This is a genomic window from Streptomyces sp. NPDC001373 (genome assembly GCF_042895815.1).
GTDB lineage: Bacteria > Actinomycetota > Actinomycetes > Streptomycetales > Streptomycetaceae > Streptomyces.
The window spans coordinates 166,302-220,632 of record NZ_JBIAWQ010000011.1; the positions used below are offsets into that span (position 1 = coordinate 166,302).

Here is a 54,331-nt window from a genome sequence, read left to right on the forward strand (position 1 = left end):
TGCGTCGGGTTGCCGGAGTCGTCCTTGACGTACAGCTTGCCGGTGACGCCCAGCTCCTTGGCCAGGTTCGCGGCGTCCACCAGCTGGGTGAAGCCGGGGTTCAGGCTGGGCTTGGAGGCCACGTCCGCGGGGACGGGCAGCAGCGGCGCGTAGCGCCAGATGTTGTTCGGGCCGGCCTCGATCGCCGCGCGCAGGGCCTCCGGGTCGCCGGCCGGCAGCTCGTAGGCGACCTCCAGCGGACCGAAACACTCGACGCAGGCGAAGATGGGGCCGAGCTCGAAGCGGGTACCGCACTCACGACAGGAAAGGCCGGTGGCGGGGCCGAGATCGACGGATCCGGGAGTGGCGGAAGTGGCGACAGTCTGTGCAGCCATGATGGCGAGGCCCTTTCTCCTCATCTTCCCCATGGCGCACTTCGCCATGAGACGGAATTGGCACCTTCCCTAGCCGGGGCCCCGCGCGAGCGAGAACCGACTGGAGGGTTGCCGGGGCTTCAACGGGCCGTGTCCCTCTGCCCCTCTGGATGAGCGGTATGGCACCGGCACACGCGCTCGATGGCGCGCCGGTGCGTTTGTTCGCGAAGACCCCCGGCATGCGGTGGACCTTCGCGTTGTTCAAGACTGTAACTGAAGGGGCGGCCGCTTGAGACGGCTGTCCGAACCGCGAGATGGATCACAATTCGGCCCAAATCCGCCGGGTGTGACGCCGCCTCCGAGTGACCAGGGAGTACCGAGGGTGCTGGATGAGGTGGAGCGCTGGCTGGCCGACCGCTCCTGGTCCGCCGCCGACCGACCGCTCGACCAGCTGCTGGAGCGGAAACGGGCGGCCGGGACCACCGTGAGCGTGGTCCTGCCGGCCCTCGACGAGGAGGCCACGGTCGGGGAGATCGTGGAGGTGATCCGGCGCGACCTCGTCGAGGGCCTGCCGGTCCCCCTGGTGGACGAGCTGGTCGTCGTCGACTCCGGGTCGAGCGACCGTACGGCCGAGGTCGCCGCGAAGGCCGGCGCCCGCGTGGTCCACCGGGACGAGATCCTCCCCCGCGTCCCCGCCGTGCGCGGCAAGGGCGAGGTGCTCTGGCGCTCCCTGCTCGCCACCACCGGCGAGGTCGTCTGCTTCGTTGACGCCGACCTGCGCGACTTCTCGTCCGCCTTCGTCTCCGGCATCGTCGGCCCGCTGCTCACCGACCCGCAGGTGCAGTTCGTCAAGGCGATGTACGACCGCCCGCTGGGGGACGCCCCCGGCCAGGGCGGACGCGTCACGGAACTGGTGGCCCGCCCCCTCCTCAACCTCCACTGGCCGCAGCTGGCCGGCTTCGTCCAGCCCCTGGGCGGCGAGTACGCCGTACGCCGCTCCCTGCTGGAACGCCTGCCGTTCCCCGTCGGCTACGGGGTCGAGCTCGGCCTGCTGGTCGACGCCCTGCACACCGTCGGACTGGACGCGCTGGCCCAGGTCGACGTCGGCGTCCGCCTCCACCGGCACCAGAACGGACAGGCTTTGGGCCGGATGGCCGCCGCCATCTACCGCACCGCACAGCTGCGGCTCTCGCGCGCCCACCTCGTACGGCCGGAGCTCACCCAGTTCGAGAGGGGGCCGGACGGGTTCGTTCCGCGCACCTACCCCGTGGACACCGAGGAGCGGCCGCCGATGCTGGAGATCGAGGAGTACGCGGTCCGGCGCGTGGCGTGAGGCGGAAAGCGGGGCCCCCGTGACCGGTACGTGACGAACCGGTCATTTCCCGGACGTTTGAGCGAGGAGACCCCGGGCTAGGTTCGCGGCATGGCTTCTCAGGTACTCGTCGCCGCCAACCGCGGCCCGCTCTCGTACGCCCTCGCCGCCGACGGCACGCTCACCGCCCGGCGCGGCGGGGGCGGTCTGGTCTCCGGCCTGTCCGCGGCCCTCGCGGCGCAGCCCGGGGCCCTGTGGATCTGCGCGCCCCTCTCCGACGCCGACCGCGAGGCCGTCCGGCGCGGGGTCTCCGAGCCCGGCGTGCGGATGCTGGACATCGATCCCGAGGTCTACCACGACGCGTACAACGGCATCGCGAACTCGGTGCTCTGGTTCACCCACCACCACCTCTACGACATCCCGCGCGAGCCCGTCTTCGACGCGGAGTTCCGGCGGCGCTGGGACGCGTACACCACCTACAACCAGGCCTTCGCCGAAGCGCTCGCGCAGGAGGCGGCGGAAGGCGCCCGCGTCCTGGTCCAGGACTACCACCTGGCCCTGGTCCCGGGGGCCCTGCGGGAGCTGCGCCCGGACCTGCGGATCGCGCACTTCACGCACACGCCGTGGGCCTCGACCGACTTCCTGCACATGCTCCCGGACGACATCCGCAGCCGGCTGGTGTGGGGGATGCTCGGCGCCGACCAGCTGGGCTTCCACACCGCGGCCTGGGCCGCCGCCTTCATCAGCGGCGCCACCTTCGACGACGTCCACGGCGTCGCGGACGGGTTCGTCCCCCGGGAGGACCACCCGGGCGGGGTGCACCACCGCAGGCTGGCGGAGGACGGCCGGTACGGGGAGACCCGCTTCACCGGCGTGGGCCAGTACCCCCTGGGCGTGGACGGGGACGACCTGCGGGCGCTCGCCCACCGCCCCGAGGTCGACGCGAAGCTGGCCGCGCTCCGCGCCGAGGTCGGCGACCGCCGGACCATCGTCCGCGTGGACCGCACGGAACTGTCGAAGAACATCCTGCGCGGCCTGCTCGCCTACCGGGAACTGCTGACCGCCCACCCCGAATGGCGGGGCCGGGTCGTCCACCTGGCCTCGGCCTACCCCTCCCGCCAGGACCTGGAGGTCTACCGCAGCTACACGGCCGCCGTCGCGGACCTGGCGGCGGAGATCAACGCGGCGTTCGGGACGGCGGACTGGGAGCCGGTGCTGATGTCCGTGCAGGACGACTTCGACCGGTCGCTGGCGGTGTACCGGATGGCGGACGTGGCCCTGATCAACCCGGTGCGCGACGGCATGAACCTGGTCGCGAAGGAGATCCCGGTGGTATCCGAGGCGGGGTGCGTGCTGGTCCTGTCGACGGGGGCGGGGGCGTACGAGGAACTTCACCAGGACGCGCTGACGGTGAACCCGTACGACGTCACGGCCACGGCCGAAGCCCTGCACGCGGCCCTCTCGATGCCGCATGAGGAACGCACGGCCCGCACGAAACGCCTCGCGGCAGCCGCCACGGCCCTCCCCCCGGCGGCCTGGCTCACGGCACAGCTGGAGGCCCTGGGGAACTGAGGCCGGGCGGAGTGCGGTGAGGGCCGGCCGTCTGCCCCTCAAGGGGCGGTGGCCGGCCCGCACCGCGAGCCCCGTACCCCCCCTACCCCCGCAGCGCCCCCGCCAGTTGCGACAGGAACGCCGCCACCGCGGCGGGGCCCGGGAGGACCAGGTCGGCGCGGGCCGCGAGTTCCGGGACCTCCGCGGAGCCGCTGCACACCAGGAGGCCCGGGAGGCCCTCCGCCCTGCGCTTCTCGACCGCCGCGTACGCCGCGAGGTCGCCCAGGTCGTCCCCCGCGTACAGGACCGGCCCCGCGTCGCGCTCCCGCAGGAACTCCGTCAGGGCGACGCCCTTGTCCATCCCCGGCGGCCGCAGTTCCAGGACGGCCCGGCCCGGCTCGACGATCAGCCCGTGGCGGGCGGCGAGCTCCGCGAGGGGCTCCCGCAGCGCCTCGAACGCGGCCTCGGGGTCCTCCGCGCGCCGGGTGTGGACGGCCAGGGCCCGGCCCTTCTCCTCGATCCAGGTCCCGCGCCACGCCCCGATCGCGTCGAGGAAGCCGGGCAGCTCGGCCCGTACCGCCGCCACCCCGGGGTGTGCGGCGGGGGCGTGCACGACACCGGTGACGGCGTCCCAGCGCTCGGCCCCGTAGTGGCCCAGGACCACCAGGTGCTCCAGCCCGGACACGCCGGCGAAGCCTCCGTAGCGGACGGCGACCCCGGCGGGGCGGCCGGTGACCACGGCGACGGCCGCCACCTCGGGGGCCAGTGCGGCGATCGCGGGTACGGCGTCCGGGTGTGCGCGGGCCTGGTCGGGGTCGGGCACGATGTCGGCGAGGGTGCCGTCGAAGTCGAGGGCGACGACGGCTCTGCGGGGTGTGCGGAGGAGGGCTTCGAGTCCCTCGCGTCCGGCTGCGGTGGCGGGCACGGGCATCGGCGGATCGTGCGGATGGCTCCCCATGCGGACGACCCTACCGGCGCCGTGGGGACCCCGCCCAGACCCTCCAGCCGCGATCCAGCACGGGAACCCCCGCCGCGGCCGCCGCCGGCTCCGCCGCGGCAACCGGCCCCGGACCTACCGCCGGGCCCGCTGGGCCTCGCGGATGCGGCGGAGCCGGTTGACGGTGCCGGGGGCGTGGGCGAGGGCCCGGGGGTCGTCCATCAGGGCGTTGAGCAGCTGGTAGTACCGGACAGGGCTCAGCCCGAGCCCTTCGCGTATCGCGCGCTCCTTGGCTCCGGGCCCCGGCCAGCTGCGGCCCTCGTACGCGAGCACCGCGGCCTCTGCGGCGCTCAGCCGCCCCGGCGCGGCCTCGGCGGAACGCTCCGCGGCCCCGGCGGAACCCGCTCCGGCCCCGGCGTCGGTCGGACGGGCCTCGGCCGTCTCCGCCGCCGTGCCCGCCTCACCCGCCTGGCCGCCGTCTGTCATACGGCCAGACTAACGCCGCCCGCCGACAGCGCCCCCGACAGCGCCCCGGGCGGCCGCGGGGGCCGGCCGCTGCCGAATCGCCGGCCGCCCGGATGCCGGATGCCGGATGCCGGATGCCGGATGCCGGATGCCGGATGCCGGATGCCGGATGCCGCGGGAGCCTACTTCTCCCCGTCCGCCTTGCGGGCCGCGTCCGCGATCTGTTCCAGGACCTTCGCCGACTGGCCGCCCGGCTGGACCGCCTTGCCGATGTTCTGCTTCACGTCCTCGCTGACCCCGGCCCAGGACTTCTTGCCCACCGGGTACAGGCGGGCGTTGGGCAGGGCGGTCAGGAAGGTGCGCAGCTGGGTCGCGGCGCCGCCGTTCGCGGCCTCCATCGCGCGGTAGCCGCTGGTCGTGACCGGCAGCAGGTCGTAGGTGCTGGTGAAGGTGGTCACGTTCTTCGCCGAGTACAGCTGGTCGAGGAACTTCCCGGCTTCCTTCTTGTGGCCGTTCTTGAAGGCCATCACCCAGTCCGCGACGCCCATCGTGGAGTGGTCGGTGCCGTCCGCCGTGGGCATGGCGACCATGCCGAACTTCACGCCCTTGCCGGCGGCCTGCTTGAGCAGCGTCGGGTGGCCGTTGAGCATGCCGACCTCGCCCCGGGTGAAGCCGTCGAAGGCGGCCTGCCGGTCGAGCTTGCCGGGCTCGACGGGGCCGGTGAGGCCCTGGCCGACCATCCGGTCGCGCAGGAACTCGAAGGTCTTGATGTTCTCGGGGGCGTCGATCGCGTACGCCTCCTCGTTGTCGGTGTAGCCGCCGCCGCCGGAGAGCATCCACATCATCGTCTCGGCCTGGGCCTCCTCGCGGCCCAGGGGCAGGGCGAAGGGGGTGGGGACGTTCGCGGCCTTGAGCTTCCTGGCGGCCGCCTCGACGTCGGCCCAGCTCTTGGGCTGCCACGGGGTGGAGCCGTCCTTGGGGATGACGCCGGCGTCGCCGAGGAGCTTGGTGTTGTAGAAGAGCAGCCGGGTGCTGGCCACGAACGGCATGCCGTACTGGACGCGCCGGACCTTGCCCGCGTCGGCGAGCGGGGCGAGGAAGTCGGCCTCGGTCTTCACGGAGAGCAGCTCGTCGGCGGTGTAGAGCTTGCCGGCCTCGGCGTAATCGGCGTAGGCGCCGATCTGGGCGATGTCGGGGGCCTTGCCGGCCTTGACCATCGCGGCGACCTTGGCGTCGACCTCCGACCAGGAGTAGACGCTGACCTCGACCTTGACGCCGGGGTTGTCCTTCTCGAAGGCGGCGGCGAGGTTCTTCCAGTAGCCGGTGGAGGAGTTCTGCGGATTGTCGCCGTAGTCGGCCGCCACGACCCGCAGGGTCACCTCGTTGTCCCCGGCGAGGCCCGACACGGTCCCACAGCCCGTCAGCGCCACGCCGGTCAGCCACAGTGCGGCGCCGGACGCGGCCAGCCTCAGGTAACGGCCCTTCACAGTTCTCGATCCATCCCAGGTTGTACGTACGATCCGACGTAAGGTCTACACCACTTTGGCGGCTCTTCCACATCCGGCGGCGGGGTCACGCGCGGACTGTTTCGAAACTGTCTCCGAACGCGCCGGAACAGGGCTTCCGGATTTGTATGGCCGCTCAACAATCCCGCCCAATGGACTAGACCTTTCCCCTTCGAGCACGCGAGACTGTCCTCTGTGAAACCCGTGAAACACGTCATCGCCCTTGATGTGGGCGGCACCGGGATGAAGGCCGCCCTCATCGCCGGAGACGGCACCCTGCTGCACGAGGCGCGCCGCGCCACCGGCCGCGAGCGGGGCGCCGAAGCCGTCGTCGAGACGATCCTGGACTTCGCCGCCGAGCTCCTCGGCCTCGGCCGGGAGCGCTTCGGCACGGCCGCCTCGGCCGCCGGGGTCGCCGTCCCGGGCATCGTGGACGCCGAGCGCGGCATCGCCGTGTACGCGGCGAACCTGGGCTGGCGCGACGTACCGATGCGCGAGCTGCTCAGCGCGCGCCTCGGCGGCATCCCGGTGGCCCTGGGCCACGACGTCCGCACGGGCGGGCTCGCCGAGGGCCGCATCGGCGCCGGCCGGGGCGCCGACCGCTTCCTGTTCGTCCCCCTCGGCACCGGCATCGCCGGCGCCATCGGCATCGCCGGCCGCATCGAGGCCGGCGCCCACGGCTACGCCGGCGAGATCGGCCACATCGTGGTCCGCCCCGGTGGACCCGCCTGCGGCTGCGGCCGGCACGGCTGCCTGGAGACCCTGGCCTCCGCCTCCGCCGTCTCGCGCGCCTGGGCGGCCGCCTCCGGCGACCCCGAGGCGGACGCGGCGGACTGCGCCAAGGCCGTGGAGTCGGGCGACGTACGCGCCGAGGAGGTCTGGCTGAGCGCCATCGCCGCGCTCGCCGACGGGCTGGTCACCGCGATCACCCTGCTGGACCCGAGCACGCTGATCATCGGTGGCGGGCTCGCCGAGGCGGGGGAAACCTTGTTCACACCACTGCGGGCGGCCGTCGGGGAACGCGTGACGTTCCAGCGGCTGCCCGAGATCGTTCCGGCCGCCCTCGGGGACACCGCCGGATGCCTGGGCGCAGGGCTGCTCGCCTGGGACCTACTCGCCACGGAGGTACCTGCCTGATGTCCGGACGCACACAGAGCACCGTTCTCTCCGGCGCCAGGGTGGTGCTGCCCACCGGGATCGTGGCGGGCGGCCGCGTCATCGTCGAAGGCGCGCGGATCGCGGGCAGCGCCCACGAGGACGCGCGCACCGTCGACCTGTCCGGGCACTGGATCGTCCCCGGCTTCGTGGACATGCACAACCACGGCGGCGGCGGCGCCTCCTTCACCTCCGGCACCGCCGAGGAGGTCCTGACCGGCGTACGGACCCACCGCGAGCACGGCACGACCACCCTCGTCGCCTCCACCGTCACCGGCGGCCTCGACGAGCTGGCCCGCCGCGCCGCGCTGCTCGCCGAGCTCACGCAGCAGGGCGAGATCGCCGGCGTCCACTTCGAGGGCCCGTTCATCAACCCCTGCCGCAAGGGCGCGCACAAGGAGGACCTGCTGCGCGACCCCGACCCGGCCGAGGTCCGCAAGCTGGTCGACGCCGCGCACGGCGCCGCCCGCATGGTCACCCTCGCCACCGAGCTGCCGGGCGGGCTGGACTCCGTACGCCTGCTCGCCGAGCAGGGCGTGATCGCGGCGATCGGCCACACGGACTCCACGTACGACCAGACGCGCCAGGCCATCGACGCGGGCGCGACCGTCGCCACCCACCTGTACAACGCGATGCCCGGCCTGGAGCACCGCGCCCCCGGCCCGATCGCTGCGCTACTGGAGGACGAGCGGGTCACCGTCGAGCTGATCAACGACGGCACCCACCTGCACCCGGCGATGCTGGAGCTGGCCTTCCACCACGCGGGCGCCCACCGCGTCGCGCTGATCACCGACGCGATGGACGCGGCCGGCTTCGGCGACGGCACCTACCACCTGGGCCCGCTGGAGGTGGAGGTCAGGGACGGGGTCGCCCGGCTCGTGGAGGGCGGCTCCATCGCGGGCTCCACCCTCACCCTGGACACGGCCTTCAAGCGGTCGGTGACGGTCGACCGGCTGCCCGTCGAGTCCGTGGTGCAGGCGATCTCCGCCAACCCGGCGAAGCTGCTCGGCCTCTACGGGGAGGTCGGCTCGCTGGAGCCCGGCAAGTACGCCGACCTGGTGGTCCTGGATACGGACTTCGACGTCAAGGGCGTCATGCGGCGCGGCGAATGGATCGTCAGCCCGCTGGGCTGAACCGGCTCTTCAGCCGTACGTAAGCGAGGCGACCGGCCCGGAGGACTGGGCTGGCCGCCCTCCATTTGGCATGATCCCGGCACACACCAAGACCGGGACTGGCCATGATCCTCACCGTGACGCTCAACACCGCGCTCGACGTCACCCACCGGGTGCCGCGACTGCTGCCGCACACCTCCCACCGGGTCACCGCCGTCACCGAACGGGCGGGCGGCAAGGGCCTGAACGTGGCCCGGGTGCTCGCCGCGCTCGGCCACGAGGTGACGGCGACGGGCTTCGCGGGCGGCCCGGCCGGCGCGGTCGTACGGGACCTGCTCGCCGGCTCGCCCGGCGTGGTGGACGCCCTCGTCCCCTGCGCCGGCACCACCCGGCGCACGCTGGCGGTCGTCGACGAAAGCACGGGCGACACCACCCAGTTCAACGAGCCGGGCCCGCAGATCACGGCCGCCGAATGGTCGTCCTTCCTCGCCCGGTACACCGAACTCGTCGCCGGGGCGCGCGCGGTGGCCCTGTGCGGGAGCCTGCCGCCGGGCGTGCCGGTCGGGGCGTACGCGGTCCTGGTACGGGCGGCCCGCGCGGCCGGCGCCCCCGTGCTCCTGGACACCAGCGGCGAGGCGCTGCGCCGCGGGGTCGCCGCCCGGCCGGAGATCATCAAGCCCAACGCGGCCGAACTGGCCGAGCTGACGGGCTCGCGCGACCCGCTCCCCGCCACCCGCGACGCCCGCCGGCGCGGCGCCCACGCGGTGGTCACCTCCCTGGGCCCCGAGGGCCTCCTGGCCGCCACCCCCGAGGGAACCTGGCAGGCCGCCCCGCCCCGCACGCTGAAGGGCAACCCGACGGGCGCGGGCGACTCGGCGGTGGCGGGCCTCCTGTCGGCCCTGGCGGAGGGCCTCGCCTGGCCGGACCGCCTCACCCGCGCGGTAGCCCTCTCCACGGCCACGGTCCACGCCCCGGCGGCGGGAGAGTTCGACCCCCGCACCTACACGGAGGTACGGGGGTCGGTGAAGGTCACGGCCGTCCCGGCGAACGGGGGGTGAGGGGCGCGGTCAGCCCCGCTCGAGCCAGAGCTGGTCGAGGTTCACTTCGCATGAGTTGCCCGCCTCGCACGAGAGCTTGATCTGGTTCGTGCCCTGCTTGAGTTCAACGAGCGAGTAGGTGTTGGTCCAGCCGTTGGCCCAGTCTCCCGGCTTCGCGTTCGCCCAGTTCTTCATGTTGGCGGGGCGGGACTGGGCCTCACCGTTGATGCCCAGCGTCATGTTGGCGTCCTTGCCCGGCACCCCGTAGGTCATCTTCAGCTTGTACCGCCCGGCCTGCGGCACCTCCACGGTCCACGTCGCCGCTGCACCTATCGTGCTCAGGCCGCCCACGTACTGTCCGCCCGCGCTCTTCGCGCCGGGCACGGTGGTCTGCAGGGAGGCGCCACCCGTGAGGGACATGCCCGCACCGGAGAAGTCCGCCTTCGGTAGCGGGCTCTGCGACGCCACCGGCGACGCACTCGGCTCCGGGGAGCCGTCGGGCTGCTTCGGGGCCGTCGACACGGACGGGCCCGTCGCCTGGTTCTTGTCGGCCTTGTCCTTGTCCTTGCCGAAGACGACCGCCGCGCCGATGCCGATCGCGACCGCGGCCACCACGGCTACCGCCGCGATGAGTATGCCCTTGCGGCTGGAGCCGCCGCCGCCGTTGCCGCGTCCGCGGCCGCCCGACGGGGGAATCTGCTGGGTCTGGGACTGGGGGGACGGCTGCTGCGGGACCCCGTAGCCGTTCGCCCGGAGGGCCTCGGGGGCCTGGTACTGGGCCTGGTAGGCCTGTGGGGGCTGCTGCTGGGGGACGGCGCCGCGCTGGCCGCCGTACGTCCGCTCGCCGACCGTGCGCACCTGGTTGTACGAGGTGCGGGGGACGCCGGGCTGCGCGCCGGGCTGTCCTCCGACCGCGGGGCCGGGGTAGCCGTACCCGCCGCCCTGACCGGGCGGGGTGGCTCCGGCGGCCTGGCCGTCCGCGTAGAGGTAGCCGAACGGGTCATCGCCCTCGGGCTGGTTCGCCCCACCGTGCGGGCCGTTGTTCGCGGGCGTCGTCATCGCAGGTCACTCCTTTCGACCCACGGGAGCCTACCCCGAACACGTGCGCCCACGGGTGGCCGATCCGGTCAACCGGCCCGGCGGTGGGCCTTGGAGCGGGACCTCTTCTCGATGTACATGCGCTGGTCGGCGGAGCGCAGGACCTCGTCGGCGGACATCCCGCAGCTGGCCCAGCCGATGCCGAAACTCGCGCCGACGCGCACGGCCCGGCCGTCCACCCGGATGGGCGGGATGATCGCGTTGCGCAGCCGCACGGCGAGATCGGCGGCGTCGGCGGCGCCGAGGCCGTCGGCGAGGACGACGAACTCGTCACCGCCGAGCCGGGCGACCGTGTCGCCGTCCCGGACGCCGGTCGTCAGCCGCCGGGCCACCTCGATCAGGACGGCGTCGCCGGTGTGGTGCCCGAACCGGTCGTTGATCGACTTGAAGCCGTCGAGGTCGCAGAAGAGCACCGCGAGGCCCTTCGTGCCGTCGTCGATGTCCGAGGCGGGGGCGACGGTGTGCACGTGGTGGTCGTACGGGCCCTCGGGCTGCCCGGGAAAGCCGGCGGGGAAGTCGAAGCCCTCGCCGCCGGGTCCCGGTCCGGCCGGGACGGCGGCCGCGGCGTAGCCGTCGTAGCCGTGCTCGCCGGTCCCGACGCCCTCCGGCCGGCCTTCGAAGGCCGCGTCCAGCGCCTCCACCGCACCGGCCCGCACCGACTGGGGGCGCCGGCACAGCCGTGCGCCGAGCCGGGCGCGCAGCTCGGCGCTGTTGGGCAGCCCGGTGAGGGAGTCGTGGCTGGCGCGGTGGGCGAGCTGGAGCTCGTGCCGCTTGCGCTCCTCGATGTCCTCGACGTGGGTGAGCAGGAACCGCGGCCCGTCGGCGGCGTCGGCGACGACCGAGTTGCGCAGCGAGACCCACACGTACGTCCCGTCGCGCCGCCCCAGCCGCAGTTCGGCACGGCCGCCCTCGGCCGAGGTGCGCAGGAGGGTGCCGATGTCCTCGGGGTGGACGAGGTCGGAGAAGGAGTACCGGCGCAGCACGGACGCGGGCCGCCCGAGCAGGCGGCAGAGGGCGTCGTTGGTCCTCAGCAGCCGGCCGTGCTGGTCGCCGCCCATCTCGGCGATGGCCATGCCGCTCGGCGCGTACTCGAAGGCCTGCCGGAACGACTCCTCACTGGCCCGCAGCGCCTGCTGCTCGCGCTCCAGCCGGACGAGGGCCCGCTGCATGTTCGCGCGCAGGCGCGCGTTGCTGATCGCAATGGCCGCCTGGAAGGCGTACATCTGGAGCGCCTCGCGGCCCCACGCGCCGGGGCGCCGGCCGTTGCGCGGTCTGTCCACCGAGATGACACCCAGGAGTTCCCCGCCCGTCGCATACATCGGGGCGTAGAGCCGGTCCTCGGGGTGCCACTCGTCCTCGAAGCGCGGATCGGGTCCTTCCGTATGCCACTGGGGCACGTCGTCCTCCAGCAGGACCCAGCCCTCGGTGTGCGGGATGAAGCGCAGTCCGTCCCACTCCTCGCCCATGGTCAGGCGGCGCTCCCAGGCGGCACGGGAGCCGACACGGCCGGTGATGAGGGCCTCGGCGGCGGGGTCCCCGGCGAAGGCGGCGACGACGAGATCGCCGTCAGGGCGTACGAGGTTGACACAGGCGAGCTCGTAGCCGAGGCCGCGCACGATGCCGTCCACGACGGTCTGCAGAGTGTCCGCCAGGCTCCGGGCCGTGTTGAGCTCGGCCACCACCTGGTGCAGCTGCCGCAGGGTCGCAAGACGGACGTACGGCTCCGACTCGGTCTCCATTGCTCGCTCTCCCCGAGACCTCGACAGCAACTCCAGGTTTGTCATCGGCGTTTCGTTGCGGTGTCCCGTCCACTGAATCACAGTGAGCTGTGCGGCAGGTACACAGGGTCAACAAATCTTGCTCTCTGTGACTCAAGTCACATGAGATGAATACTGCTGTGGTACAGGCCTGTTGAGGACGAGGGGCACTCCTCCGCCTTCCCGTGAGCAAACGATACGCCCGGGCCTAGTCCCTGCGGTGGGGACGCGGCTCGGACCAGCGCCCGATGTGCGCCACAGGGCGACCGTACTAGCGTGCGGTACGTGCCGAAAACGACCCCCGCACCCCAGCCCTGCGCCCCTGCGTCCCCCGTCTCCCCCCATCCTGAAGGGGTGAGCAACGACGAGTTCCGCGCCGCCATGTCCCGGATGGCGGCGGGCGTGTGCCTGATCACCGCCCACGAGCCGCCCCTGACCGCCGACGGGCCGCGCGGCGAGGACGCCGGCATGACGGCCACCGCCTTCATGTCGGTGTCCCTGGACCCGCCGCTGGTCCTGGTGAGCGTGCGCGAGGGGTCCCGGATGGACGACCTGCTCGCGGAGCAGCCGCTGTGGGCGGTGTCCCTGCTGGCGGACAGCCAGCTCCAGGTGGCGAGCCGGTTCTCCATGAAGGGCCGGATCAGCGACCGGCTCCTCTTCGCGGACCTCCCCCACGAGCGGGGCGCCGTCTCGGGGGCCCCGCTGCTCTCGGGGGCCCTGGCCACCCTGGAGTGCCGCACCCGCTCCCGGATCCCGGCGGGCGACCACACCCTGGTCGTCGGCCACGTCCTGGCGACCGGTCTCCCGTCGCCGGACGCCCTGCCCCTGACGTACTTCCGCGGCCGCTACCGCCACCTGCGACCGTAGCCCGCGGCGACGGACCGCTCGGGGCGAACGGGCCGCTCAGGGCGAACGGGCCGCTCGGGGCGGGCCGGGCCGGGGTGACGGGCCGGGCAGAGCAGGGCAGGGCAGGGCAGGGCCGGGGCCGCGGCGGTCGCCGGGGCTACCAGTCCCGCGAGGTGCGCCCGCGCTTCGTCTCGCCCCGTGCCTTCTTCTCCCGCAGCCGTCGCTCGTTGATCCCGCGCGGGATCTTCGTCGGCCGCCGGACCTTCGGCGGGGCCGCCGTCGCCTCCGCCAGCACCGCGGCCATCCGGACCAGCGCCATCTCCCGGTTGCGGTACTGCGACCGGTGCTCGGACGCCCGTACCGTCAGCACCCCGTCCACCAGCCGGGCGGCGAGCCGCTCCAGCGCGCGCTCCTTCCACACCGCCGGCAGCGCCTTCGTCGCGGCGACGTCGAACAGCAGCTCCACCCTCGAGTCCGAGGTGTTGACGTGCTGTCCGCCCGGCCCGGAAGAACGCGAGAACCGCCAGGCGAGCTCCGCCTCGGGGAGCACGACCGCACCGCGGATGACATAGGGACCAGGCATGCCCCTATGATCCGCTCCCGCCCCAGCCCCCGTCACCCCCATTTACCGGCCCGGGAACACCCCGTCCCCCCGACGACACCCCGGACGACGCCCCGGGCGCCCCCTTCGGGATCTCCCCCGGAAACCCCCCTGGAACCTCCGCGCCCCCTCCTCGCGTTATGAAGGGCAGCGGTAGCTTGACCCCACATCGGGTCGCGCACCCGGAATGACGAGGAAGGACACCAGTCACATGGCAGTAAGCCTGTCCAAGGGCGGCAACATCTCGCTCTCGAAGGAGGCCCCCGGCCTCAGCGCCGTCACGGTCGGCCTCGGCTGGGACGTCCGTACGACGACCGGTGTCGACTTCGACCTCGACGCCTCCGCCATCGCGGTCGACGCGACGGGCAAGGTCGTCTCCGACGGCCACTTCGTCTTCTTCAACAACAAGTCCACCCCGGACCAGACCATCGTCCACACGGGCGACAACCGCACCGGCGAGGGCTCCGGCGACGACGAGTCCATCAAGGTCAACCTCGCCGGCCTGCCCGCCGCCGTCGACAAGATCGTCTTCCCGGTCTCCATCTACGACGCCGACTCCCGCAGCCAGAACTTCGGCCAGGTCCGCAACGCGTACATCCGCGTCGTCAACCAGGCCGGCGGCGCCGAGATCGCCCGCTACGACCTCTCCGAGGACGCCGCCACCGAGACCGCCATGGTCTTCGGTGAGCTCTACCGCAACGGCGCCGAGTGGAAGTTCCGCGCGGTCGGCCAGGGCTACGCCTCCGGCCTCACCGGCATCGCCCAGGACTTCGGCGTCAACGTCTGACCCCGGCCCACGACGGAGCCCCCTTCCCCGCCGTCCCGGGGAAGGGGCCCCGCCCGGCCTCGCAGGGGCCTGCCCGCCTGGCCCTGTGCCCTAAGGCGCCTTCGGGCGCCCCTCCCCGTACAGCCACACGTCCCACACCTTCCTCAGGTCGACGCCCGTGCGCCGCTCCGCGTACGCGGTGAAGTCGGCCGTGCTCGCGTTCCCGTACCGGTGGTCGGCGGCCCAGCCGCGCAGCAGGTCGAAGAACTTCGCGTCCCCCACCTCCTGCCGGATCCGGTGCAGCACCATCGCGCCCCGGTAGTACACGGGGTCGTCGGAGATGTGCCCCGCACCCGGCGGCGCGGCCGGCGGGAAGGCCGCCCATTCACCTCCGGCCTGCGCGTCGACCGAGGTGTCACCGGCCAGGAAGGCCTCGAACCGCCGCTGCGCCGAGACACCCCCGTGGGACTCCGCCCACAGCCACTCCGCGTACGTGGCGAACCCCTCGTTCAGCCACATGTCCTTCCAGGACTTCGGGGACACCGAGTCCCCGAACCACTGGTGGGCCAGCTCGTGCAGCACCAGCTCCTCATCGGGCGCACCCGAGTAGACGGGCTTGGTCTGCGTCTCCAGCGCGTACCCCAGGGTCCCCGCCGGCATCACGATCGAACCGGCCGTGCCGAACGGATAGGGCCCGAAGGTCGCGCTCCCCCACTCCACCATCTCCGGCACCCGCGCCAGCGCACCGCGTCCCGCCTCCTCCTCGGAGGGCGCCACGGCCTGGTACACGGGCACCCCGGAAGGGGTCTTCCCCGTGCTCACCTCGAACTTCCCCACGGCCACGGTCGCCAGATAGCTCGCCATCGGCTCCGCACTGCGCCACGCGAACGCCGTCCGCCCCCCGCCCACATCCCTCCGGGACCGCAACTCCCCGTTGGACACCGCCTCGTACCCCCGGGGAACGGTCACCGTGATGTCGTACGTGGCCTTGTCACTGGGATGGTGGTTGCCGGGGAACCAGCCCATCGACCCCACCGGCTCGCCGACGGCGACCGCGCCACCGCCTCCGGCGGTGATCCAGCCCTCCTTCGAACCGTCCGGATCGACCATCGTCTTGGGCCGCCCGCCGTAGTCCACCCTCGTACGGAAGACCTCGCCCCTGCGCAGGTCCCTGGCCGGCCGCACCGTCAGCTCGTTGCCGGTCCGGTTGAACCGCGCCCCCGCGCCCTGCACCTCCACGCCCTCGACCTTCAGCCCGCTGAGATCGAGGTTGAACGAGCTGAGCCCCTGCTCGGCCCGCGCGGTGATCACGGCCGTCCCGTGCAGCTCCCCGTCGGCCGGGTCGTACGCCAGGTCCAGCGCGTAGTGGTCGACGTCATAGCCCCCGTTGCCCGCCCGCGGGAAGTACGGATCCCGCAGCCCGGACGCGCCCGGCCGCCCCTGCACCGTCGCGCCCGTACACCCCGAGGTGAGGGCGATCAGAACGGCGAGGGCGGGGGCGGCAAGACGGATGAGCGTGCGGTTTTCCACACGCTCGATCCTAAAGGGGACTACTTGCCCAGGGCCTCGACACCGGCCTTGGCGAACTTCTCGTCCAGGTCACCGCTGGGCGCACCGGCCACACCGATACCGGCCACCGGAGCACCGCCGGCCTGGACCGGGGCGGCGCCGGCGAGGAAGAGAGTGCCGGGGATGTCCTTCAGGTTCGGGGTCTGCGCGAGCCGGCCGGCGAGCACCGACGTCGGGGCGTTCCAGGACACGGCGGTGTACGCCTTGCGCTGCGCGGACTCGTAGGACTGCGGGCCGGCGCCGTCGCCGCGCAGCGTGACGACGGTGTTGCCGTTGCGGTCCACCACCGCGACGGTGACCTTCTGGTTCTCCTTCTCCGCGGCCCGGAGCGCGGCCTGGGCGGCGCGGGTGGCGGCGTCGACGGTCAGGTGGGTCGAGGTGGTGAAGTCGCTCTTCGCCTCGTCCTTCCTGGCAGGGGTGGCGCTCGCGCTGACGGCCCCGAACGTCCCGGCGCCGAAGGCGATGGCGAGGGCGGTACCGGTGAGGACGCGGGTACGGGTGTTCATCTCTGCTCCTGGTGGTCTCGACTGGCTCCCTCCCACCATCACCGCCGCCCCTTCCCCCAGCCGTCCCCGTACCGGCTCGCCCCGGCGACCGCACCGGCTGACCCGGGGGTCATCCGATCGGCCGATGCGGCACGGCCGGCGGCCCGCTTTCCTGAGCCCCGGGACTCCGCCCCGGACCCTCCCCCAGCCACCGCTGGGGATACCCCCACGCCTCGGACGCCGGCGAGGCCGGACACGGCCGCCCCGGCACCGACCCGGCCCACCCCCGCAGACCCAGGCCCCGCCCAAGACCACCCGCCCCCACCCGGCCCACCCGGCCCGCCCGGCCCGCACCCCGCACCCCGCACCCCGCACCCCGCACCCCGCACCATCCGCCCACGCCCGGCCCGTGCCCGGCCCGCACCCCGCACCCCGCGAGACCCGCACCACCCGAGACCACCCGCCCACGCCCGGCCCGCACCCCGACCCCGAACCGCCCGGCCAGGGCAGGCGCACAATGGACCCGTCCCCACCCCCCAGGAGCCCCGCCGTGAGCCACCCCCCGCGGAAAGCCGACACCCGCGCCCTGGCCACCGTCATGCACACGGCGTTCTTCCTCCTCCTCGGCGCCTCCGTGGCCCGCTTCCTCCTCCGCCACCCCGGCGAACCCCGCACCCCCTGGGTCATCGCCCTCAGCATCACCCTGGCCCTGCTCTACGTCCTCGGCCCCGCCGTCGGAGGAACCACCACCGACCCGCCCCCCGAGCCCTCCGCCCCCCGCACCCCCACCCTCCGCCGAAGGCTCTGGCTCGGCCTCGTCGTCGCCACCTGGGTCGTCCTCGTCGTCCTCGCACCGAGCTTCGCCTGGTGCGCCGTCCCCCTCTTCTTCACCGCCCTGCGCACCCTCCCCCCACGCGCGGCGGTGGCCCTCGTCACCGTCCTCACCGTCTTCGTCGTCGCCGCCCAGCTCAAGCTCTCCACCGCCTTCGACCCCAACCTCCTCCTCGCCCCGCCCGCCGTCGCCGCCCTCGCGACGGCCGTCTTCATCCACATGGAACGCCAGGCCCAGGCCCAGCGCACCCTCATCGACGACCTGATCCGCACCCGCCGGGAGCTCGCCGCCACCGAACGCCGCGAAGGCACCCTGGCCGAGCGCCAGCGCCTGTCCATGGAGATCCACGACACCCTCGCCCAGCACCTCTCCAGCCAGCGGATGCTGCTCCAGGCCGCCGACCGCACCTGGGACACCGACCCCGTCACCGCCCGCGCCCACGTCCGCAACGCCACCGGCATCGCCGCCCGCGGCCTCGCCGAAGCCCGCCGCCTGGTCCACGACCTGGCCCCGCCCGAACTGGAGAACGGCGCCGGCCTCGCCGACGCCCTGCGCGCCCTGGACGCCGGCCCCGACATCGAGGTCCGCTTCCACCTGGAAGGCACCCCCGCCCCCCTCCCCGACCGCGCCGAGTCCGCCCTGCTGCGCATCGCCCAGGGAGCCCTCGCCAACATCCGCGAACACTCCGGCGCCCGCACCGCCGCCCTCACCCTCAGCTTCCTCGGCGACCAGGTCGTACTGGACATCGCCGACGACGGCACGGGCTTCACCGCCGCACTCCCCGCCACCCCCGCCCCCGCCGACCGCGGCCACGGCCTCCCCGCGATGCGCGCCCGCGTGCGCCAGCTAGGCGGAACCCTGACCATCGAATCCACCCCGGGCGAGGGAACCGTCCTCTCCGCCTCGATCCCCCTGGAGACCACGGGATGACGACGATCCTCCTCTGCGACGACCACGTCGTCGTACGCGCCGGACTCCTCGCCCTGCTCGGCAGCGAACCGGACATCGAGGTCCTCGGAGAAGCCGGCAGCGGCGAGGAGGCGGTCGCCCTCGCCGCCAAGCTCCACCCCGACGTGGTCCTCATGGACCTCCAGCTCGGCGAGGGCATCGACGGCGTGGAAGCCACCCGCCGCATCACCGCACTCCCCCGGCCCCCGCACGTCCTCGTCCTGACCACCTACGACACGGACGCGGACATCACCCGGGCCATCGGCGCGGGCGCCACCGGCTACCTCCTCAAGGCGGAACGCCCCGAGGAACTCTTCGCCGCCATCCACTCGGCCGCCGCAGGACGCACCACCCTCTCCGCACCCGTCGCCAGCCGCGTCATGGCCCACATGCGCGGCACGCGCCCCACCCTCACCGACCGCGAACTGGACATCCTCGGCCAGCTCGCCCGCGGCCTCGGCAACCGCGACATCGCCCGCGCCCTGTTCATCAGCGAGGCCACCGTCAAAACCCACCTCGGCCGCATCTACGACAAGCTCGGCGTCGACACCCGCGCCGGCGCCGTGGCCGTGGCCAAGGAACAACGCCTCCTGCCGTCCTGACCCGACCAGCCGCAGGCCCACAACCCACAGCCCGCGCAGCCCACCACCCACACCCCCGCACGGGAGCGGCCCGACCGGCCACCGCACACCGACCCGTGACACCATCGGCTACGTGCTCGACATCGGCTACTCCCTCTCCCGGCGCTTCCCGGACCCCCCGCAGACCGACTACCGCTCGGCGGACGTCCACACCCTGCGCCACGACCTCTTCTGCGGCGACGTCTACCTCGCCGACACCGACAAGGACACGGAAGTGTCCACAGCCTGGGGATGGGTGCCCGTACTCGACTTCGCCTGGGCCCTCTGCGACATCGTCGAACAACTCGACCAGGACCCCCGCGGCAGCCGCTCCTCCCACAGCCAGTACGCCGAACTCGACTTCACCGAGTCCGCCGACCGCATGCTCTTCGAGCGCCGCTTCGGCTGGGTCGACATCGAGGCCGACTGGATGCCCCCCGAAGAGGAAGCCCTGACCTTCAGCCACCGCCTCCTGCGCCGCGAGGCCCGCGACTTCCTCCACGACCTCATCGCCGACCTCATCGACATGCACGAGGGCCTCGCCGACAACCCGGTCATCTGGACCCTCCAGTCCCGCTTCCCCCGCGTCCCCGCCTGACCCACCCCACCCCGCACCGACGCCCGCCGCACCGCGAGGAGAAGCCCCATGCTGCTGCGCAACGTCACCCCGGACGACATCGACGCCTACGTCCGGATGCGGTGCGACCCGGTCATGATGGCCGACCTCGGCGGCCCCCAGCCGCCCGAGGACATGCCGGCCAAGGTCCGGCGGGACGCCGAACAGGCCGCATCCGACCTGGCCTGGATCAAGATGATCGTCCCCGACCCGGCCACCCCCGACGTGGTGGCCGGAACCGTCACCCTCTGGTCCCACGACACCGCCGACGGACCCGCCTCCGAGATCGGCTGGATGGTCCTGCCCGAACACCAAGGCCGCGGACTGGGCAAACACGCCGTCCGCACCCTCCTGGAACAAGCCCGCGACGCCCACCGCTGGGGAGTCGTCCACGCCTACCCCGCCACCGGCAACGCCGCCTCGAACGGCATCTGCCGCTCAGTCGGCTTTCGCTTCGTCGCACGGACCCGGACGCCCTTCGCCGGACGGATGTTCACCACCAACCACTGGTCCGTGAACCCCGCGACCGACCTCCCCTGACAAACCGCCCCCCCTACCCCACCACCCGCACCCCCAGCTGCGCCGCCAACGCCGGAGCCAGATCGGACAACTGCGACGGGCTGATCACCGCCCCGGCCAGCGACTCCACCCCGCGCGCCACCCCCAGCTCCACGGCACCCCGCAGATCCACATCCGTCAGCCGCGCCCCCGCCACATCCACCCCCCGCAACACACAGTCCCGGAACTCCACCCGCTCCAGCACCGCACCCCCGAAATCCGGCTCCACCAGCACGCACCCCTCGAACACCACATCCCGCAGCCGCGCCTGCCGCAGATTCAAATAGTCGATCTTCCCGCCGCGCACCAGCACCCGCTCCAGCACCGCCCCGTGCAGCTGCACCCCGCCCAGCCGGGCCTCCGCCACCTCCACATCCCGCAACGAAGCCCCCGACAGGTCCACCCCCACCCCCCGGACACCCTCCAGCACCGAATCCAGGACCCGCGCCTTCGCCAGCCCGGCCCCGTCCAGCCCGCACCGCCGCAGCGCACAGTCCATGAACCGCGCCCCCACCGCCTCCTGCCCCGCCAGATCCAGATCGGCGAACTCCAGCCCGTCGTAATCCCCGTCCGGCTCCAGCCCACCGCCCTCCCACGCCACCAACCCCGGCAGCCGCACCTCCGCCCGCCGAGCCGCCTTCACCGTCTGCCCACCACTCCGACCCCTGCGCACCATGCCCCCATCGTCACCCACGGCACTGACAACCCGACCGCCCTTGACCTCGACCCCGCACCCGCGCCACCACCGGCAAGGTCGTCCCCCAACCCTGGAAAACCGACGCCCCCACACCCCGGCCCGCATCGGACAACCAGCCTGCAACCCACCCCGGAAACCCGACACCCGGCACCTGGACACCCCTCCGGCACCCCGTGTACCAACTCCCCCATGACGATCAACGGCGGTATCTCCTTCTGGTACGCGACCGACACCACCGCCCCCCAGCCACCCCGCGCCCCCCTCACCACCGACGCCGCCGCCGACGTGGTCATCGTCGGCGGCGGCTACACCGGACTGTGGACCGCCTACTACCTCAAGCGCACCGCCCCCGACCTCCGCGTCACCGTCCTGGAGCAGAAGTTCTGCGGCTACGGCGCCTCCGGCCGCAACGGCGGCTGGCTCTACAACGGCATCGCCGGCCGCGACCGCTACGCCAAGCTCCACGGCCACGAGGCCGCCCTCCGCCTCCAGCACGCCATGAACGACACCGTCACCGAAGTCATCGACGTCGCCGCCGAGGAAGACATCGACGCCGACATCCACCGCGGCGGCGTCCTCGAAGTCGCCCGCACCCCCGCCCAGCTCACCCGCCTCAAGGCCTTCCACACCGCCGAACTCTCCTTCGGCGAGACCGACCGCGAACTGTACGACGCCACCGCGACCCGCAACCGCATCGACGTCGCCGGCGCCGTCGGCTCCAGCTGGACCCCGCACGGCGCCCGCGTCCACCCCCTCAAACTCCTCCGCGGCCTCGCCACCGCCTGCGAACGCCTCGGCGTCGTCATCCACGAGTCCACCCCCGTCACGGAACTCGCCCCCCGCCGCGCCGTCACCCCCTACGGCACCGTCCGCGCCCCGTACGTCCTGCGCTGCACCGAGGGCTTCACCGCCGCCCTCAAGGGCCACAAGCGCACCTGGCTCCCCATGAACTCCTCGATGATCGTCACGGCGCCCCTCCCGCCCTCGGTCTGGTCCCAGCTCAACTGGACCGACGCCCCGCTCCTCGGCGACATGGCCCACGCCTACATGTACGCCCAGCGCACCGCCGACGACCGCATCGCCATCGGCGGCCGCGGCGTCCCCTACCGCTTCGGCTCCCGCACGGACAACGACGGCCGCACCCAGCCGGCCACGGTCAACGCCCTGCGCGACCTCCTCTTCACCTTCTTCCCGGTCCTCACCGGCACCGAGATCACCCACGCCTGGTCAGGCGTGCTCGGCGTCCCCCGCGACTGGTGCGCCACCGTCACCCTCGACGCCACGACGGGCCTCGGCTGGGCGGGCGGCTACGTCGGCTCGGGCGTGGCCACCGCCAACCTCGCCGCCCGCACCCTGCGCGACCTGGTCCTGGGCGAATCCACCCCCCTGACCGCCCTCCCCTGGGTCCACCACCGCGTACGCCGCTGGGAACCGGAACCCTTCCGCTGGATCGGCGTCCACGCCCTGTACGCCGCGTACCGCGAGGCGGACCGCCACGAAACGACCACCCACACCCCGACGACAGCCCCCCTGGCCCGCCTGGCCAACCGCGTCTCGGGCCGCAGCTGAGGCACGCAAAAGGCCCCGGGTGATCAACCCGGGGCCTTCCGCCTCTGTGCGAATTCCCTCGACCAGATACCCTCTGACCTGGGACGGAGCCGCCTGTCGGAATCGAACCGACGACCTGGAGCTTACAAGGCAACCGCTCTGCCAACTGAGCTAAGGCGGCAAAGGAACCACCCGCAGGACCATCGCGCGTGGAGCCGCCATCACTTTACACAGCCCCGGAATCCCCGAGCCATCACATTGACCGGGCCGCGTAACCACTCACGCACGTGTTCGTTGACCGTACTGGTGTGCCGTTCTGGAGAACCGCTCCACCCCGTCCCCACCTCACAATCCGCCCCGTCAGATTGCTGACAGAACCCCCCGCACCGGGTAGCGTCGGGCGGAGTCCTGAATATTGGACTAGACCTTCCACTCGGATCGTCCGGCACGTTCCTGCCGGTAGAAGGGATGCATCACCATGGCTTCTGTCACCTTCGACAAGGCGACCCGCCTCTACCCCGGCGGCGACAAGCCCGCCGTCGACCAGCTGGAGCTGGAGATCGAGGACGGCGAGTTCCTCGTCCTCGTCGGACCCTCCGGCTGCGGCAAGTCCACCTCGCTGCGCATGCTCGCCGGCCTGGAGGACGTCAACGGCGGCGCCATCCGCATCGGGGACCGCGACGTCACGCACCTGCCGCCCAAGGACCGGGACATCGCGATGGTGTTCCAGAACTACGCGCTCTACCCGCACATGACCGTCGCCGACAACATGGGCTTCGCGCTCAAGATCGCCGGCGAGGACAAGGCCACCATCCGCCGCAAGGTGGAGGAGGCGGCGAAGATGCTGGACCTCACCCAGTACCTCGACCGCAAGCCCAAGGCGCTCTCCGGCGGCCAGCGCCAGCGCGTCGCCATGGGCCGGGCCATCGTGCGCAAGCCGCAGGTGTTCCTCATGGACGAGCCGCTGTCGAACCTCGACGCCAAGCTCCGCGTGTCCACCCGTACGCAGATCGCCGCGCTCCAGCGCGACCTCGGCATCACCACCGTGTACGTCACCCACGACCAGGTCGAGGCCATGACCATGGGCGACCGCGTGGCGGTGCTCAAGGACGGCCTGCTCCAGCAGGTGGACACCCCGCGCAACATGTACGACCGGCCGGCGAACCTCTTCGTCGCCGGGTTCATCGGCTCGCCGGCCATGAACCTGGTCGAGGTGCCGATCACCGACGGCGGCGTGAAGTTCGGGGACAGCGTGGTGCCGGTGTCGCGCGACGCGCTGTCGGCGGCCGCCGACGCGGGCGACAAGACCGTCACCGTCGGCGTGCGCCCCGAGCACTTCGACCTCGGCGAGAGCGGCGGTCTGACGATCACCGTGAACGTCGTCGAGGAGCTGGGCGCCGACGGCTACGTCTACGGCAGCCGCGAGGGGCAGGACATCGTGGTCCGCGTGGGCGGCCGGCAGGTGCCCGAGAAGGGTTCCTCGCTGCACGTCGTGCCGCGCCCCGACGAGATCCACGTGTTCTCCACGTCGACCGGGGCACGCCTCTCCGACTGAGGCACGGCAGGCACCCGCTGGAGGGGCGTTCCGTCAAGGGGCGCCCCTCCGGCGGCAGTTGCGGGTGGCGTTGGCCACGAAGCCCGCCAGCCCGGGCCATTCGGCCGTACGCGTCAACCCGTAATTCGAAAAGCCGCGTCGAACCATCCCCCGACCGGGTGACCGAATGTCGCCAATTACCCACCGAGCGCTACTCTCGCCCTCGTGACCCACACTGCCCGCCGAATCGGCCGTTCCCTCGCCCTGGTCCTGCCCGTCGTCCTGGTCCTGTCCGGGACCCTCGCGGTCACCATGGTCCCCTGGGCGGACAACTCCCCGTCCCAGATCCTGACCGCCTCCGCCGAGGACGTGTCCGTCCCCGCGAAGCCGCGCGCCGCTCAGGACGTGCTGCGCGACAAGCTGCTGAGCGAGCTGCAGCAGGGAGAGAACCCGGGCGTCGTGCTCGGGCACCTGCAGGAGCAGGTGAACGGGCGGCCGTCGCTCGCCGAGCACTGCATGGGCATCGCCCGCGCGCTCGGCCGGGCCGCCGTCGAGGCGTACGGGCCGACGAAGGCGCAGTCCTACTCCCGTCCGGTGTGCGACACCTCGTACGCGTCCGGGGTCGCCTCGATGGGCTGACGCCCGTCGTGCCGCCCCGGCCGGGACGGTGGCCGTCCCTACGCTGGCGGCCATGACCGACGCCCCTCCCTCCACTGCATCCTCCACCGACCGCGCGGCCGTGTTCCCGGCCCCGCCCGTCCAGGCCGTCGTCCTGGCGGGGGGCCAGGGTTCGCGGCTGCGGCCGTACACGGACGACCGGCCGAAGCCGATGGTCGAGATCCCGGGGACGGGGCTGCCGATCATCGGGCACCAGTTGGCCTGGCTGGCGGCGGAGGGGGTCACCGATGCGGTCGTCTCCTGCGGGCACCTCGCGGAGGTGCTCCAGGAGTGGCTGGCGGGGGCGGAGCTGCCGTTGCGGGTGACGACGGTGGTGGAGCCGGAGCCGCTGGGGCGCGGGGGCGGGCTGAAGTATGCGGCCCGGCGGCTGCCTTACCCCGACCGGTCCTGGTACGCGACCAACGGGGATGTATGGACGCGTTTCCCGCTGCGGGAGATGGCGGCGTTCCATGCCGAGCGGGGGGCGACGGCGACGCTGGCGCTGGCGCGGCCGCGGATTCCGTGGGGGGTGGTGGAGACGAACGAGTTCGGGCAGGTGCTGGACTTCGTCGAGGCGCCGCCGTCGCCCTATCCGGTCAACGCCGGGGTGTACGTGTTCGCGCCCGGATTCGCGGCGCTGCTGCCGGATTTGGGGGACCACGAGCGGACCACGTTCCCGCGTCTGGCGCGGGAGCGGCGGCTGGCGGGGTTCCCGCTGCCGCAGGGGGCCTACTGGCGGGCGATCGACACGGCGAAGGACCTGGCGGAGGCGGCGCGGGAGTTGGCGGCCTACGGCGTCGTCTGAGGCTTTTCCTGCGCCTGTTGGCCGTTGCGTGCGCCGGAGCGGGATCCGGGGATCGTTCTGTTCTCCGGACGGAAACATTCTTCCGGTCGTGCGGCCGGCGCGAGGACACCCAGCGGGCGGACGGCTTCAACGGGGCGACCGCCCTGTTCGGGCTGGGCCGTGCCGCCGAGGCCCGTCCGCCGGCCGCGGCCGGTCATGGCGACTGCCCGGAGGCCTTCGGCGCGGACCATCCCCGCACCACGCACGCCCGGTCGCTGCTCGACCGTATCGGCGGCGCCTGACGGGGTCGGACACGGGGGAAGGGCCCGGCGCGCTGTTGGTTCGCGTGCCGGGCCCTTCGTGTCGGTCGCCGTGGTCAGCCGAGGAGGCCGCCGACGAGGCCGGGCTTCTTGGCGGTGGTGTCGCCGCTGCCGCCGGCCCGGCTGCCGGAGGAGCTGGCCGGGGACTTCTGCGGGCTGGACTGCCTGGGGGCGGTGCTGCGCGGGCTCTGGCCGCTGCTGCCCTTGGTGGCGCTGGGGGCTCCGGAGCCGGTGCCGGTGCTCTGGGTGGGGGCTCCGCTGCCGGTGCGGCCGGACTTGGCGGCAGGTGTGGAGGGGGAGGCCGACGCGGAGGGCGAGGGCTGCTTGGAGGGCTGCTGCTGCTTGGCCGGTCCGGTCCGCTGGGCGGGGGTCTGGGGCAGCGGGCTGCCGGGGAGGTAGTTGCTCGGGGCCTGGCCGGGGCCGGGCACGGTGACGACGGTGCTGGAGCGGACGGCGCCGCCGAGGACGGAGCCGATGATGAGGGTGAGTCCGCAGACGACGGTGGCCATGACGGTTCCGCGGCGCAGGACGCGGCGGCGGAGCTGCCACATCTCGGAGCGGGGGCCGAGGGTGCGCCAGGCCTCGCCGGCGAGGCGTCCGTCGAGGGAGTAGACGGGGGCGCCGGCGATGACGAGCGGGCTCCAGGCGGCCAGGTAGATGATGTCGGGGGCGTCGTAGGCGGGGACGGTCTTCCAGCTGACGGTCATCAGCAGGGCGGCGGAGAGCAGGGCGCCGATGCAGGCGGCGAAGCGCTGCCAGAGGCCGAAGACGGTGAGGACGCCGACGATCACCTGGAGGAAGGCGACGCTGAGTCCGGCGCCGACCGGGTGGGCGAGGGCGAAGTCGCGGAGGGGTTCGGCCAGGGCCCAGGGGTGCAGGGTGTGCAGCCAGGTGACCATGGAGCCGCGTTCGCCGCCGTCGAAGTAGACGGGGTCGCAGAGTTTGCCCATGCCGGCGTAGATGGAGATGAAGCCGAGGAAGACGCGCAGCGGGAGCAGCACGACGCCGAGGTTCATCCGGCGGCCGGGGTAGTAGGAGGCCTGGGCACGGTTGTCGGCGGGGCGCCGGAGCTCGGTGCCGGGGCCGCCGGGGTGGGGGGACTGGTGGTCGTAGGGCTCGTACGGCTCGTACGGCTCGTAGGGCTGGCGCGGCTGGTCGGGTACGGCGCCCAGCGGGCGGGTCTCGTCGGCGTGGTTGCGCTGGCCGATGACGGTGGGGGTGGCGAGGGTGTCCTCGGTGAGGTCGCGCGCGAGGTCCACCCGGGGGATGGTCTGGGTGGTGCCGGCGTCGTAGTCGTCGTGGCCGCGTCCGGCTTCCCGTACGGCCTGGAGGAGTCCACCCGTGGCCGCGGCGTCGCCGCCGGGGGCGGTCTTGCCGCTCCAGACGACGGGGGCGCGGCGGCGGGTGGCCCCGGCGGCCGCGACGGCTCCGGCGGCCAGGACCGGTGCGCGGCCGGGGCCGGGGGCATTCGCGGGCTTGGAACGCGCGCTCGGGCTCGGTGCGAGCCGCACGCGGAAGCTGGCGTGGTTGACGATGACCTGTGCGGGGTCGCACGGCACCTTGACCATGCTCAGCGCGGGCTGGTCGTCGAACCCTGACGTTCTGGTGTCCACACTCATCTAACCGAGTGATCAGTGTTTAGGACACTGCCTTGACAGCAGGGATCTGTCCGAGACCCGTCAAGATCAAGTCGCCCCGCCCGGAAGGGGCGGGGCGACACGCTCACGGGTCATGTTCCGTGGGCCGAGTGGATCAAGGCCGGGCCGGGTGCGGGACCCGTACGGCCGACGGCTCAGACGCGGCCGCGGGTGGCGCGGCGGCGGGCGGCCTCGTAGAGGACGACGCCCGCGGCGACACCGGCGTTGAGGGACTCGGCGCCGCCGGGCATGGGGATGCGGACGAGGTAGTCGCAGTTCTCGCCGACGAGGCGGCCGAGGCCCTTGCCCTCGGAGCCGACGACGATGACGACGGGGCCGCCGAGGGCCTCGAGGTCCTGGACCTCGTGCGTGCCCTCCGCGGCGAGGCCGACGACGGTGATGCCGGCCTTCTTGTACTCCTGCAGGGCGCGGGTGAGGTTGGTGACGCGGGAGACCGGGGTGCGGGCGGCGGTGCCGGCGGAGGTCTTCCAGGCGCCGGCGGTCATGCCGGCGGCGCGGCGCTCGGGGATGACCACGCCGTGGCCGCCGAAGGCGGAGACGGAGCGGACGATGGCGCCGAGGTTGCGGGGGTCTGTGACGCCGTCGAGGGCGACGATGAGGGGGTCCTCGCCGTTGTCGTAGGCGGCGTCGGTGAGGTCCTCGGGGTGCGCGTACTCGTACGGCGGGACCTGGAGGACGAGGCCCTGGTGGTTGAGCCCGTTGGTCATGCGGTCGAGCTCGGGGCGCGGGGCTTCCATCAGGTTGATGTTGCCGCGCTCGCCGGCGAGCTTGAGGGCGTCGCGGACGCGCTCGTCGTTGTCGATGAACTGCTGCACGTAGAGGGTGGTGGCGGGGACGCCGTCGCGCAGGGCCTCGAAGACGGAGTTGCGGCCGACGACCATCTCGCTGCTGCCCTTGGGGCCGCCGCGGCGGGGGGCGGGGCGGCGCTTGGCGGCCTGGCGGGCCATGGCGTTGGCGATGCGGTTCGCCTTGTGCTTCTTGCGGTCCTCGGCCTTGGGCGTGGGGCCCTTGCCTTCCAGGCCCCTGCGTCGCTGGCCACCGCTGCCGACCGTCGCGCCCTTCTTGTTGGACGTGCGGCGGTTCCTGCGCTGGCTGTTCCCGGCCATGACCTCTACCTGTTTTCGTTCGTGCTGCGATATGTACGTATGAAGAGTGTGCCGCCCGGAAGGCCGAGCGGCACAACGGCGCTGGTCCGAGCGGGTCCGGACCGGCTGCGGACCGGGCCCGATCGGGTCGGATCAGCGTGCGCCGAGCATCCAGCGGGGGCCGGTCGGGCTGTCCTCGATCACCAGGCCGGACTGCTGGAGCTGGTCGCGGATGGCGTCGGCGGTCGCCCAGTCCTTGCGGGCCCGGGCGGACTCGCGCTGGTCCAGGACGAGGCGTACGAGGGTGTCGACGGCGCCGTGCAGTTCCTCGCCGCGGTCGGTCTCGCCGGCCCACTGGGGGTCGAGCGGGTCCAGGCCGAGGACGCCGAGCATGGCCCGTACCTCGGCCAGGCGGGCGATGGCCGCGTCCTTGTCGTCGGCGGCGAGGGCGCTGTTGCCCTGGCGGACGGTGGTGTGGACGATGGCGAGGGCCTGCGGGACGCCCAGGTCGTCGTCCATGGCCTCGGCGAAGGCCGGCGGCACCTCGGCGGCGGCCTCGACGGGCCCGCCCGCCTTCTCGACGACGCGCTGGCAGAAGCCCTCGATGCGCGCGAAGGCGGACTCGGCCTCGCGCAGCGCCTCCTCGCTGTACTCGATCATCGAGCGGTAGTGCGGGGTGCCGAGGTAGTAGCGCAGGACGATCGGACGCCACTGCTTGACCATCTCGGAGACGAGCACCGAGTTGCCGAGGGACTTGGACATCTTCTCGCCGGACATGGTGACCCAGGCGTTGTGCACCCAGAAGTTCGCGAACTCGTCGCCGAAGGCCTTGGCCTGGGCGATCTCGTTCTCGTGGTGCGGGAAGATCAGGTCCAGGCCGCCGCCGTGGATGTCGAAGGCCGAGCCGAGGTACTTGTGGGCCATGGCGGAGCACTCGAGGTGCCAGCCGGGGCGGCCGCGGCCCCAGGGGGTCTCCCAGGAGGGCTCGCCGGGCTTGGCGGCCTTCCACATGGCGAAGTCGCGGGAGTCGCGCTTGCCGGTCTCGCCCTCGCCGGAGGGCTGGAGGAGGTTGTCGAGCTCCTGGTTCGACAGCTCCAGGTAGCCGGGGAAGGAGCGGACGTCGAAGTAGACGTTGCCGTCGGCCTCGTAGGCGTGGCCGCGCTCGATGAGGCCGCGCATCATCTCGACCATCTCGGTGACGTGGCCGGTGGCGCGGGGCTCGTAGGTGGGCGGCAGGCAGCCGAGGGCGGTGTAGCCGTCGTTGAAGGCGCGCTCGTTCTCGTAGCCGATGGACCACCAGGGGCGGCCCTGGTCGGCCGACTTGGTGATGATCTTGTCGTCGATGTCGGTGACGTTGCGGATGAAGGTCACGTCGTAGCCGCGGTAGGCGAACCAGCGGCGCATCATGTCGAAGTTGAGGCCGGAACGGATGTGCCCGATGTGCGGCGCCGCCTGAACGGTGGCACCGCACAGGTAGATCGAGACGCAGCCCGGGACGAGCGGGGTGAAGTCGCGGATCTGCCGGGCGCTGGTGTCGTACAGGCGAATAGTCACGGCATCCAGGGTAGTGCGCCTGCGGGAGTGCCCCGCGACTGTTTGAGGTCGCGGGGACGCTTTGTTGCCGAAGAGGTGACATCGGTCATCGGCGGCCTGACATCCGTAACGCCAGGCTTGCGGGCGTACCTCGTGCTCAGTCCCGGTTCGTGCGGTACACGAGTGCCGTGGCGATGGCGGCGAGGCCCTCGGCGCGGCCGGTGAGGCCGAGTCCGTCGGTCGTCGTGCCGGAGACGGAGACGGGGGCGCCCGCCGCCGCGGCGAGCGCCTTCTGTGCTTCTTCGCGCCGCTTTCCGATCTTCGGGCGTACTCCGATCACCTGGATCGCGATGTTGCCGATCTCGAAGCCCTCGGCGCGGACGATGCGGGCGGCCTCGGTCAGCAGGGTGGCGCCGGAGGCGCCGGACCACTCGGGGCGGGAGGTGCCGAAGTGCGCGCCGAGGTCGCCGACGCCCGCGGCGGAGAAGAGGGCGTCACAGGCGGCGTGGGCGGCGACGTCGCCGTCGGAGTGCCCGGCGAGGCCGTCCTCTCCCTCCCACAGCAGGCCGGCGCACCACAGTTCGCGGCCGGTCTCGAAGGCGTGGACGTCGGTGCCGATGCCGACGAGCGGCATCGGCGGGACCGCGGCGGGGCCGGTGGCGGGATCAGTAGGCATCGGTGGCCCTCCTGCGGGCGAGTACGGCCTCGGCGAGGACCAGGTCGAGGGGGCGGGTGACCTTGAAGGCCTCCTCGTGGCCGGGGACGACCACGACGGTGACCCCGGTGCGCTCCACCATCCCGGCGTCGTCGGTGGCGCCCTCGCCGGCGACGGCGATGGTGTCGTGCGCGTGGAGGAGGGTCTTGAGGTCGAAGCCCTGCGGGGTCTGCACGGCGCGCAGCCGGGCGCGATCGGGGGTACCGAGGACGGGTTCGGGCTCGCCGGGCGCGCCGGGCTCGACCTCCTTGACGGTGTCGGCCAGCGGCAGGGCGGGGACGACGGCGGGGGCGCCGTCGCGGACGGCCTCGACGACGGAGTCCACGGTCTCGACGGGGACCAGGGGGCGGGCCGCGTCGTGGATGAGGACGGAGGTGATGTCGTCCGGGAGGGCGTCCAGGCCCGCGCGCACGGACTCCTGGCGGGTGTCGCCGCCGGGGACGACGAGGAGGTCGGTCCGGTCGGGCAGTGGGTACTCGTCGAGGAGGTGGCGGACCTCGGTGGTCTCGGCGGGCGGGGCGACGACCACGACGAGAGACACCGCGCGGGAGCGGGCCATGGCGCGGACGGCGTGGACCAGCATGGGCGTCCCACCGAGGGCCCGCAGGGCCTTGGGGGCGCCGGGGCCGAGGCGTACCCCGCGGCCGGCGGCCGGGATCACCGCGGCAGTGCGGTGGGGACGGGATTCGTCAGACATCAGTAGCTCCGAGCCAGGTTTGTGACTTCGGCCGACATGGGTATGGCCTCAAGGGTGCCGGGTGCGACGCCCTCGCCCCTTCCGTGACCACCGGTCGAGCCGGCTGCCCGGACCCGGCACGCCAGGTGCGGGACGTCGAGGGGGATGCGGTGGATGCGGACGCGGATGACGCGGATGACGCGGATGCGGACGCGGATGACGCGGATGCGGACGCACACATGCCGCAGCGCCCGGCAACGGCCCCCTCGCGAGCGAGAGGGCCTGTCATCGGGCACCGCGGCACACTGTGATCGGTTCGAGCGTCAGGACGCGAGAACCTCGTCGAGGAGGGCCTCGGCCTTGTCCTCGTTCGTGTTTTCAGCGAGCGCGAGCTCGCTCACCAGAATCTGACGCGCCTTCGCGAGCATCCGCTTCTCACCAGCGGAAAGCCCACGCTCACGCTCACGACGCCACAGGTCGCGCACCACTTCGGCGACCTTGATGACATCGCCCGAAGCGAGCTTCTCCAGATTTGCCTTGTAGCGACGGGACCAGTTCGTGGGCTCTTCTGCGTACGGTGCGCGGAGCACCTCGAAGACCCGGTCCAGCCCGTCCTGGCCGACTACGTCGCGAACGCCGACGAACTCCGCATTGTCCGCAGGCACACGAACCGTCAGGTCGCCCTGGGCGACCTTGAGCACCAAGTAGGTCTTGTCCACGCCTTTGATCTGGCGAGTTTCGATGGCCTCGATCAGCGCGGCCCCGTGATGGGGATAGACCACGGTGTCGCCAACCTTGAACGTCATGTGACAGGTACCCCTTCCGTGGCTATCCAGGGTAACACGAGAACTGAGTGTTATGAATGGCGTTTTCGCAGGTCAGGGCACATCTCGGGGCTTGACAACAGCGACACGAACGTGCTGCGGAAGGCTTCCGGAGGGGGGTATTCGCAGGTCGGAGGCGCTGTGCGGACCGGGCGAAACGACCACGTTACACCTGGCGGGTGCACCCACCAGTGTGACGTACGTCCCGTTTTGCCGGGTTCCATGACAGGAAACCGAAGTACTCCGTTCGACTGGCGGCCGCCCGTACGGAGCGGGTTCCGGCCCAATCCGGAATTGATCACGGACCGGTGTTCGGGGGAATGCCTGAATTCGATCACCGGGGGGCCCTCCGGAGCGATACCGGAATGCAAGATCGCGCACGCCCGCGGCGCGGTGCGCGCACAGCGGAGGGTCGGGTGCGGGGGCAGGGTGGCGGCTCGGTAACCTAAGCCCGCTGACACACCCTTAGGGCGGCTTTACCTCGGCCGCTCCGAGAGCCCACCGTCCCGTCCGTACGTCCAAGGAGTTGCCGCCGCCGTGAGCCGCAGCCTTCGACGCGGCGCCCTCGCCGCTTCCGCCGTAGTGTTCTCGCTCGCCTCGCTTGCCGCGTGCGGCGCGGGCAACGACGCGCAGACTCTCCAGATCAAGCCGGACAACGCCGCCGTCACCAAGGGCGACATCAAGATCCAGAACGCCCTGGTGCTGACCAAGGGCGACAAGGAGAAGAAGGGCCCGGCCTCCGTCTCGGCGACCGTCTTCAACGCCGGCACCAAGGACCAGACCCTGGACGCGATCACCCTGGAGGGTGGCAAGTCCAAGGTGACCCTGAAGGGCGCCGAGGGCTCCGGCAAGATCACCGTGCCCGCCGGCGGCTCCGTGGTGATCGGCGGCAAGGGCAACGCCTCCGCCGTCGTCGACGGCGGCCGCGAGGCCGTCCAGAACGGCAACGTCCAGGCGGTCACCTTCCAGCTCAGCGACGCCGGTGACGTGAAGCTGGACGCCTACGTCGTCCCGGCCGCCGGCATGTACGCGGGCTACGGCCCGACGGAGGCCCCGGCCGCAGGCGCCACCCCGGCCCCCTCGGGCTCGGCCGCCGCCCCGTCCGGCAGCCCCTCCGCCGGCCCCTCCGGTTCGCCGTCCACCGGCGCCACCCCGTCGGGCGCCGCGTCCGGCAGCCCGTCGGGCGCCGCCTCGCCGTCGCACAGCGCCGGCCACTGACGCGGAACCACGCCGCCAGGTACGAAGAAGGGGCCCCGGCCGCATCGCGGCCGGGGCCCCTTCCCCGTTTCCCGTCCGGCAGGGCTGCGGCTTACGGCTCGAACTTGTAGCCCAGGCCGCGGACCGTGACCAGGTAGCGCGGGGCGCCCGGGTCCGGCTCGATCTTGGCGCGCAGGCGCTTGACGTGGACGTCGAGGGTCTTGGTGTCGCCCACGTAGTCGGCGCCCCAGACCCGGTCGATCAGCTGCATGCGGGTCAGCACGCGGCCCGCGTTGCGCAGCAGCATCTCCAGCAGGTCGAACTCCTTGAGCGGGAGGTCCACCTTGGCCCCGCCGACGGTGACCACGTGCCGGTCCACGTCCATCCGTACCGGGCCCGCCTCCAGAGCCGCCGGGGTGACCTCCTCCGGCTCGCCGCGGCGGCGCAGGACCGCGCGGATGCGGGCGACCAGCTCCCGGGAGGAGAAGGGCTTCGTGACGTAGTCGTCGGCTCCTATCTCCAGCCCGACGACCTTGTCGATCTCGCTGTCCTTGGCGGTCACCATGATCACGGGAACGTTGGAGCGGCCGCGCAGCTGCCGGCAGACCTCGGTGCCCGGCAGGCCGGGCAGCATCAGGTCCAGGAGGACGAGGTCGGCGCCGTTGCGCTCGAACTCGTCGAGCCCGTCGGGCCCCGTCGCGGCGATCGCGACCTCGAAGCCTTCCTTGCGGAGCATGTAGGACAGGGCGTCGCTGAAGGATTCCTCATCCTCGACGACGAGCACTCGGGTCACGGAAGGACCTCCGGGGAGGGGATGACTGGTTCGGGGTCGAGCAGGGGCCGGGCGGGTTCGGGGGCCGTGGCCGGAGCCGCCCCGCCGGTGTCCGGGGCGGGTGCCGGGGTGGCCGCCTCGGGGAGCTTCAGGGTGAACGTGGAGCCCTGGCCCTCGGAGCTCCACACCGACACCTCCCCGCCGTGCGAGGCCGCCACGTGTTTCACGATCGCGAGGCCCAGGCCGGTTCCGCCGGTCGCGCGGGAGCGGGCCGGGTCCACCCGGTAGAAGCGTTCGAAGATGCGTTCGCGGTCCTTCTCCGGGATGCCGATGCCCTGGTCGGTCACGGCTATCTCGATCAGGTCCCCGCCCGGCGCGGTCACCCGGCGTGCGGCGATGCCGACGCGGGTGCGGGCCGGACTGTAGTTGACGGCGTTCTCCACCAGGTTGCCGAGGGCGGCGGCCAGCTGCCCGCGGTTGCCCCAGACGCGCAGGTCGGCAGTGCCGCCGGCGGCCATGGTGATCTGCTTGGAGGTGGCCGTGTGGCGGCAGCGGTCGATGGCCTCCGCCACCAGCGTGTCCACCCGGACGGGCTCGGCGTCCTCCAGCGGGTCGTCGTTCTGCACCCGGGAGAGGTCGATGAGCTCCTGTACGAGGTTGATCAGCCGGGTGGCCTCGATCTGCATGCGGCCCGCGAAGCGGCTGACCGCCTCGGGGTCGTCCGCGGCGTCCATCACCGCCTCGGAGAGCAGGGAGATCGCTCCGACCGGGGTCTTCAGCTCGTGCGAGACGTTCGCGACGAAGTCGCGGCGGACCGCTTCGATGCGTCGGGCCTCGGTGAGGTCCTCGACGAGCAGGAGCACCAGCCGGGAGCCGAGCGGGGCGACGCGGGCGGAGACCGCGAGGGCCTCGCCGCGGCCGGTCCCGCGCCGGGGCAGGTCGAGCTCGATCTGGCGTATCTCACCGTCCCGGCGGGTGTCACGGGCCATGTGGAGCATGGGCTCCACGGCGAGCTTCCCGCCGCGGACCAGGCCCAGGGCGTAAGCCGCCGAGCTGGCCTTGACCACCGCGTCGCCCTCGTCGAGGACCACGGCGGAGGAGCGGAGCACGGAGAGCACCGTGTCCACGCCGGGCGGGAGCACCGCGTTGATGTCGGGGCGCATGGAGCTCCTCGTGGGGCGGGCTTGGTCGCGCTCGCTCCAGCGGAACGCCAGCATGGCGATCACGCCGGTGCAGAGACCGGCGATCGCCGCAGCTGCGGCGACCGCCGCGTTCACGTCCATGCGTCCAGGTTAAGCAGCCTCCGAGACACTTCCACAGCCGTTCGGGTGGCACCTCGAACAGTCGTCGCCCAGAGTTCACCCTGACGACGGTGTTGATTCATTTGTGATGCCGGAGTCGGACGCGTTGGCGGCGGAACCTGTCACCGTGGGCACGAGAGTCCACGGCAGCAGAAGCAGAAGCAGCAGAAGCAGAAGCAGCGAGCAGTAGGCAAGCAGGCAGGAGAAGGACACATGCGCGACGCGTACCACGAGGAACTGGACTCGATCGGAGAGAGCCTGGTCGAGATGGCCCGGCTCGTCGGTTCCGCGATCGGGCGGGCCACGACCTCCATGCTGGACGCCGACCTGAAGCTCGCCGAGAGCGTCATCGCCGCCGACCAGAAGGTCGACGACCTCCAGCACGACCTGGAGGCCCGCGCCATCGCCCTGCTGGCCCGCCAGCAGCCCGTCGCCACCGACCTGCGCATCGTCGTCACCTCGCTGCGCATGAGCGCCGACCTGGAGCGCTCCGGCGACCTGGCGCAGCACGTGGCGAAGCTGGCCCGGCTGCGCTTCCCGGACCGCGCGGTGCCGCAGGACCTGCACGCCACGATCCTGGAGATGGGGCAGCTGGCGCAGCGCCTGATGGCGAAGGCGGCCGAGGTCATCATCACGAAGGACGTCGATTTGGCCCTCCAGCTGGAGCAGGACGACGACGAGATGGACCAGCTGCACCGCACCCTCTTCCAGCACCTGATGGACGACCGCTGGAAGCACGGCATCGAGACGGCCGTCGACGTGACCCTGCTGGGCCGCTACTACGAGCGGTTCGCCGACCACGCGGTGTCGGTGGCCAAGCGCGTCGTGTACCTGGTGACGGGTGAGCACGCGGACGAGCTCCAGCAGCCGACGCAGGTGGACGGCGTCTGAGGGAAGACGTCCGGAGGGGCCCCGGGGCGGGGGCCGGGGCCGGGCCGGGCGGAGCCGCTGCGCGCCCCAATGCGCCGTTGACGCGCCGGTGTGGCTGGGCATGAATGAGGCGAAGGCACTACGACGTCCCGTACGCCGCCTGCGAGGAGGATCCATGCCCGATTCCCCCGTCCCCATCACCCCGGAGCAGGAGCAGCCGCCCCGTCCGGACCCCCTGCGCCTGCCCCTGCTCGCGGCCTGCGGCTGCGGCTCCGGCTGCGGCTGCGGCTGCCAGTCCGGCGCCCCCTGCCAGTGCGGGGGCTGACGGCCACCGCCGCCCGCGAAGCCCGGAGGGCCCCGTCCGAAGCGCCGGACGGGGCCCTCTCGCGTACCGCCTCACACGGCGAGTCCGGTGGTGGAGCTGCCCGTGGGGCCGCCCGGGACGGCCTGGAACGCCTTGATGAGGTCGTTGATGAAGTGCCGTGTGTCCTCGGGGTTGAGCGCCTGCGCCTGAAGGTGGTCGTACATGATGTGGTACGGGTACCGGTCGGCGTACTTCTCCAGATAGAGGTCGCTGGTGAAGCGTTCCAGGTAGACGACTCCGGCGTCGGAGTCGGGGAACCCGAGGATGGAGAACTGCCCCAGGAGACCGGCGTGGGCCCCGGCGGAGTGGGGGAGGACCTGCACGGTGATGTGGGGCTGGGCGCCGAGGGTGTTCAGGTGCTCCAGCTGTTCGCGCACGGTCTCGCGGTCGCCGACCGTGCGGTGCAGTGCGGATTCGTCCAGGACCGCCCATAGGCGGAAGGGGCGGGCGGGGTGGTGCGCCCGGTGCTGGCGCCGCAGCCGGACCTCCAGGCTGACGGCGGCCTGCTCGTCCGTGATGCGAGGGACCGTTTCGGCGATGAGGGCGGCCGCGTAGGCCCGGGTCTGCAGCAGGCCGGGGATCACCATCGGCTCGTAGGTGTGGATGGAGGAGGCGCCCGTCTCCAGCCCGATGTAGACGCCGTAGGGGACGTCGCCGCAGGAGACCCACCAGCCCTGCTGGCCCGATTCCTTCGCCGCCCGCATCAGCGCCTCGACGATGTCCTGGTCGGTGACCCCGTAGAGCCGGCACAGGTCGCGCACGTCCCGCGGGTTGATGGGGCGGCGGCCGGTCTCGATGAGGCTGATCTTGGACTGCGACACCAGCAGATGGCCTGCGGCCTGCGTCGACGTCATACCCGCGGCCTTGCGGAGCTGCCGGAGCTCGGCACCCAGACGGCGCCTCCTGACCGTCGGTTGTCCGTTCGCCGCCATAGGCGGTCTACCTCCAGCTCAAGAACACGCGCAGGCTACTCACCCCCACGGTCTGCATCGACAGAACGCATTGTGCATACGCGGCCGAACAGGCCGGGCACCCGCGAGGCGAGCACCACCTGTTCGGCCCAATGCGGAGTTGACCGGACGTCCGCTTGCAGCCCGTAATGGCCGATCAGGCCGTGGATGGGCATATTCATTCCGCACTGTCGGAGACGGACGGCGGGTACGGACGACGGCGGCGGCGCGGGGGCGGATCGGGCCCCCGTCAGAAGGTGCCGGTGATCCATCGCAGGAGGGCCGCGTAGGTGGTGTCGTCAACCAGGGAGAGCACCTCGATGGCGTGCAGGTCGCCGGCGCGCGGCGGGATGCCCGCGACGGTCAGGCACGCGTGCAGGTCGAGGCGTCGGCGCCGGCGCTCTGCGGTGTCCGGGACGTCCGGCCGGCGGTCAGGGACGTCCGGCCGGCGGTCCGGGGCGGGGAGGGGGACGGACAGGGGGGTCGGGGGGAGCCTGGCGCCGGCTTCCCCCTCGTTCGGTAAGCCCCGTAAGCCGGGGAGGCGGTAGGGGTCGGTCTGCCATGCGTTCATGCGGCCTCCTCCGGACCGGTCACCTGCCCGATGCCTCCGGTCCGGCCGCAGGACTCACTTCTGCCCACCTTCCAGGGCGCGGGCGCCGGCGGCGATGACCTCGGCCAGCCGGTTGGCGACGGCGACGCTGCACCCGCCGAGCCGGACGAAGCCCCGGCAGCCCAGGGGTCCGTCGTTGCACAGCGACGGAAGGACCAGTCCGGCGAGGGCGAGTGCGGCCTGGAGGTTCGCGACGGCTTCCTCCCCGGCCTGGTAGGCGGCGTCCTGGCGCCGCTTGTACTGGATGCGTTCGGCGTGGGTGAGCTCGTGGATCATGGTGTCGCCCTCTCGGTCTGCGATGGAGTGGATGGAGCGCGGCGCGCCGCGGACACGGAGGACCGGGGGCCCCGGTGGTGGAAGGGGTCCCTGTGGGCCCGGGTCGCGGCAGGTCAGCGCGGGAGACCCGTAGGGCTGAGACTGTGCACAGCCCGTGACTTATGGGTTTCGATCTTCGTTCCTGAGATGCACGTGATCACGTTCGTTGCAGTCCGGGAAGGCCCGAGGTGTCCGAGAAGTTAGCGACGCTCGACCTCGTTGCGTCGAGTGCCGGCGACGCCGTGCTCCGTGGAGCGGGCGTCGCGGACCCCTGTGGAGCCGCCCCGCCCCCGCGGCGCACCGGCCGGCCGCCGGACCTCTCCCCCGCCCCGCACTTGTGCGTCCTGCCCGGCCCGCGCGTTCCGCCCTGCTCGTCCGTCCCGCTGGGCTTACGGGTTCCCGGCGCCGGCGGCCCCGGCCGCCGCGGTGTCCGGGCGGCCGCTCCCCCGGCCGTGCGCTCCTGGGTCCGCCGGCCACCGGACGCGGCTTCCCGCGTCGCCCCGGGAGGGCCGGGGCACCCGGTCGCCGCCAGGACAGGAGCGCGTGGCCCTCATGAGCCGTAGCGGAACCGGTAGCCGGTGGAGGCGCGGAGGGATTCCCTCCGGTCCCGTACCGAGTAGTCGGGGATCGCGGTACCCGGGCTGCTCGCCGTGGCCGACGGCCGCAGCTGCGCGGACCGGCTGGTGCGGTGCCGGGGGGCGATTTGCCGGGGCGGGCGCGTCAGGGTGATCTGCCGGACGAGTTGCTGGAAGCAGGCCAGCGCGGCGATGGGCGGAAGGGTGGCCGCCGCCTGCGCGGCGAGGGTTCTCGGCGCCTGGGCCACGCACAGCAGGGTGGCCAGGGTGGAGAACAGCAGGACGATCGACCAGGAGTGCACGGCCCGCCGCTGGTGCAGGGCGGCCCGCAGGATGGACAGGGAGGCGACCATCCAGGGCCCGTAGATCAGCAGGGGCCACCAGCTGGCCACGTCGTGCGCGGTGCGCGGTCCGGCGCTGTGGCGCAGAGCCTCGCAGATGGCCAGGCCGCTGAAGATGCTGACCACGGCGGCGATGACGGCGACCAGTACGGCGGTGCAGAGGCTGCCGGTCCGCAGGAGGGTGACCACCGACGTCTTCGCCCGGCTCCCCCGGCGGTGCCCGCCCGGGGCCGAGGCGCGGGGCCGTTGCCCGGTCCCCGACGAGAACCCCCCGCCGGCCGGGCCGGAGGAAAGGCCCGCGCTCAGACCGGAGGTGACGCCCGGGGACAGCCCGGAGGACAGGCTCGTCGTGAGGCCCGGGGTCAGGCCCGAGGTGAGCGTCGAGGTGAAGCCGGCGGACAGGCCGGAGGCGAGGCCGGCTCCGCTGACCGTCTCACCGGTCTCGCCGAAGGCGACCTGGTCGAGCGGTTCCGCCCGATTCGGCGCCATGGCCTCCCGGCAGAGATAGGCCAGCTCCTCCGACGGGTCCCAGGAGGTGCTCGCCTCGCCCAGGCCGAAGAGCGGCCGGCCGTAGGCGGTGTGCTGTTCCTGGTCCGGCTCCTGCCAGAACACGGTGGGCTCCGGCTGCGGGGCGTAATGGCCGTAGTGCTCATTCACGGAACATCTGCCCGGAGCACTCGCCGGCCGGCGTCCTGAGCGGTGCGGCCTCCTGCGACCTTCGGTTGAACTCGTTCTGGATCCGGCGCACCACGTCCAGGAAGTCCTCCAGGACGGCGGACGAGTACTGGAGGTCGACCTCCAGCCCCTCGCACCGGAGGGTCGCGCCCTGCTCCAGGGCCGAGCCCGCCGGGACGGGCGTGTACGTCCATTTCCCCACCCGTGCGGCCCCGGTGTGACCGTCGCGCACGTCGCTCTGTGCGCCCCACGGGAACATTGCTGTGTGCTGTGCTGTTGTCATAGTCCACCCAACGCTCCGGATACCGGCGAGGGTGTGCTCCGTCCAGGTGATGGTGGCGAAGTAGAGGAGTGTTGACCAGTGTCTTTTATCAGTTCTACGCTCTTCGGCCACCCGTCCGGAGGCTGCTGCGCACCCGGTTGGCGCAGCGATCCTGCCAGCTCGAAGCGGGGAGGGCGGAGCCCGATCGGTTCGATCGGGCTCAATCGGTTTACGCGCCCGTGACCCTCCCCTACGCCCGCTGCGGTCAGATGATCGGGCCGCCGCAGGACGCCGCGCACTGAGCCGCGCCACGGCGCTCACTCCCGCACGCGCGCCCCCGGGCTCCGCCGTCGAACACCGCCGGGCCCGGGGGCGCGCGCGGCGGCAAACGGCTGACGGACCGCAACCCGGCATATGCCGACGCGTTATGACGAGGTGTCGCCGGGGGGCCGAAGCGGCCCCCCGATCACCTCCACCGGAGAGGAGCCGCAGTGACAGACACCCTCGTGTGGTTCGCACTGATCTGCTCGGTCCTGGGCACGGGTGTCACCGCCTGGACCTCGTCGGGCGTTGGCCGCCTGCACCCTCTGGACGCCCGCGAACTGCGGCGTCAGCAACGCTTCGAGGACATCCTGTCCCTGCACGTCGAGGAGACGAGACCACCCCGGATGAGCCTGCCCGCGGTCGCGCCCGAGGCGGTCGGCACCGCCGCCCGCGACGCGTGCGGCTCCTCGTCCGTCCACCTCTGAACGGACGGGAGCCGGGCGGCGGTTCGGCCGGCGGCGGCTCCTAGGATCTGCGGCATGACCACACGACTTGTGCAGATCAACATGAAGGCGCGGGACGACTCCGCGCTCGGCCGGTTCTGGGCGGAGGCCCTGGGCTGGGGCGTCGACAGCGAGGGCCCCGGCGTGACCAACCTCGAACCCGTGGGCATCGCCTATCCCGATCCCTCGGCCGTCTGCATCGACCTCATCGCCCGCCCGGAACCCAAGATTTCGAAGAACCGGGTGCACATCGACCTGGCGACCACCTCGGCCGCACACCAGGCCGAGCTGGTCGCGCGCCTGAAGGACCTCGGCGCGACGCTCGCCGACGTGGGCCAGGGCGACGTCCCCTGGACGGTCATGGCCGACCCGGAGGGCAACGAGTTCTGCGTCCTGGAACCCCGCCCGGTCTACCGGGACACCGGGCCGATCGCCGCGGTGGTCGTCGACTGCGCCGACCCGCGGGAGATGGCCCGGTTCTGGGGCGGGGCGATGGACTGGACGGTGCACGAGGTCACCGACGACCGCGCGACCATGCGTTCCGGCAAGGGCGTCGGCCCCTACCTGGAGTTCCTGCGCACCCCCGACACCAAGAGCGGATGGAACCGCGTCCACCTCGACGTCGCCCCCTACCGCGGCGGCGACGCCGCCGCGGAGGCGGACCGGCTGCGCGCCCTGGGCGCCACCGACCCGGGCATCGACCAGTCGTCCATCCACTGGACGATCCTGTCCGACCCGGAGGGCAACGAGTTCTGCCTCCTCACCCCGCGCTGAGACCCCGGAGCCGACCCGGCACGTGAAAACGCCTCCCACCGGCGCCGTACGCGCGGGCGGGAGGCGTGATCGGGGGAGCTACTTCTTCTTGCCCTGGTTCTTGACGGCCTCGATGGCGGCCGCGGCGGCGTCCGGGTCGAGGTAGGTGCCGCCCGGGGTGAGGGGCTTGAAGTCGGCGTCGAGCTCGTAGGAGAGCGGGATGCCGGTCGGGATGTTCAGGCCCGCGATGTCGGCGTCGGAGATGCCGTCCAGGTGCTTGACCAGGGCGCGCAGGGAGTTGCCGTGCGCCGCGACCAGGACGGTGTGGCCGTCGAGGAGGTCCGGGACGATCGAGTCGTACCAGTACGGGAGCATGCGGACGACGACGTCCTTGAGGCACTCGGTGCGCGGGCGCAGCTCCGGCGGGATGGAGGCGTAGCGCGGGTCCGCGGACTGGGAGAACTCGGTGCCGTCCTCGAGGGCCGGCGGCGGGGTGTCGTACGAGCGGCGCCACAGCATGAACTGCTCCTCGCCGAACTCGGCGAGGGTCTGCGCCTTGTCCTTGCCCTGGAGGGCGCCGTAGTGGCGCTCGTTCAGGCGCCAGGAGCGGTGGACGGGGATCCAGTGGCGGTCGGCGGCCTCCAGGGCCAGCTGCGCGGTGCGGATGGCGCGCTTCTGGAGGGAGGTGTGCACGACGTCGGGGAGCAGGCCGGCGTCCTTGAGCAGCTCACCGCCGCGGACCGCCTCCTTCTCGCCCTTCTCGTTGAGGTTGACGTCCACCCAGCCGGTGAACAGGTTCTTCGCGTTCCATTCGCTCTCGCCGTGGCGGAGGAGGATCAGCTTGTACGGTGCGTCGGCCATGCGTACGAGCCTAGTGGACGCTCCGGGGCGCTTGCGCGCGGTCAGGACACGGTCCGATTGACGGCCGGCGTCAATTGAGTGGCGGGCGCCGGGAGCCTCTCGTAACGTGCCGGACGGATCTGTGACACTTACATCGCCCGGGGGAATCCTTATGTCCTTTGCCCGTCTGAGTCGGTCCGCCCGGGAGAGCGTCTCGGGTCTGCCGCGCGCGTTCTGGTGGTTGTGGGCGAGCACGCTCGTCAACCGGCTCGGGGCCTTCGTCGCCACGTTCATGACCTTGTACCTGACCCTGGAGCGGGGTTACTCGGCCTCGTTCGCGGGGCTCGTGGCGGCCCTGCACGGGCTGGGCGGGGTGGTCTCCTCGCTGGGCGCGGGGGTGATGGCCGACCGGCTGGGGCGGCGGCCGACGATGCTGGTGGCGCAGGTGTCGACGGCCGGCACGGTGGCGCTGCTGGGGTTCATGGAGCACCCTGCGGCCATCGCGGCCGTGGCGATGCTGGTCGGGATGACCTCGAACGCCTCGCGGCCCGCGGTGCAGGCGATGATGGCGGACATCGTCCGGCCGGAGGACCGGGTGCGGGCCTTCGCGCTGAACTACTGGGCGATCAACCTGGGCTTCGCGGTCAGCTCGATGGCGGCGGGGCTGATCGCCGAGTACAGCTACCTGGCCGGGTTCCTGGGCGAGGCGGCGCTGACGCTGCTGTGCGCGGTGCTGGTGTTCGTGAAGCTGCCGGAGTCGCGGCCGGAGCCGGTCGCGGGGGGCGGGGGCGCCGAGGGGGCCGGGCCGGAGATCGGGCTGGGCGGCGTGCTGCGCGACGGGCGGTTCATGGGGGTCGTCGGGCTGTCGTTCCTGATCTCGCTGGTCTACACCCAGGGTTCGGTGGGGCTGCCGGTGGCGATGGGCTCGGCCGGGTTCTCACCCGGGGAGTACGGGCTGGTCATCGCGGTGAACGGGGTGCTGATCGTGGCGCTCCAGCTGCCGGTGACGCGGTTCATCGAGCACCGCGACCCGCGCCGGCTGCTGGTCGTCTCGGCGCTGCTGGTCGGGTACGGGTTCGCGCTGACGGCGTTCGCGGGGCCGCTGTGGGCGTACGCGCTGACGGTGTGCGTGTGGACGCTGGCGGAGATCGTGAACGCGCCGACGCAGACGGAGCTGGTGGTGCGGCTGTCGCCGGTGCAGGGGCGCGGCCGGTACCAGGGGATGTACACGATGTCCTGGGCGGTGGCCTCGCTGGTGGCTCCGCTGATGTCGGGGTTCGTGATCGACCGGTACGGGGCGGGGTGGCTGTGGGCCACGACGGGTGTCCTGGGGACGGTGGCGGGGGCCGGGTACTGGTTCCTGATGCGGGGCCTTCCCGGACGGGCGGAGGGCCGGGGGGCCTCCGGCAGCGCCCCCGCCACCGGTACCGCCCCGGCTCCGGTGGCGGCTGCGCCCGCCGCTCCGGCTCCCGCCGAGGCGTAGGCGGGGCGGGGCCGGGGGGCTACTCCGCCTGGGCGGACGGGCGGGTCAGGTGTTTGAAGGCGTCCAGGTTGCGGGTGGACTCGCCCCGCTCCGTGCGCCATGCGTACTCGCGGCGGATCGCGCTCGCGAAGCCCAGTTCCAGGAGGGTGTTGAAGGCTCCGTCCGCCGCTTCCAGGACCGTGCCCAGGAGGCGGTCCAGGTCCTCGGGGGTGATCACGGACAGCGGGAGCCGCGCCGTGAGGTAGACGTCGCCGAGCGGGTCGACCGCGTACGCCATCCCGTACAGCCTGAGGTTGCGCTCCAGCAGCCAGCGGTGGACGCCGGCCTCGTTCTCGTCGGGGTGGCGGATCACGAAGGCGTTCACCGACAGCGAGTGGCGGCCGATCCGCAGGGAGCAGGTGGTGCTCAGCTTGCGGGTGCCGGGGAGCTGGACGACGTACGTGCCGGGCCGGGGGCTCTCCCAGCCCAGCTCGGCGCCGGCCAGCGTGGACTCGATGATCGCGGCGGTGTCAGCCATGGTGGGAGCGTACGCGACGGCGGTGATCATGCATTGCCGCGGTGTACACGTCGGCGGTTCCGCTGGCGGCGGTGTCCCAGCCGAAGTGCTGTGCGTGCCGTGCGGCGGCGGCGCCCATGCGGTCCGTCAGGCCGGGGTCGTCGACGAAGCGGCGCAGCGCGCGGGCGTAGTCCACGGGGTCGTGGCCGGGCACGAGGACGCCCGTGACCCCGTCGTCGACGGCGACGGGCAGTCCGCCGACCGCGGCGGCGAGGACCGGTGTGCCCGTGGCCTGGGCCTCGATGGCCACCAGCCCGAAGGACTCGTTGTACGAGGGCATGACCAGGACGGACGCGGCCCGGAACCAGTCGGCGAGCCGGTCCTGGGACACCGGCGGGTGGAAGTGGACGAGGTCGGTGATGCCGAGCTTCGCGGCGAGCTTCTGCAGCCCCTCCGGCTTGGCGAGGCCGCTGCCGCTGGGCCCGCCGACGACGGGGACGAAGAGGCGGCCGCGCAGCGCGGGGTCGCGGTCGACGAGTTCGGCGACGGCCCGGAGCAGGATGTCGGGGGCCTTGAGCGGCTGGATGCGGCCCGCGAAGAGGGGGATCACGGCGTCCTGGGGCAGGCCGAGCCGGGCGCGGGCGGCGGCGCGGCCGTCGCCGGCGGTGAAGCGGTCGAGGTTCACGCCGGGGTGGACGACGGCCACCTTGCCGGGGTCGGCCTCGTAGTACCGGACGAGTTCGTCGGCCTCTTCGGCGGTGTTCGCGATCAGCCGGTCGGCGGCGGCGACGATCTGGGTCTCGCCGATGACGCGGGCGGCGGGCTCGGGGGTGTCGCCCTCGGCGAGCGCGGCGTTCTTGACCTTGGCCATGGTGTGCATGGCGTGGACGAGGGGGACGCCCCAGCGTTCGGCGGCGAGCCAGCCCACGTGGCCCGAGAGCCAGTAGTGGGAGTGCACGAGGTCGTAGTAGCCGGGGCGGTGGCCGGCCCAGGCCTGCATGACGCCGTGGGTGAAGGCGCACAGCTGGGCGGGCAGCTCTTCCTTGGCGAGGCCTTCGTAGGGGCCGGCGTCCACGTGGCGTACGAGGACGCCGGGGGCGAGCTCGACCACCGGCGGCAGGCCGCCGGTGGTGGCGCGGGTGAAGATCTCCACCTCGATGTTGATCGCGGCGAGGCGGCGGGCCAGCTCGACGATGTAGACGTTCATGCCGCCGGCGTCGCCGGTGCCCGGCTGGTGCAGCGGTGAGGTGTGCACGCTGAGCATGGCCACGCGGCGGGGCTTGCGGTGGTGGCCCACGGCCGGGAGGCGCAGGCGGGGCGCGTCCTGGCGGGCACCGCGGGCGGCGGCGATGCGGCCGCTGATGCTGCCGCCGAGGCGGGACACGTACTGGCTCAAAGGAGCAGTTCCTCTCGCTCGGATCGCGCGGACGGCGGACGGTGGTGCCGGTGGGGCGGCACGTCTTGCGCATGGCTGCGGGAGCGCGCGCGGCGCCCTGCAAGGAGTGCAACCCGGATGGCCGTCCCCCGCATTCCGGGGCGCGGGAACTTCCTGCTCGTCGGGACGGATTTTTTTGCGGACCGGGCGCTCCGCTTACGCTCGGCGCATGGTCTCCCGCAGCACTCCGCCACCCCCGAAGCGCCCCGTGGGCACCGTGACGCGGGGGACGACGAACCCGAACCGGCTGCGTCGCATGGACCGCTGGATCGCCGCCGTGCACGGGGCGGCGCTGCGCCGGGCGGACGCGCCGGTGGCGGTGGACCTGGGATACGGGGCGGCGCCGTGGACGGCGGTGGAGCTGCTGGCGCGGCTGCGGGAGGCGGCTCCCCGGGTGCGGGTGGTCGGGATCGAGATCGAGCCGGCGCGGGTGGCCGGGGCGAAGCCGTACGAGCAAGAGGGGCTGAGTTTCCGGCACGGCGGGTTCGAGGTGCCGCTGGACGGCGGGGAGCGGCCGGCGCTGATCCGCGCGGCGAACGTGCTGCGGCAGTACGAGGAGGAGCGGGTCGAGGAGGTCTGGCGGGGGCTGTGCGCGCGGCTGGCTCCGGAGGGGCTGCTGGTGGAGGGGACCTGCGACGAGATCGGGCGGCGGCACGTGTGGGTGGCGCTGGGACCGGAGGGGCCGCGGACGGTGACCTTCGCGACGCGGCTGGGTTCGCTGGAGCGGCCGTCGGACCTGGCGGAGCGGCTGCCGAAGGCGCTGATCCACCGGAACGTTCCGGGGGAGCCGGTGCACGCGTTCCTGCGGGACTTCGACCGGGCGTGGGCGGCGGCCGCGCCGTACGCCTCGTACGGGGCGCGGCAGCGCTGGATCCGGACGGCGCGGGCGCTGGGCGGCGACTGGCCGCTGGCGGACGGGCCGGCGCGCTGGAGGCAGGGGGAGCTGGCGGTGCGCTGGGAGGCCCTGCGGCCGGCGGGGTGAACCTTGCGGGGAGGGGGAACCGGGGGTGGGGGCGGCCCGTTGAGTCGTCTGGGATGGACGGTGCGTGTCCGGTCGTGATCGCAGCGGAATCCGGAGGGTGTTGGAATTCGCCGGTTCGTGGCACCATCCCGGGGACAGTGCAAAGTTACTGACGAATAGTCAGATCTGATGTCGGGTGATGTCGGCTCTGACTCGGGGCGCCTGGGGGAGCCATGGGGACCGTGAAGCGAGCGTCGTCGCGCCGGAGAGGGGCGTCCGCCCTGACGCTGCTGTGCGCGATGACGATACTGGCGGCCCCCGGACTCACCGCGGGCACGGCGTACGCGGCCCCGTCCGCACCCGCCGCCCCGGCCGCACCCCTGCCGGAGCCGGGGAACAAGTCCCTGGAGCAGGTCCGCAAGGAGATAGAGGACCTCTACCGCCAGGCCGGCAGCGCGACGGACGCCTACAACCTCGCGGAGAGCGAGACCAAGGCGCAGTCCGAGCGGATCGTCGAGATCGCCAAGCTGGTGGTGGCGGGCCAGGACCGGATCTCCACCCTGAAGGACCGCGCGGGCGCCGCCGCCCGCGCCCAGTACCGCTCGGGCGGCCTGCCGCCGGGCGCGCGGCTCGCGTTGAGCAACAGCCCCTCCGACTTCCTGGACGGGACGGACCGGCTGCGGCAGGGCGAGAAGGCCACCACGGACCTGCTCGCCGAACTGAGCCGCACCCAGGCCGACTTGGAGAGGTACGCGAAGGACGCGGGCGCCCTCTGGCAGAAGATGGAGGACAACCGGGCCAAGAAGGAGACCGCCAAGAAGGAGATCGAGGAGAAGATCAAGACGGCGGAGGCCCTGGAGAGCAGGCTCGCGGCCGAGGAGAAGGCCCGGCTGATCCAGCTGGAGCAGGACGCCCAGTACCAGGCGCAGACGGCATGGCTGTCGTCGGGCGCGATGAAGGACGTCAAGGGCCTGGCCTCGGAGGCCGGGAAGAGAGCGGTGCAGTTCGCCACCGCGCAGATGGGAAAGCCGTACGTCTGGGGTGCGGTGGGTCCGGCCTCCTACGACTGCTCGGGGCTGACCTCGCAGGCGTGGCTGGCGGCGGGGCGGCCGATCCCGCGCACCTCGCAGGAGCAGCTGCGGCTGCTGCCGAAGGTCGCGCTGAAGGACATGCGCCCGGGTGACCTGATCATCTACTTCGACGACGCGAGCCATGTCGGGATGTATGTCGGGGACGGCGCGATCGTGCACGCGCCGCGGCCGGGGCGGAACGTGACGATGGCCGGGGCGGGCTCGATGCCGATCAAGGCCGTGGTCCGGCCCGACGCTTAGGCCCTGGCCGAGCGGAGGCCCTGGCCGAGCGGAGGCACGGGCCGAGCGGAGGCACGGGCCGAGCGGAGGCACGAGCCGGGCGGAGGCACGGGCCGGGGCGCGCCACCGTGTCCTGGGGCTCCGCCCCGGGATCCTCCCCCCGACTGCGGCTGGGGGTACGCCCGGCGGCAGCCGGCGCGCAGCGCCCGGTCTGGGGGCCGGGGCTGGAGCCCCTGGGAGCGGGCGGAGGGTGGCTGGGGGAGGGCCGGCACCGCGAAGCGGGGTCCGTACGCCCCGCGACCGGGCCCTCCAGCCGGTCGTGACGTTCGTCATCCCAGCCTGCCGGGTTTCCGCCGGGATAGGGGTATATGCCACCGGGCCCCGCCCGTTCCGGCATTCCGCTGCCCCACCCCCGCCCGCTAGGGTCCCGGCATGAGCGCACTTCCGGGGGGAGGCAAGGAACCGGAGACGATGCCCGCACCCGTACCGCGGCAGAGAGAGACCCCCGCCACGGAGATCACCGGCCCCGCCCCCCAGGCGGCGCCCTCGCTGACCCTGCTGGTCATCGAGGACGACCCCGCGGGCGGTCTCACCGTCCCCGAGATCCTTCACGCCGACGGCCAGCGCATCCGGCTCCGCACCGCCCGCAACCTCACCGAGGCCGCCCGGCTGCTCACCCCCGACGTGCACTGCGTCCTCCTCGACCTGGCCCTGCCCGGCCCCGGCGAGGACGGCTTCGGCGCCCTGCGCGAGGTGCTGCGCATCGCGCCCCGCCACGCCGTGCTCGTCCTGACCGCCGAGGCCGACGCCGAGCGCGCCGCCGAAGCCGTCCGCGTCGGCGCCCAGGACTTCCTCTTCCGCGACGAGCTCGACGGGCGGCTCCTCAGCCGCGCCATCCGCTACGCCGTGGAGAGAAAGCGGGCCGACATCGCGCAGTACAAGCTCGCAGAATCGAAACTTCGGGCCCAGGAGAACGCCCGCCTGGAACGAGGCCTGCTCCCCACCCCGCTCCTCGACGGCTCCGACCTCCGCTTCGCCGCCCGCTACCGTCCCGGCCGCAGCCGGGCCCTCCTCGGCGGCGACTTCTACGACGCCGTCCGCACCCCCGACGGCACCGTCCACGCGATGATCGGCGACGTCTGCGGCCACGGCCCCGACGAGGCGGCCCTCGGCGTCGAGCTGCGCATCGCCTGGCGCGCCCTGACCCTGGCCGGACTGTGCGGGGACGACCTGCTCGCCACCCTCCAGGAGGTCCTGGAGGTGGAGCGGCCCTGCGAGGAGATCTTCGCGACCCTGTGCACGGTGGACATCTCCCCCGACGGCCGCCGCGCAGGCCTGTGCCTGGCCGGCCATCCGGCCCCGCTGGTCGCCCGCCCCGGCCGTGCCGCGCGGCTGCTGCCGTACGAGAACAACGGCCCGGCCCTCGGGCTCCTCCCCCGGGCCCGCTGGCCGCGCCGCCAGGTCGACCTGGGCGGCACCTGGAGCCTGATGCTCTACACGGACGGCCTCATCGAGGGCCGGATCGGCGAGGGCCGCGAACGCCTCGGCCAGGACGGCATGGTCGAGATGATCAACCGGCACCTGGAGGACGGGCTGACGGGCGAGGGGCTGCTGGAGGCGTCCGTCACCGAGGCCCGGCGCCTCAACGGAGGCGAGCTCACCGACGACGTCGCCGTCGTCCTGCTCTCCCGGGCCGGCGGCTGACCGACCGCTAGCGGCCGCCGTTGTACGGGCCGTACGGGCCGTCGCTGCTGCTCCCGCCGCGGCGCCGGTTCCCGCCGCCCGAGACCTGCTTGAGGGCGGGGCGCACGTCGACGAGGAACACGATGGACGCCACCAGGCCCGCGATCTCCAGGAACAGCATCCCGAGGAAGAAGTCCACCAGGACCGTGACGCCGAGGATGACCAGCCAGAAGGTCTTGGTCTGCTTGTCGGCGGCCCGGTACGCGTCCTCGCGCGCGAGCAGCGCGAGGACGAAGGCCACGACGGCGAGCGCCAGCATGGCGTAGCCGAGCAACGGGAGGACTCCGTTATCGAACCCCTGCATCAGCATCGTCTCGACCGCCTTCTCGCATCCAGCTCTTCTGACTCCACGCTACCGCCCGAGCAGCCTTCCGAAACGAGAACGAACCGGACACCCCGCGGGTGCCCGGTCCGTCCCCCTCGCGGTCAGCTCTCGACGGCGGCCTCGGCGGCCGGCTCGGCGGCGGCCCGCTTGGCCGCGGTGCGGCGCGCGGCGGGCTTCTTCGCGGAGGCCTTCTCCTCATCGGCCGCCCCGGCGGGGGCGTCCTGGGCGGGCACCTCGGCCTGCGCCGGCTCCGGCTCCACGATCTCGGCGATGTCCACGATCTCGTCGGCGACCTCGCCGCGCCAGGAGCGCACGGCCTGCTCGCCGTGCTCGGCGACCCGGTCGTAGGTCTCCTTGGCCCGGACGGCGTACTCGGCGGCCACGCCGACGCCGCGCAGCGCCAGGTCCTGGGCGGTCTCGCCCAGCTTCTTCGGGTCGATCGCCCCGAAGACCTCGACGACCTTCGCCGTGACGGCGTCCTGGGCCACCTTGGCCTTGTCCTGGACGACCTTGGGGTCGGTGTCGAGCACGGCCTCGATGCGGGCCGGGGCCTCGGCGCGCAGCTGCTCCAGCAGGCCGGGCACCTTCCTGGCCTGCTGGAGGGCGAGGTCCGCGGTGCCGGCGGCGAAGTAGAGGGGGGTGGGGTCGGTGAGGGTCTTCTTCAGGTCATCGGCGATGGCCATGTGCGGGTCCTCCCGGATCCGGTCAGTTCGTAGGGGGTACCGCGCCGTCGGCACGGGTGCCGGCGGCCGCAGCCGCGTCGGCGTCGACATCGGCGTCGGCCGCTGCTCGGGCCGCTGCTCCGGTGTCCGCGCCGGGGGCCTGGTCGGCCTCCGCCGCGTTCTCCTTGCGGAACGCGTCGTAGATCTGGAGCAGCACCTGCTTCTGCCGCTCGTTGATCGACGGGTCGGAGAGGATGACGGCCCGCGTCTCCACCTCGTCCCGGTCCCGCTCGTCGAGGATCCCGGCCTGTACGTAGAGCGTCTCGGCGGAGATCCGCAGCGCCTTGGCCAGCTGCTGGAGGATGTCCGCGCTCGGCTTGCGCAGCCCGCGCTCGATCTGGCTCAGGTACGGGTTCGACACCCCCGCCGCGTCGGCGAGCTGCCGCAGCGACAGCTGGGCCTGCCGCCGCTGCTCGCGGAGGTACTCGCCGAGGTTTCCGACGTTGAGCGATGCCATGCTCCGATCCTGCCGCACCTTGCTAACTATTGCAAGCGCTTGCTTGCAGGAGTACCCACTCGGCCCCCTCCGCAGAAATGTCTTCCCGTCGGCGTCACATCCGTGCGCGGCCCCGGGTCAGAGGGGTGTCGGACGCAAGAGAGCGCCGGCCACACCGACCGTCCCGAAGGAGCCCCCGATGTCCACCACCGCCACCGTCGTCACCCTGGTCGCCGCCTTCATGGCCGGGTTCTCCGGCCTCTCGGTCCTGCGCGGGGCGAAGTTCGTCACCGAGCCGCTGGTCGAGTACGGCGTCCCGCAGGGCATGTGGACCTTCCTCGGCACCGTCAAGATCGCCGGAGCCCTCGGCCTCCTCGCCGGCTTCGTCGTCCCCGCCGTCGGCATCGCCGCCGCGACCGGCCTGGTCCTCTACTTCACCGGCGCCATCGTCACCGTCCTGCGCGCCCGCTCGTACGCGCACGTCGCCTTCCCGCTGGTCTACGCGGCCCCCGCCGCCGCCGTCCTCGCCCTGGTCTGAGACCGGGGCGAGGACGGCGGCGGAGGCCGGGGCCGGGGCAGGGGCCGGCGGCGGCCCGGCCCCGGCCGGCGGAGCCGCTCAGTCCGCCAGGGCCGACAGGTCCAGCGCCCCCAGGCGCTCCGGGTCGGACAGCACGTCGATCGCGACGATCCGTCCCCCCACGACCGTGAAGGCCATGACCGACACGGCCCGGTCCTTGCGCACCACCACCACGCCCGCGGCGCCGTTGACCAGCGCCGGGCGGACGAACGGGGCCAGCGAGCCGTACGTGACCGCCTGGCCCGCCACCGTCCGCGCACCCGTGAGCACCACGGTGAGCGCACCGCCGGCCCCGCCGTCCGAACGCAGCACCACGTCCGGGTCGAGCACGGACAGCAGCGCCTCGAACTCCCCGTCCCGCGCCGCCGCGAAGAACGCGTCCACCGCCTCCCGCTGGCGCGCCAGGTCCTTGTCGGGAGCCGGGGCCCGGCCCTGCACCTTGCGGCGGGCCCGGCTGGCCAGCTGCCGGGTCGCCGCCGAGGACTTCTCGACCAGCGGGGCGATCTCCTCGAACGGCACCGCGAACATGTCGTGCAGGACGAACGCCAGCCGCTCCGCCGGCGACAGGGACTCCATCACCACCATCAGCGCCAGCCCCACCGAGTCGGCCAGCAGCACCTCCTGCTCCGGGTCGACCCGGCGCTCGGAGCCGATCAGCGGGTCCGGGATCCGCGTCTCCAGCCGCTCCACCGGGTCCTCGCGCCGCTGCTCGCGCGAACGCAGCATGTTGAGGCAGATCCGCGAGACCACGGTCGTCAGCCATCCGCCGAGGTTCTCCACCCCGCTCACGTCGGTGCGGTCCAGCCGCAGCCACGCCTCCTGGACGGCGTCGTCCGCCTCACTCAGCGAGCCGAGCATCCGGTAGGACACCGCCCTCAGATGACCGCGGTGCTCCTCGAAACGCTCCGTCAACGAAGCACTCTCGTCCACCTGTCCCCTTCCTTCCTCATTCACGCCGCCGGCGCCCCGCCGATCACCACGGTCGCGTGCAGCTCCTCCGAGGCGGCCGCCCGCACCGCGAGACCCCCCGCCGTCAGGGCGGACGCCGTCAGCGGCGCCTGCCGGGCGCTGGTCTCGATCAGCAGGTGGCCGCCCGGGGCCAGCCACCGCCCGGCCTCCGCCGCGACCCGACGGTGCACGTCCAGCCCGTCCTCGCCCCCGTCGAGGGAGACCAGAGGCTCGTGCACCCGGGCCTCCGGCGGCATCAGCCCGATCTCCCCGGTCGGCACGTACGGGGCGTTCACCACCAGGACGTCCACCCGTCCGCGCAGATCCGCCGGGAGGGCCGCGTACAGGTCGCCCTCCCAGACCGCTCCGCCGTACGGGGCCACGTTGCGCCGGGCGTACGCCAGCGCGGCCGGGTCGATGTCGGCCGCGTGCAGCTCGACCCCGCCCGGCACCTGCGAGGCCACCGCCGCGCCGAGGGCGCCCACCCCGCAGCACAGGTCCAGCACGACCGCGCCGGGCCGGGCCAGCGCCACCGCCTCCCCGGCCAGGAACTCGCTGCGCCGGCGCGGCACGAAGGCCCCCGCGCCCACCTCCACGCGCAGCCCGCAGAACTCCGCCCAGCCCACGACGTGCTCCAGCGGCTCCCCCGCCACCCGGCGGGCGACCAGCCCCGCCAGCCGCCCGCCGTCGGAGGCCGCCGCGATCAGCAGCTCGGCCTCCTCCTCCGCGAAGACGCAGCCCGCCGCGCGCAACTGCTCAACGATCGATGTCACGTACCCCATCCTCGGATTCCCGGAACGACAACGGCGACGGCGGGGTCAGAAGATGTCGGGGCACCACGGACGCCGCGCCGTGCGGAACACCGCGTCGGCCAGCGCGACCGCCCCCGGCCGCTCCTCCGCCACCCGGCCCAGCACCGCCAGCCGCGCCGCGGACTCGTCGCCGAGGTACAGGGAGCCGAGCGCGGACACGTCGAGGCGCAGGTCGGCCGGGTCCTGTGTACGGGTGCACGCTCCGGTCGCAGCGTCCAGCCGGTAGCGGCCGTCCGCGAGCCCGGCCGCGTCCTCCACCTCCAGGACCAGGACCCCGGGGACGGCGTACGTCCGCGCGGCCAAGGCCCGTTCGACGTCGAGCAGGCGCAGCCACAGG

General features: G+C 72.8%; 58 protein-coding genes, 1 tRNA gene and 1 riboswitch (2 of these 60 only partly in view). Of the genes, 26 read left to right on the top strand and 33 right to left on the bottom strand.

The genetic code is table 11. The features are described from left to right. Positions 1-398: the 5' portion of a threonine synthase gene (thrC, locus tag ACFY15_RS24550; protein WP_390687918.1), read on the bottom strand. 913 nt of this gene lie to the left of the window's left edge; only the first 398 of its 1,311 coding nucleotides appear in the window; its start codon is at positions 396-398; its stop codon lies beyond the left edge, outside the window. Continuing rightward, positions 392-530: riboswitch (SAM riboswitch) on the bottom strand. (Overlaps the previous gene by 7 nt.) A gap of 205 nt (positions 531-735) precedes the next feature. Here thrC and ACFY15_RS24555 point away from each other — a divergent pair. Beyond that, a complete protein-coding gene (locus ACFY15_RS24555; protein WP_390687919.1) occupies positions 736-1,686 on the top strand; it encodes a glucosyl-3-phosphoglycerate synthase in 951 nt (316 codons plus the stop codon). A 90-nt stretch (positions 1,687-1,776) separates the two neighbouring features. Then, positions 1,777-3,237: a trehalose-6-phosphate synthase gene (locus tag ACFY15_RS24560; protein ID WP_390687920.1), complete on the top strand. Its 1,461-nt coding sequence runs from the start codon at positions 1,777-1,779 to the stop codon at positions 3,235-3,237. An 82-nt stretch (positions 3,238-3,319) separates the two neighbouring features. Here the strand turns inward: ACFY15_RS24560 and otsB are convergent, their stop codons facing one another. From otsB to ACFY15_RS24575, 3 genes are all read right to left on the bottom strand, one after another. Then, the gene (gene otsB, locus ACFY15_RS24565) at positions 3,320-4,174 is read right to left on the bottom strand and encodes a trehalose-phosphatase (protein WP_390687921.1); all 855 of its coding nucleotides are present in this window, start codon (positions 4,172-4,174) and stop codon (positions 3,320-3,322) included. A 114-nt stretch (positions 4,175-4,288) separates the two neighbouring features. Then, positions 4,289-4,639, bottom strand: a complete 351-nt coding sequence (locus ACFY15_RS24570) for a DUF3263 domain-containing protein (protein ID WP_390687922.1) — start codon at positions 4,637-4,639, stop codon at positions 4,289-4,291. Between the two features lie 161 nt (positions 4,640-4,800). Then, entirely contained in the window at positions 4,801-6,090 is a 1,290-nt protein-coding gene (locus ACFY15_RS24575) for an extracellular solute-binding protein (protein ID WP_390687996.1), read from the bottom strand. A 237-nt stretch (positions 6,091-6,327) separates the two neighbouring features. Between ACFY15_RS24575 and ACFY15_RS24580 the strand changes: the two genes are divergently transcribed. The 3 genes from ACFY15_RS24580 to ACFY15_RS24590 all read left to right on the top strand — a co-directional run bounded on the left by ACFY15_RS24580 (position 6,328) and on the right by ACFY15_RS24590 (position 9,448). Beyond that, positions 6,328-7,260, top strand: coding sequence for an ROK family protein (locus tag ACFY15_RS24580; RefSeq protein ID WP_390687997.1), 933 nt, complete (start codon positions 6,328-6,330; stop codon positions 7,258-7,260). Beyond that, positions 7,260-8,411: an N-acetylglucosamine-6-phosphate deacetylase gene (gene nagA, locus ACFY15_RS24585; protein ID WP_390687923.1), complete on the top strand. Its 1,152-nt coding sequence runs from the start codon at positions 7,260-7,262 to the stop codon at positions 8,409-8,411. Before ACFY15_RS24580 ends, nagA begins: the two co-directional genes overlap by 1 nt. 104 nt (positions 8,412-8,515) lie before the next feature. After that, on the top strand, positions 8,516-9,448 hold the full coding sequence (locus ACFY15_RS24590) for a 1-phosphofructokinase family hexose kinase (protein ID WP_390687924.1): 933 nt from the start codon (positions 8,516-8,518) through the stop codon (positions 9,446-9,448). Between the two features lie 9 nt (positions 9,449-9,457). On the opposite strand, the gene ACFY15_RS24595 is transcribed toward ACFY15_RS24590, so the two are convergent. Both ACFY15_RS24595 and cdgB read right to left on the bottom strand, forming a co-directional pair. After that, the gene (locus ACFY15_RS24595; protein ID WP_390826067.1) at positions 9,458-10,486 is read right to left on the bottom strand and encodes a CBM35 domain-containing protein; all 1,029 of its coding nucleotides are present in this window, start codon (positions 10,484-10,486) and stop codon (positions 9,458-9,460) included. A 68-nt stretch (positions 10,487-10,554) separates the two neighbouring features. After that, entirely contained in the window at positions 10,555-12,264 is a 1,710-nt protein-coding gene (cdgB, locus tag ACFY15_RS24600; protein ID WP_390687926.1) for a diguanylate cyclase CdgB, read from the bottom strand. 303 nt (positions 12,265-12,567) lie between these two features. Between cdgB and ACFY15_RS24605 the strand changes: the two genes are divergently transcribed. After that, positions 12,568-13,149: a flavin reductase family protein gene (locus ACFY15_RS24605; protein WP_390687927.1), complete on the top strand. Its 582-nt coding sequence runs from the start codon at positions 12,568-12,570 to the stop codon at positions 13,147-13,149. 136 nt (positions 13,150-13,285) lie between these two features. On the opposite strand, the gene arfB is transcribed toward ACFY15_RS24605, so the two are convergent. Continuing rightward, positions 13,286-13,711 carry an alternative ribosome rescue aminoacyl-tRNA hydrolase ArfB gene (arfB, locus tag ACFY15_RS24610; protein ID WP_042816468.1) on the bottom strand — a complete coding sequence of 142 codons (426 nt, stop codon included), beginning with the start codon at positions 13,709-13,711 and terminating at the stop codon, positions 13,286-13,288. 229 nt (positions 13,712-13,940) lie between these two features. On the opposite strand from arfB, the gene ACFY15_RS24615 reads away from it, so the two are divergent. Then, complete coding sequence (locus ACFY15_RS24615; RefSeq protein WP_390687928.1) at positions 13,941-14,516, top strand: TerD family protein; 576 nt, start codon at positions 13,941-13,943, stop codon at positions 14,514-14,516. Positions 14,517-14,606: 90 nt separating this feature from the next. On the opposite strand, the gene ACFY15_RS24620 is transcribed toward ACFY15_RS24615, so the two are convergent. Continuing rightward, positions 14,607-16,025, bottom strand: a complete 1,419-nt coding sequence (locus tag ACFY15_RS24620; protein ID WP_390687929.1) for a M1 family metallopeptidase — start codon at positions 16,023-16,025, stop codon at positions 14,607-14,609. A gap of 20 nt (positions 16,026-16,045) precedes the next feature. Then, positions 16,046-16,570: a heme-binding protein gene (locus tag ACFY15_RS24625; protein WP_390687930.1), complete on the bottom strand. Its 525-nt coding sequence runs from the start codon at positions 16,568-16,570 to the stop codon at positions 16,046-16,048. Positions 16,571-17,066: 496 nt separating this feature from the next. On the opposite strand from ACFY15_RS24625, the gene ACFY15_RS24630 reads away from it, so the two are divergent. The 4 genes from ACFY15_RS24630 (at position 17,067) to ACFY15_RS24645 (ending at position 20,105) form a co-directional block, all read left to right on the top strand. Next, entirely contained in the window at positions 17,067-18,311 is a 1,245-nt protein-coding gene (locus ACFY15_RS24630; protein WP_390826082.1) for a sensor histidine kinase, read from the top strand. Continuing rightward, positions 18,308-18,931 carry a response regulator transcription factor gene (locus ACFY15_RS24635; protein WP_365149665.1) on the top strand — a complete coding sequence of 208 codons (624 nt, stop codon included), beginning with the start codon at positions 18,308-18,310 and terminating at the stop codon, positions 18,929-18,931. Before ACFY15_RS24630 ends, ACFY15_RS24635 begins: the two co-directional genes overlap by 4 nt. Before the next feature lie 112 nt (positions 18,932-19,043). Then, positions 19,044-19,547 carry a hypothetical protein gene (locus tag ACFY15_RS24640; RefSeq protein WP_042809468.1) on the top strand — a complete coding sequence of 168 codons (504 nt, stop codon included), beginning with the start codon at positions 19,044-19,046 and terminating at the stop codon, positions 19,545-19,547. 48 nt (positions 19,548-19,595) lie between these two features. After that, positions 19,596-20,105: a GNAT family N-acetyltransferase gene (locus ACFY15_RS24645; RefSeq protein WP_390687932.1), complete on the top strand. Its 510-nt coding sequence runs from the start codon at positions 19,596-19,598 to the stop codon at positions 20,103-20,105. Between the two features lie 13 nt (positions 20,106-20,118). Here ACFY15_RS24645 and ACFY15_RS24650 read toward each other — a convergent pair whose 3' ends face one another. Beyond that, on the bottom strand, positions 20,119-20,799 hold the full coding sequence (locus tag ACFY15_RS24650) for a pentapeptide repeat-containing protein (protein ID WP_390687933.1): 681 nt from the start codon (positions 20,797-20,799) through the stop codon (positions 20,119-20,121). Positions 20,800-21,009: 210 nt separating this feature from the next. Between ACFY15_RS24650 and ACFY15_RS24655 the strand changes: the two genes are divergently transcribed. Continuing rightward, entirely contained in the window at positions 21,010-22,389 is a 1,380-nt protein-coding gene (locus ACFY15_RS24655) for an NAD(P)/FAD-dependent oxidoreductase (protein ID WP_390687934.1), read from the top strand. 87 nt (positions 22,390-22,476) lie between these two features. Here the strand turns inward: ACFY15_RS24655 and ACFY15_RS24660 are convergent. Continuing rightward, positions 22,477-22,549: transfer RNA gene (locus ACFY15_RS24660), tRNA-Thr, on the bottom strand. Positions 22,550-22,846: 297 nt separating this feature from the next. On the opposite strand from ACFY15_RS24660, the gene ACFY15_RS24665 reads away from it, so the two are divergent. From ACFY15_RS24665 to ACFY15_RS24680, 4 genes are all read left to right on the top strand, one after another. Next, positions 22,847-23,923, top strand: a complete 1,077-nt coding sequence (locus ACFY15_RS24665; protein ID WP_390687935.1) for an ABC transporter ATP-binding protein — start codon at positions 22,847-22,849, stop codon at positions 23,921-23,923. 204 nt (positions 23,924-24,127) lie between these two features. After that, positions 24,128-24,541 carry a hypothetical protein gene (locus ACFY15_RS24670; RefSeq protein WP_042816721.1) on the top strand — a complete coding sequence of 138 codons (414 nt, stop codon included), beginning with the start codon at positions 24,128-24,130 and terminating at the stop codon, positions 24,539-24,541. Positions 24,542-24,593: 52 nt separating this feature from the next. Next, positions 24,594-25,364, top strand: a complete 771-nt coding sequence (locus ACFY15_RS24675) for an NDP-sugar synthase (protein WP_390687936.1) — start codon at positions 24,594-24,596, stop codon at positions 25,362-25,364. A 17-nt stretch (positions 25,365-25,381) separates the two neighbouring features. Beyond that, entirely contained in the window at positions 25,382-25,645 is a 264-nt protein-coding gene (locus ACFY15_RS24680; protein ID WP_390826068.1) for a hypothetical protein, read from the top strand. 74 nt (positions 25,646-25,719) lie between these two features. Here ACFY15_RS24680 and ACFY15_RS24685 read toward each other — a convergent pair whose 3' ends face one another. The 6 genes from ACFY15_RS24685 to ACFY15_RS24710 all read right to left on the bottom strand — a co-directional run bounded on the left by ACFY15_RS24685 (position 25,720) and on the right by ACFY15_RS24710 (position 32,136). Then, entirely contained in the window at positions 25,720-27,282 is a 1,563-nt protein-coding gene (locus ACFY15_RS24685; RefSeq protein WP_390826069.1) for a DoxX family protein, read from the bottom strand. Positions 27,283-27,455: 173 nt separating this feature from the next. Beyond that, complete coding sequence (rlmB, locus tag ACFY15_RS24690) at positions 27,456-28,427, bottom strand: 23S rRNA (guanosine(2251)-2'-O)-methyltransferase RlmB (RefSeq protein WP_390687938.1); 972 nt, start codon at positions 28,425-28,427, stop codon at positions 27,456-27,458. A 132-nt stretch (positions 28,428-28,559) separates the two neighbouring features. After that, on the bottom strand, positions 28,560-29,960 hold the full coding sequence (cysS, locus tag ACFY15_RS24695; RefSeq protein WP_390687939.1) for a cysteine--tRNA ligase: 1,401 nt from the start codon (positions 29,958-29,960) through the stop codon (positions 28,560-28,562). A gap of 136 nt (positions 29,961-30,096) precedes the next feature. Beyond that, the gene (gene ispF, locus ACFY15_RS24700) at positions 30,097-30,615 is read right to left on the bottom strand and encodes a 2-C-methyl-D-erythritol 2,4-cyclodiphosphate synthase (protein WP_390687940.1); all 519 of its coding nucleotides are present in this window, start codon (positions 30,613-30,615) and stop codon (positions 30,097-30,099) included. Continuing rightward, the gene (ispD, locus tag ACFY15_RS24705; RefSeq protein WP_390687941.1) at positions 30,605-31,351 is read right to left on the bottom strand and encodes a 2-C-methyl-D-erythritol 4-phosphate cytidylyltransferase; all 747 of its coding nucleotides are present in this window, start codon (positions 31,349-31,351) and stop codon (positions 30,605-30,607) included. The genes ispF and ispD overlap by 11 nt, the downstream gene beginning before the upstream one ends. Positions 31,352-31,653: 302 nt before the next feature. After that, positions 31,654-32,136, bottom strand: coding sequence for a CarD family transcriptional regulator (locus ACFY15_RS24710; RefSeq protein ID WP_003953493.1), 483 nt, complete (start codon positions 32,134-32,136; stop codon positions 31,654-31,656). A 555-nt stretch (positions 32,137-32,691) separates the two neighbouring features. On the opposite strand from ACFY15_RS24710, the gene ACFY15_RS24715 reads away from it, so the two are divergent. After that, on the top strand, positions 32,692-33,372 hold the full coding sequence (locus ACFY15_RS24715; RefSeq protein WP_390687942.1) for a DUF461 domain-containing protein: 681 nt from the start codon (positions 32,692-32,694) through the stop codon (positions 33,370-33,372). Between the two features lie 91 nt (positions 33,373-33,463). On the opposite strand, the gene ACFY15_RS24720 is transcribed toward ACFY15_RS24715, so the two are convergent. Further along, the gene (locus ACFY15_RS24720; protein ID WP_042813788.1) at positions 33,464-34,144 is read right to left on the bottom strand and encodes a response regulator transcription factor; all 681 of its coding nucleotides are present in this window, start codon (positions 34,142-34,144) and stop codon (positions 33,464-33,466) included. Continuing rightward, positions 34,141-35,406 (bottom strand): sensor histidine kinase, encoded by a 1,266-nt coding sequence (locus ACFY15_RS24725; protein ID WP_390687943.1) that lies wholly within the window; start codon positions 35,404-35,406, stop codon positions 34,141-34,143. The genes ACFY15_RS24720 and ACFY15_RS24725 overlap by 4 nt, the downstream gene beginning before the upstream one ends. 231 nt (positions 35,407-35,637) lie before the next feature. On the opposite strand from ACFY15_RS24725, the gene phoU reads away from it, so the two are divergent. After that, the gene (gene phoU / locus ACFY15_RS24730; protein WP_390687944.1) at positions 35,638-36,315 is read left to right on the top strand and encodes a phosphate signaling complex protein PhoU; all 678 of its coding nucleotides are present in this window, start codon (positions 35,638-35,640) and stop codon (positions 36,313-36,315) included. Positions 36,316-36,469: 154 nt separating this feature from the next. Next, a complete protein-coding gene (locus tag ACFY15_RS24735; protein WP_390687945.1) occupies positions 36,470-36,619 on the top strand; it encodes a hypothetical protein in 150 nt (49 codons plus the stop codon). A 71-nt stretch (positions 36,620-36,690) separates the two neighbouring features. Here ACFY15_RS24735 and ACFY15_RS24740 read toward each other — a convergent pair whose 3' ends face one another. The 5 genes from ACFY15_RS24740 to ACFY15_RS24760 all read right to left on the bottom strand — a co-directional run bounded on the left by ACFY15_RS24740 (position 36,691) and on the right by ACFY15_RS24760 (position 40,383). Then, the gene (locus ACFY15_RS24740) at positions 36,691-37,590 is read right to left on the bottom strand and encodes a helix-turn-helix domain-containing protein (RefSeq protein WP_390687946.1); all 900 of its coding nucleotides are present in this window, start codon (positions 37,588-37,590) and stop codon (positions 36,691-36,693) included. 268 nt (positions 37,591-37,858) lie between these two features. After that, positions 37,859-38,179 carry a hypothetical protein gene (locus ACFY15_RS24745; protein WP_390687947.1) on the bottom strand — a complete coding sequence of 107 codons (321 nt, stop codon included), beginning with the start codon at positions 38,177-38,179 and terminating at the stop codon, positions 37,859-37,861. Positions 38,180-38,233: 54 nt separating this feature from the next. Next, entirely contained in the window at positions 38,234-38,494 is a 261-nt protein-coding gene (locus ACFY15_RS24750) for a hypothetical protein (RefSeq protein WP_390687948.1), read from the bottom strand. Between the two features lie 589 nt (positions 38,495-39,083). Further along, positions 39,084-40,106 carry a hypothetical protein gene (locus ACFY15_RS24755; protein WP_390687949.1) on the bottom strand — a complete coding sequence of 341 codons (1,023 nt, stop codon included), beginning with the start codon at positions 40,104-40,106 and terminating at the stop codon, positions 39,084-39,086. Then, positions 40,099-40,383, bottom strand: a complete 285-nt coding sequence (locus ACFY15_RS24760) for a hypothetical protein (RefSeq protein ID WP_390687950.1) — start codon at positions 40,381-40,383, stop codon at positions 40,099-40,101. Before ACFY15_RS24760 ends, ACFY15_RS24755 begins: the two co-directional genes overlap by 8 nt. Before the next feature lie 494 nt (positions 40,384-40,877). Between ACFY15_RS24760 and ACFY15_RS24765 the strand changes: the two genes are divergently transcribed. After that, entirely contained in the window at positions 40,878-41,135 is a 258-nt protein-coding gene (locus tag ACFY15_RS24765) for a hypothetical protein (protein ID WP_390826070.1), read from the top strand. 54 nt (positions 41,136-41,189) lie between these two features. Further along, positions 41,190-41,927, top strand: a complete 738-nt coding sequence (locus tag ACFY15_RS24770; RefSeq protein WP_390687952.1) for a VOC family protein — start codon at positions 41,190-41,192, stop codon at positions 41,925-41,927. A 78-nt stretch (positions 41,928-42,005) separates the two neighbouring features. On the opposite strand, the gene ACFY15_RS24775 is transcribed toward ACFY15_RS24770, so the two are convergent. Beyond that, positions 42,006-42,767 carry a phosphoglyceromutase gene (locus tag ACFY15_RS24775; protein WP_362055608.1) on the bottom strand — a complete coding sequence of 254 codons (762 nt, stop codon included), beginning with the start codon at positions 42,765-42,767 and terminating at the stop codon, positions 42,006-42,008. Between the two features lie 151 nt (positions 42,768-42,918). Here ACFY15_RS24775 and ACFY15_RS24780 point away from each other — a divergent pair, with 151 nt between their 5' ends. Further along, complete coding sequence (locus tag ACFY15_RS24780; RefSeq protein WP_390687953.1) at positions 42,919-44,229, top strand: MDR family MFS transporter; 1,311 nt, start codon at positions 42,919-42,921, stop codon at positions 44,227-44,229. 19 nt (positions 44,230-44,248) lie between these two features. On the opposite strand, the gene ACFY15_RS24785 is transcribed toward ACFY15_RS24780, so the two are convergent. Further along, complete coding sequence (locus ACFY15_RS24785) at positions 44,249-44,746, bottom strand: YbjN domain-containing protein (protein WP_390687954.1); 498 nt, start codon at positions 44,744-44,746, stop codon at positions 44,249-44,251. Next, the gene (gene mshA, locus ACFY15_RS24790) at positions 44,739-46,121 is read right to left on the bottom strand and encodes a D-inositol-3-phosphate glycosyltransferase (protein ID WP_390687955.1); all 1,383 of its coding nucleotides are present in this window, start codon (positions 46,119-46,121) and stop codon (positions 44,739-44,741) included. The genes ACFY15_RS24785 and mshA overlap by 8 nt, the downstream gene beginning before the upstream one ends. Before the next feature lie 208 nt (positions 46,122-46,329). On the opposite strand from mshA, the gene ACFY15_RS24795 reads away from it, so the two are divergent. The 3 genes from ACFY15_RS24795 to ACFY15_RS24805 all read left to right on the top strand — a co-directional run bounded on the left by ACFY15_RS24795 (position 46,330) and on the right by ACFY15_RS24805 (position 50,135). After that, a complete protein-coding gene (locus tag ACFY15_RS24795; protein WP_390687956.1) occupies positions 46,330-47,142 on the top strand; it encodes a class I SAM-dependent methyltransferase in 813 nt (270 codons plus the stop codon). A 212-nt stretch (positions 47,143-47,354) separates the two neighbouring features. Next, the gene (locus tag ACFY15_RS24800) at positions 47,355-48,452 is read left to right on the top strand and encodes an NlpC/P60 family protein (RefSeq protein ID WP_390687957.1); all 1,098 of its coding nucleotides are present in this window, start codon (positions 47,355-47,357) and stop codon (positions 48,450-48,452) included. A gap of 411 nt (positions 48,453-48,863) precedes the next feature. Next, complete coding sequence (locus ACFY15_RS24805; RefSeq protein ID WP_390687958.1) at positions 48,864-50,135, top strand: PP2C family protein-serine/threonine phosphatase; 1,272 nt, start codon at positions 48,864-48,866, stop codon at positions 50,133-50,135. A 7-nt stretch (positions 50,136-50,142) separates the two neighbouring features. On the opposite strand, the gene ACFY15_RS24810 is transcribed toward ACFY15_RS24805, so the two are convergent. The 3 genes from ACFY15_RS24810 to ACFY15_RS24820 form a co-directional block, all read right to left on the bottom strand. Beyond that, positions 50,143-50,484, bottom strand: a complete 342-nt coding sequence (locus ACFY15_RS24810) for a DUF2516 family protein (protein ID WP_390687959.1) — start codon at positions 50,482-50,484, stop codon at positions 50,143-50,145. Between the two features lie 116 nt (positions 50,485-50,600). Continuing rightward, positions 50,601-51,182, bottom strand: coding sequence for a hypothetical protein (locus ACFY15_RS24815; RefSeq protein ID WP_390687960.1), 582 nt, complete (start codon positions 51,180-51,182; stop codon positions 50,601-50,603). Between the two features lie 22 nt (positions 51,183-51,204). After that, positions 51,205-51,678, bottom strand: coding sequence for a helix-turn-helix domain-containing protein (locus ACFY15_RS24820; RefSeq protein ID WP_390826071.1), 474 nt, complete (start codon positions 51,676-51,678; stop codon positions 51,205-51,207). Positions 51,679-51,856: 178 nt separating this feature from the next. Between ACFY15_RS24820 and ACFY15_RS24825 the strand changes: the two genes are divergently transcribed. Then, positions 51,857-52,195 carry a DoxX family protein gene (locus ACFY15_RS24825; RefSeq protein WP_390687962.1) on the top strand — a complete coding sequence of 113 codons (339 nt, stop codon included), beginning with the start codon at positions 51,857-51,859 and terminating at the stop codon, positions 52,193-52,195. A 78-nt stretch (positions 52,196-52,273) separates the two neighbouring features. Here the strand turns inward: ACFY15_RS24825 and ACFY15_RS24830 are convergent, their stop codons facing one another. The 3 genes in view from ACFY15_RS24830 to ACFY15_RS24840 are tightly spaced (at most 36 nt apart) and all read right to left on the bottom strand, a layout consistent with a single transcriptional unit that may run on beyond the window. Next, the gene (locus tag ACFY15_RS24830; RefSeq protein WP_390687963.1) at positions 52,274-53,164 is read right to left on the bottom strand and encodes a sigma-70 family RNA polymerase sigma factor; all 891 of its coding nucleotides are present in this window, start codon (positions 53,162-53,164) and stop codon (positions 52,274-52,276) included. A gap of 20 nt (positions 53,165-53,184) precedes the next feature. Continuing rightward, positions 53,185-53,964, bottom strand: a complete 780-nt coding sequence (locus ACFY15_RS24835) for a putative protein N(5)-glutamine methyltransferase (protein WP_390687964.1) — start codon at positions 53,962-53,964, stop codon at positions 53,185-53,187. Positions 53,965-54,000: 36 nt separating this feature from the next. Continuing rightward, positions 54,001-54,331: the final stretch of a GNAT family N-acetyltransferase gene (locus ACFY15_RS24840; protein ID WP_390687965.1), read on the bottom strand. The gene runs 914 nt beyond the window's last position; only the last 331 of its 1,245 coding nucleotides appear in the window; the start codon falls outside the window, past its right edge — the gene reads right to left on this strand; its stop codon occupies positions 54,001-54,003.

Coding starts and splice junctions, on each gene's coding strand:
- ispD (WP_390687941.1), bottom strand. CDS start 31,351: ATGTCTGACGAATCCCGTCCCCACCGCACTGCCGCGGTGATCCCGGCC.
- ACFY15_RS24760 (WP_390687950.1), bottom strand. CDS start 40,383: ATGTTCCCGTGGGGCGCACAGAGCGACGTGCGCGACGGTCACACCGGG.
- ACFY15_RS24795 (WP_390687956.1), top strand. CDS start 46,330: ATGGTCTCCCGCAGCACTCCGCCACCCCCGAAGCGCCCCGTGGGCACC.
- ACFY15_RS24655 (WP_390687934.1), top strand. CDS start 21,010: ATGACGATCAACGGCGGTATCTCCTTCTGGTACGCGACCGACACCACC.
- ACFY15_RS24615 (WP_390687928.1), top strand. CDS start 13,941: ATGGCAGTAAGCCTGTCCAAGGGCGGCAACATCTCGCTCTCGAAGGAG.
- ACFY15_RS24560 (WP_390687920.1), top strand. CDS start 1,777: ATGGCTTCTCAGGTACTCGTCGCCGCCAACCGCGGCCCGCTCTCGTAC.
- ACFY15_RS24810 (WP_390687959.1), bottom strand. CDS start 50,484: ATGCTGATGCAGGGGTTCGATAACGGAGTCCTCCCGTTGCTCGGCTAC.
- ACFY15_RS24750 (WP_390687948.1), bottom strand. CDS start 38,494: ATGATCCACGAGCTCACCCACGCCGAACGCATCCAGTACAAGCGGCGC.
- ACFY15_RS24570 (WP_390687922.1), bottom strand. CDS start 4,639: ATGACAGACGGCGGCCAGGCGGGTGAGGCGGGCACGGCGGCGGAGACG.
- ACFY15_RS24635 (WP_365149665.1), top strand. CDS start 18,308: ATGACGACGATCCTCCTCTGCGACGACCACGTCGTCGTACGCGCCGGA.
- cdgB (WP_390687926.1), bottom strand. CDS start 12,264: ATGGAGACCGAGTCGGAGCCGTACGTCCGTCTTGCGACCCTGCGGCAG.
- ACFY15_RS24775 (WP_362055608.1), bottom strand. CDS start 42,767: ATGGCCGACGCACCGTACAAGCTGATCCTCCTCCGCCACGGCGAGAGC.
- ACFY15_RS24710 (WP_003953493.1), bottom strand. CDS start 32,136: ATGACGTTCAAGGTTGGCGACACCGTGGTCTATCCCCATCACGGGGCC.
- ACFY15_RS24735 (WP_390687945.1), top strand. CDS start 36,470: ATGCCCGATTCCCCCGTCCCCATCACCCCGGAGCAGGAGCAGCCGCCC.
- ACFY15_RS24745 (WP_390687947.1), bottom strand. CDS start 38,179: ATGAACGCATGGCAGACCGACCCCTACCGCCTCCCCGGCTTACGGGGC.
- ACFY15_RS24805 (WP_390687958.1), top strand. CDS start 48,864: ATGAGCGCACTTCCGGGGGGAGGCAAGGAACCGGAGACGATGCCCGCA.
- ACFY15_RS24785 (WP_390687954.1), bottom strand. CDS start 44,746: ATGGCTGACACCGCCGCGATCATCGAGTCCACGCTGGCCGGCGCCGAG.
- ACFY15_RS24835 (WP_390687964.1), bottom strand. CDS start 53,964: ATGGGGTACGTGACATCGATCGTTGAGCAGTTGCGCGCGGCGGGCTGC.
- ACFY15_RS24770 (WP_390687952.1), top strand. CDS start 41,190: ATGACCACACGACTTGTGCAGATCAACATGAAGGCGCGGGACGACTCC.
- phoU (WP_390687944.1), top strand. CDS start 35,638: ATGCGCGACGCGTACCACGAGGAACTGGACTCGATCGGAGAGAGCCTG.
- ACFY15_RS24625 (WP_390687930.1), bottom strand. CDS start 16,570: ATGAACACCCGTACCCGCGTCCTCACCGGTACCGCCCTCGCCATCGCC.
- ACFY15_RS24645 (WP_390687932.1), top strand. CDS start 19,596: ATGCTGCTGCGCAACGTCACCCCGGACGACATCGACGCCTACGTCCGG.
- ACFY15_RS24590 (WP_390687924.1), top strand. CDS start 8,516: ATGATCCTCACCGTGACGCTCAACACCGCGCTCGACGTCACCCACCGG.
- otsB (WP_390687921.1), bottom strand. CDS start 4,174: ATGGGGAGCCATCCGCACGATCCGCCGATGCCCGTGCCCGCCACCGCA.
- ACFY15_RS24675 (WP_390687936.1), top strand. CDS start 24,594: ATGACCGACGCCCCTCCCTCCACTGCATCCTCCACCGACCGCGCGGCC.
- ACFY15_RS24820 (WP_390826071.1), bottom strand. CDS start 51,678: ATGGCATCGCTCAACGTCGGAAACCTCGGCGAGTACCTCCGCGAGCAG.
- ACFY15_RS24800 (WP_390687957.1), top strand. CDS start 47,355: ATGGGGACCGTGAAGCGAGCGTCGTCGCGCCGGAGAGGGGCGTCCGCC.
- arfB (WP_042816468.1), bottom strand. CDS start 13,711: ATGCCTGGTCCCTATGTCATCCGCGGTGCGGTCGTGCTCCCCGAGGCG.
- ACFY15_RS24685 (WP_390826069.1), bottom strand. CDS start 27,282: ATGAGTGTGGACACCAGAACGTCAGGGTTCGACGACCAGCCCGCGCTG.
- ACFY15_RS24780 (WP_390687953.1), top strand. CDS start 42,919: ATGTCCTTTGCCCGTCTGAGTCGGTCCGCCCGGGAGAGCGTCTCGGGT.
- ACFY15_RS24665 (WP_390687935.1), top strand. CDS start 22,847: ATGGCTTCTGTCACCTTCGACAAGGCGACCCGCCTCTACCCCGGCGGC.
- ACFY15_RS24825 (WP_390687962.1), top strand. CDS start 51,857: ATGTCCACCACCGCCACCGTCGTCACCCTGGTCGCCGCCTTCATGGCC.
- ACFY15_RS24725 (WP_390687943.1), bottom strand. CDS start 35,406: ATGGACGTGAACGCGGCGGTCGCCGCAGCTGCGGCGATCGCCGGTCTC.
- ACFY15_RS24650 (WP_390687933.1), bottom strand. CDS start 20,799: ATGGTGCGCAGGGGTCGGAGTGGTGGGCAGACGGTGAAGGCGGCTCGG.
- nagA (WP_390687923.1), top strand. CDS start 7,260: ATGTCCGGACGCACACAGAGCACCGTTCTCTCCGGCGCCAGGGTGGTG.
- ACFY15_RS24740 (WP_390687946.1), bottom strand. CDS start 37,590: ATGGCGGCGAACGGACAACCGACGGTCAGGAGGCGCCGTCTGGGTGCC.
- ispF (WP_390687940.1), bottom strand. CDS start 30,615: ATGCCTACTGATCCCGCCACCGGCCCCGCCGCGGTCCCGCCGATGCCG.
- ACFY15_RS24815 (WP_390687960.1), bottom strand. CDS start 51,182: ATGGCCATCGCCGATGACCTGAAGAAGACCCTCACCGACCCCACCCCC.
- ACFY15_RS24595 (WP_390826067.1), bottom strand. CDS start 10,486: ATGACGACGCCCGCGAACAACGGCCCGCACGGTGGGGCGAACCAGCCC.
- ACFY15_RS24630 (WP_390826082.1), top strand. CDS start 17,067: ATGGACCCGTCCCCACCCCCCAGGAGCCCCGCCGTGAGCCACCCCCCG.
- rlmB (WP_390687938.1), bottom strand. CDS start 28,427: ATGGCCGGGAACAGCCAGCGCAGGAACCGCCGCACGTCCAACAAGAAG.